This is a genomic window from Rhodanobacter sp. UC4443_H10, assembly GCF_052978325.1.
Window position 1 is genome coordinate 792,381 of sequence record NZ_CM129668.1, and the last position, 56,589, is coordinate 848,969.

52 protein-coding genes and 1 tRNA gene (2 of these 53 running past the window's edge) are annotated in these 56,589 nt (G+C 68.0%); 25 read left to right on the forward strand and 28 right to left on the reverse strand.

Going from position 1 to position 56,589, the window contains the following annotated elements:
- Positions 1–96, forward strand: partial view of an ATP-binding domain-containing protein gene (locus ACVCMB_RS03665; RefSeq protein WP_447106165.1) — the end only. 612 nt of this gene lie to the left of the window's left edge; the window shows 96 of its 708 coding nt (coding positions 613–708); the start codon falls outside the window, past its left edge; it ends in the stop codon at positions 94–96.
- Between the two features lie 72 nt (positions 97–168).
- On the opposite strand, the gene ACVCMB_RS03670 is transcribed toward ACVCMB_RS03665, so the two are convergent.
- The 5 genes from ACVCMB_RS03670 to ACVCMB_RS03690 form a co-directional block, all read right to left on the reverse strand.
- A tRNA-Ser gene (locus ACVCMB_RS03670) sits at positions 169–258 on the reverse strand.
- A gap of 49 nt (positions 259–307) precedes the next feature.
- Complete coding sequence (locus ACVCMB_RS03675; protein WP_447106166.1) at positions 308–691, reverse strand: LrgA; 384 nt, start codon at positions 689–691, stop codon at positions 308–310.
- Positions 688–1,968, reverse strand: coding sequence for a serine--tRNA ligase (gene serS / locus ACVCMB_RS03680; protein WP_395118714.1), 1,281 nt, complete (start codon positions 1,966–1,968; stop codon positions 688–690). The genes ACVCMB_RS03675 and serS overlap by 4 nt, the downstream gene beginning before the upstream one ends.
- 166 nt (positions 1,969–2,134) lie before the next feature.
- A complete protein-coding gene (locus ACVCMB_RS03685; protein ID WP_447098801.1) occupies positions 2,135–2,719 on the reverse strand; it encodes a hypothetical protein in 585 nt (194 codons plus the stop codon).
- Between the two features lie 156 nt (positions 2,720–2,875).
- The gene (locus tag ACVCMB_RS03690; protein ID WP_447106167.1) at positions 2,876–4,213 is read right to left on the reverse strand and encodes a replication-associated recombination protein A; all 1,338 of its coding nucleotides are present in this window, start codon (positions 4,211–4,213) and stop codon (positions 2,876–2,878) included.
- A 211-nt stretch (positions 4,214–4,424) separates the two neighbouring features.
- On the opposite strand from ACVCMB_RS03690, the gene ACVCMB_RS03695 reads away from it, so the two are divergent.
- The gene (locus ACVCMB_RS03695; protein WP_447106168.1) at positions 4,425–7,457 is read left to right on the forward strand and encodes a ligand-binding sensor domain-containing diguanylate cyclase; all 3,033 of its coding nucleotides are present in this window, start codon (positions 4,425–4,427) and stop codon (positions 7,455–7,457) included.
- Positions 7,458–7,466: 9 nt separating this feature from the next.
- Here the strand turns inward: ACVCMB_RS03695 and ACVCMB_RS03700 are convergent, their stop codons facing one another.
- The 5 genes from ACVCMB_RS03700 to ald form a co-directional block, all read right to left on the reverse strand.
- Positions 7,467–8,156 (reverse strand): YoaK family protein, encoded by a 690-nt coding sequence (locus tag ACVCMB_RS03700; protein ID WP_447106169.1) that lies wholly within the window; start codon positions 8,154–8,156, stop codon positions 7,467–7,469.
- 7 nt (positions 8,157–8,163) lie between these two features.
- A complete protein-coding gene (gene lolA / locus ACVCMB_RS03705) occupies positions 8,164–8,832 on the reverse strand; it encodes an outer membrane lipoprotein chaperone LolA (RefSeq protein ID WP_447106170.1) in 669 nt (222 codons plus the stop codon).
- A 62-nt stretch (positions 8,833–8,894) separates the two neighbouring features.
- Positions 8,895–10,421: a tetratricopeptide repeat protein gene (locus ACVCMB_RS03710; protein ID WP_447110586.1), complete on the reverse strand. Its 1,527-nt coding sequence runs from the start codon at positions 10,419–10,421 to the stop codon at positions 8,895–8,897.
- A 128-nt stretch (positions 10,422–10,549) separates the two neighbouring features.
- Complete coding sequence (locus ACVCMB_RS03715; RefSeq protein ID WP_447106172.1) at positions 10,550–12,874, reverse strand: DNA translocase FtsK; 2,325 nt, start codon at positions 12,872–12,874, stop codon at positions 10,550–10,552.
- 29 nt (positions 12,875–12,903) lie between these two features.
- Entirely contained in the window at positions 12,904–13,968 is a 1,065-nt protein-coding gene (gene ald, locus ACVCMB_RS03720) for an alanine dehydrogenase (RefSeq protein ID WP_447098794.1), read from the reverse strand.
- A gap of 219 nt (positions 13,969–14,187) precedes the next feature.
- Between ald and trxB the strand changes: the two genes are divergently transcribed.
- The 3 genes from trxB (at position 14,188) to aat (ending at position 17,108) form a co-directional block, all read left to right on the forward strand.
- Entirely contained in the window at positions 14,188–15,150 is a 963-nt protein-coding gene (trxB, locus tag ACVCMB_RS03725; protein WP_395118732.1) for a thioredoxin-disulfide reductase, read from the forward strand.
- Between the two features lie 99 nt (positions 15,151–15,249).
- Positions 15,250–16,380, forward strand: coding sequence for a GNAT family N-acetyltransferase (locus tag ACVCMB_RS03730; protein ID WP_447106173.1), 1,131 nt, complete (start codon positions 15,250–15,252; stop codon positions 16,378–16,380).
- Positions 16,377–17,108, forward strand: a complete 732-nt coding sequence (gene aat, locus ACVCMB_RS03735) for a leucyl/phenylalanyl-tRNA--protein transferase (RefSeq protein WP_447106174.1) — start codon at positions 16,377–16,379, stop codon at positions 17,106–17,108. Before ACVCMB_RS03730 ends, aat begins: the two co-directional genes overlap by 4 nt.
- Here the strand turns inward: aat and ispG are convergent.
- Complete coding sequence (gene ispG, locus ACVCMB_RS03740; RefSeq protein ID WP_395118738.1) at positions 17,101–18,360, reverse strand: flavodoxin-dependent (E)-4-hydroxy-3-methylbut-2-enyl-diphosphate synthase; 1,260 nt, start codon at positions 18,358–18,360, stop codon at positions 17,101–17,103. The genes aat and ispG overlap by 8 nt on opposite strands.
- A gap of 183 nt (positions 18,361–18,543) precedes the next feature.
- Between ispG and ccoN the strand changes: the two genes are divergently transcribed.
- From ccoN to ccoS, 7 genes are read left to right on the forward strand one after another with little or no spacing between them, the layout of a single operon-like run.
- The gene (ccoN, locus tag ACVCMB_RS03745) at positions 18,544–20,013 is read left to right on the forward strand and encodes a cytochrome-c oxidase, cbb3-type subunit I (RefSeq protein ID WP_395118740.1); all 1,470 of its coding nucleotides are present in this window, start codon (positions 18,544–18,546) and stop codon (positions 20,011–20,013) included.
- A 13-nt stretch (positions 20,014–20,026) separates the two neighbouring features.
- Positions 20,027–20,692 carry a cytochrome-c oxidase, cbb3-type subunit II gene (gene ccoO, locus ACVCMB_RS03750; RefSeq protein WP_395118742.1) on the forward strand — a complete coding sequence of 222 codons (666 nt, stop codon included), beginning with the start codon at positions 20,027–20,029 and terminating at the stop codon, positions 20,690–20,692.
- Positions 20,689–20,883 (forward strand): cbb3-type cytochrome oxidase subunit 3, encoded by a 195-nt coding sequence (locus tag ACVCMB_RS03755; RefSeq protein WP_395118744.1) that lies wholly within the window; start codon positions 20,689–20,691, stop codon positions 20,881–20,883. Before ccoO ends, ACVCMB_RS03755 begins: the two co-directional genes overlap by 4 nt.
- Positions 20,880–21,788: a cytochrome-c oxidase, cbb3-type subunit III gene (ccoP, locus tag ACVCMB_RS03760; protein ID WP_447106175.1), complete on the forward strand. Its 909-nt coding sequence runs from the start codon at positions 20,880–20,882 to the stop codon at positions 21,786–21,788. Before ACVCMB_RS03755 ends, ccoP begins: the two co-directional genes overlap by 4 nt.
- Entirely contained in the window at positions 21,772–22,011 is a 240-nt protein-coding gene (locus tag ACVCMB_RS03765; protein WP_447106176.1) for a hypothetical protein, read from the forward strand. Before ccoP ends, ACVCMB_RS03765 begins: the two co-directional genes overlap by 17 nt.
- Positions 22,008–24,260, forward strand: coding sequence for a heavy metal translocating P-type ATPase (locus ACVCMB_RS03770; RefSeq protein ID WP_447106177.1), 2,253 nt, complete (start codon positions 22,008–22,010; stop codon positions 24,258–24,260). The genes ACVCMB_RS03765 and ACVCMB_RS03770 overlap by 4 nt, the downstream gene beginning before the upstream one ends.
- Positions 24,257–24,439, forward strand: a complete 183-nt coding sequence (ccoS, locus tag ACVCMB_RS03775; protein WP_447106178.1) for a cbb3-type cytochrome oxidase assembly protein CcoS — start codon at positions 24,257–24,259, stop codon at positions 24,437–24,439. Before ACVCMB_RS03770 ends, ccoS begins: the two co-directional genes overlap by 4 nt.
- 170 nt (positions 24,440–24,609) lie before the next feature.
- Here ccoS and ACVCMB_RS03780 read toward each other — a convergent pair whose 3' ends face one another.
- Positions 24,610–26,553 (reverse strand): acetyl-CoA hydrolase/transferase C-terminal domain-containing protein, encoded by a 1,944-nt coding sequence (locus ACVCMB_RS03780; RefSeq protein ID WP_395118754.1) that lies wholly within the window; start codon positions 26,551–26,553, stop codon positions 24,610–24,612.
- A gap of 64 nt (positions 26,554–26,617) precedes the next feature.
- Here ACVCMB_RS03780 and ACVCMB_RS03785 point away from each other — a divergent pair, with 64 nt between their 5' ends.
- Positions 26,618–28,093, forward strand: a complete 1,476-nt coding sequence (locus ACVCMB_RS03785) for a phospholipase D-like domain-containing protein (RefSeq protein WP_447106179.1) — start codon at positions 26,618–26,620, stop codon at positions 28,091–28,093.
- A gap of 78 nt (positions 28,094–28,171) precedes the next feature.
- The gene (gene xseA, locus ACVCMB_RS03790) at positions 28,172–29,539 is read left to right on the forward strand and encodes an exodeoxyribonuclease VII large subunit (RefSeq protein ID WP_447106180.1); all 1,368 of its coding nucleotides are present in this window, start codon (positions 28,172–28,174) and stop codon (positions 29,537–29,539) included.
- A gap of 35 nt (positions 29,540–29,574) precedes the next feature.
- On the opposite strand, the gene ACVCMB_RS03795 is transcribed toward xseA, so the two are convergent.
- Positions 29,575–30,786, reverse strand: a complete 1,212-nt coding sequence (locus tag ACVCMB_RS03795) for a glycosyltransferase (RefSeq protein WP_447106181.1) — start codon at positions 30,784–30,786, stop codon at positions 29,575–29,577.
- Between the two features lie 116 nt (positions 30,787–30,902).
- On the opposite strand from ACVCMB_RS03795, the gene ACVCMB_RS03800 reads away from it, so the two are divergent.
- Positions 30,903–31,454: a TetR/AcrR family transcriptional regulator gene (locus tag ACVCMB_RS03800; RefSeq protein ID WP_447106182.1), complete on the forward strand. Its 552-nt coding sequence runs from the start codon at positions 30,903–30,905 to the stop codon at positions 31,452–31,454.
- Positions 31,455–31,640: 186 nt separating this feature from the next.
- Entirely contained in the window at positions 31,641–33,071 is a 1,431-nt protein-coding gene (locus tag ACVCMB_RS03805; RefSeq protein ID WP_447106183.1) for an aldehyde dehydrogenase family protein, read from the forward strand.
- Between the two features lie 78 nt (positions 33,072–33,149).
- Here ACVCMB_RS03805 and ACVCMB_RS03810 read toward each other — a convergent pair whose 3' ends face one another.
- On the reverse strand, positions 33,150–33,905 hold the full coding sequence (locus ACVCMB_RS03810) for a YdcF family protein (protein WP_447106184.1): 756 nt from the start codon (positions 33,903–33,905) through the stop codon (positions 33,150–33,152).
- Positions 33,906–34,037: 132 nt separating this feature from the next.
- Here ACVCMB_RS03810 and ACVCMB_RS03815 point away from each other — a divergent pair, with 132 nt between their 5' ends.
- Entirely contained in the window at positions 34,038–35,489 is a 1,452-nt protein-coding gene (locus tag ACVCMB_RS03815; protein ID WP_447106185.1) for a phospholipase, read from the forward strand.
- 320 nt (positions 35,490–35,809) lie between these two features.
- Here ACVCMB_RS03815 and ACVCMB_RS03820 read toward each other — a convergent pair whose 3' ends face one another.
- From ACVCMB_RS03820 to ACVCMB_RS03835, 4 genes are all read right to left on the reverse strand, one after another.
- On the reverse strand, positions 35,810–36,403 hold the full coding sequence (locus ACVCMB_RS03820) for a GNAT family N-acetyltransferase (RefSeq protein ID WP_447106186.1): 594 nt from the start codon (positions 36,401–36,403) through the stop codon (positions 35,810–35,812).
- Between the two features lie 82 nt (positions 36,404–36,485).
- Positions 36,486–37,292 (reverse strand): AraC family transcriptional regulator, encoded by an 807-nt coding sequence (locus ACVCMB_RS03825; protein ID WP_395118771.1) that lies wholly within the window; start codon positions 37,290–37,292, stop codon positions 36,486–36,488.
- A 66-nt stretch (positions 37,293–37,358) separates the two neighbouring features.
- Entirely contained in the window at positions 37,359–37,832 is a 474-nt protein-coding gene (locus ACVCMB_RS03830; protein WP_395118773.1) for a YehS family protein, read from the reverse strand.
- The gene (locus ACVCMB_RS03835) at positions 37,829–38,326 is read right to left on the reverse strand and encodes a hypothetical protein (protein ID WP_447106187.1); all 498 of its coding nucleotides are present in this window, start codon (positions 38,324–38,326) and stop codon (positions 37,829–37,831) included. The genes ACVCMB_RS03830 and ACVCMB_RS03835 overlap by 4 nt, the downstream gene beginning before the upstream one ends.
- On the opposite strand from ACVCMB_RS03835, the gene ACVCMB_RS03840 reads away from it, so the two are divergent.
- The 7 genes from ACVCMB_RS03840 (at position 38,325) to ACVCMB_RS03870 (ending at position 45,915) form a co-directional block, all read left to right on the forward strand.
- Positions 38,325–39,791 (forward strand): vWA domain-containing protein, encoded by a 1,467-nt coding sequence (locus tag ACVCMB_RS03840; RefSeq protein ID WP_447106188.1) that lies wholly within the window; start codon positions 38,325–38,327, stop codon positions 39,789–39,791. The two genes, ACVCMB_RS03835 and ACVCMB_RS03840, sit on opposite strands and share 2 nt — an antisense overlap.
- A 160-nt stretch (positions 39,792–39,951) precedes the next feature.
- The gene (locus ACVCMB_RS03845; protein WP_395118779.1) at positions 39,952–40,506 is read left to right on the forward strand and encodes an RNA polymerase sigma factor; all 555 of its coding nucleotides are present in this window, start codon (positions 39,952–39,954) and stop codon (positions 40,504–40,506) included.
- Positions 40,503–41,411, forward strand: coding sequence for a hypothetical protein (locus ACVCMB_RS03850; protein WP_447106189.1), 909 nt, complete (start codon positions 40,503–40,505; stop codon positions 41,409–41,411). Before ACVCMB_RS03845 ends, ACVCMB_RS03850 begins: the two co-directional genes overlap by 4 nt.
- Positions 41,408–42,004, forward strand: a complete 597-nt coding sequence (locus ACVCMB_RS03855) for an IMPACT family protein (RefSeq protein WP_447106190.1) — start codon at positions 41,408–41,410, stop codon at positions 42,002–42,004. Before ACVCMB_RS03850 ends, ACVCMB_RS03855 begins: the two co-directional genes overlap by 4 nt.
- Before the next feature lie 430 nt (positions 42,005–42,434).
- Complete coding sequence (locus ACVCMB_RS03860) at positions 42,435–43,439, forward strand: IS110 family transposase (RefSeq protein WP_447106191.1); 1,005 nt, start codon at positions 42,435–42,437, stop codon at positions 43,437–43,439.
- 115 nt (positions 43,440–43,554) lie between these two features.
- Positions 43,555–45,327 carry an ABC transporter transmembrane domain-containing protein gene (locus ACVCMB_RS03865; protein ID WP_447106192.1) on the forward strand — a complete coding sequence of 591 codons (1,773 nt, stop codon included), beginning with the start codon at positions 43,555–43,557 and terminating at the stop codon, positions 45,325–45,327.
- Between the two features lie 33 nt (positions 45,328–45,360).
- Positions 45,361–45,915, forward strand: a complete 555-nt coding sequence (locus tag ACVCMB_RS03870) for a DUF3228 family protein (RefSeq protein ID WP_447106193.1) — start codon at positions 45,361–45,363, stop codon at positions 45,913–45,915.
- A gap of 72 nt (positions 45,916–45,987) precedes the next feature.
- Here the strand turns inward: ACVCMB_RS03870 and ACVCMB_RS03875 are convergent, their stop codons facing one another.
- Positions 45,988–47,040, reverse strand: a complete 1,053-nt coding sequence (locus tag ACVCMB_RS03875; RefSeq protein ID WP_447098765.1) for an NAD(P)-dependent alcohol dehydrogenase — start codon at positions 47,038–47,040, stop codon at positions 45,988–45,990.
- Between the two features lie 215 nt (positions 47,041–47,255).
- Here ACVCMB_RS03875 and ACVCMB_RS03880 point away from each other — a divergent pair, with 215 nt between their 5' ends.
- Positions 47,256–48,755 carry a catalase gene (locus ACVCMB_RS03880; RefSeq protein ID WP_447106194.1) on the forward strand — a complete coding sequence of 500 codons (1,500 nt, stop codon included), beginning with the start codon at positions 47,256–47,258 and terminating at the stop codon, positions 48,753–48,755.
- Between the two features lie 361 nt (positions 48,756–49,116).
- Here the strand turns inward: ACVCMB_RS03880 and ACVCMB_RS03885 are convergent, their stop codons facing one another.
- The 9 genes from ACVCMB_RS03885 to rlmD all read right to left on the reverse strand — a co-directional run.
- Positions 49,117–49,734, reverse strand: a complete 618-nt coding sequence (locus ACVCMB_RS03885; RefSeq protein WP_447106195.1) for a Fic/DOC family protein — start codon at positions 49,732–49,734, stop codon at positions 49,117–49,119.
- A gap of 31 nt (positions 49,735–49,765) precedes the next feature.
- Positions 49,766–51,532: a GmrSD restriction endonuclease domain-containing protein gene (locus tag ACVCMB_RS03890; RefSeq protein WP_447106196.1), complete on the reverse strand. Its 1,767-nt coding sequence runs from the start codon at positions 51,530–51,532 to the stop codon at positions 49,766–49,768.
- Between the two features lie 55 nt (positions 51,533–51,587).
- Positions 51,588–52,790 carry an enoyl-ACP reductase FabV gene (gene fabV / locus ACVCMB_RS03895; protein ID WP_447106197.1) on the reverse strand — a complete coding sequence of 401 codons (1,203 nt, stop codon included), beginning with the start codon at positions 52,788–52,790 and terminating at the stop codon, positions 51,588–51,590.
- Between the two features lie 222 nt (positions 52,791–53,012).
- A complete protein-coding gene (locus tag ACVCMB_RS03900; protein ID WP_136259031.1) occupies positions 53,013–53,216 on the reverse strand; it encodes a cold-shock protein in 204 nt (67 codons plus the stop codon).
- A gap of 151 nt (positions 53,217–53,367) precedes the next feature.
- The gene (locus ACVCMB_RS03905; protein WP_447106198.1) at positions 53,368–54,129 is read right to left on the reverse strand and encodes an S-methyl-5'-thioinosine phosphorylase; all 762 of its coding nucleotides are present in this window, start codon (positions 54,127–54,129) and stop codon (positions 53,368–53,370) included.
- Between the two features lie 143 nt (positions 54,130–54,272).
- On the reverse strand, positions 54,273–54,836 hold the full coding sequence (locus ACVCMB_RS03910; RefSeq protein ID WP_395118805.1) for a hypoxanthine-guanine phosphoribosyltransferase: 564 nt from the start codon (positions 54,834–54,836) through the stop codon (positions 54,273–54,275).
- Complete coding sequence (nagZ, locus tag ACVCMB_RS03915; RefSeq protein WP_447106199.1) at positions 54,833–55,846, reverse strand: beta-N-acetylhexosaminidase; 1,014 nt, start codon at positions 55,844–55,846, stop codon at positions 54,833–54,835. Before nagZ ends, ACVCMB_RS03910 begins: the two co-directional genes overlap by 4 nt.
- On the reverse strand, positions 55,840–56,361 hold the full coding sequence (locus ACVCMB_RS03920; RefSeq protein WP_447098759.1) for a CYTH domain-containing protein: 522 nt from the start codon (positions 56,359–56,361) through the stop codon (positions 55,840–55,842). Before ACVCMB_RS03920 ends, nagZ begins: the two co-directional genes overlap by 7 nt.
- A 114-nt stretch (positions 56,362–56,475) precedes the next feature.
- Positions 56,476–56,589, reverse strand: partial view of a 23S rRNA (uracil(1939)-C(5))-methyltransferase RlmD gene (gene rlmD, locus ACVCMB_RS03925; RefSeq protein ID WP_447106200.1) — the end only. It continues 1,224 nt past the right edge of the window; the window shows 114 of its 1,338 coding nt (coding positions 1,225–1,338); the start codon falls outside the window, past its right edge; it ends in the stop codon at positions 56,476–56,478.

Below are 56,589 nucleotides of genomic sequence, written 5' to 3' on the forward strand. Positions count from 1 at the left end.
CGCCGCCTGCTCTACAACGCGATCACGCGTGCGAAATCGGAATGCCTCATCTTGGTTCAGCTAAAAAAACATTTGGACCAACCACCGTTTAAGTAGCGTCGCTTCCATTAAGCGTCGAACTTTGGCAGCCAGCCCAAGAACGGGATCAGATTCACTTCCCCATAAGGATGGCGGAGAGAGTGGGATTCGAACCCACGGAAGGTTTGACCCTTCGCCGGTTTTCAAGACCGGTGCCTTAAACCGCTCGGCCATCTCTCCGTAGAACCTTGCATGGCAGCCTTGCGCTGCCCACGACGCGGCGAGTCTATCAGGAACCCTGCGGCGGGCGACCGTTGCCGCCCTTCTTCGAAAGCGCGACCAGACAGCCGACCAGGATCGCCACCGGGATCAGCGCGCCGAGCAACGGCAGCAGCAACACTGGTTCGCGCACGACCATCGGCACCAGTTGGGTGGCGCTGGCGAAGGCGATGATGGCGAGGCGCCAGCGGCGGCTGTGGCGGGCGAACCAGAAGCTGGCGAGGACGAGCGCCAGCGCGACCATCGAGAGATCGAGGTCGACGGTGGGCAGGTGCCAGACGCCGTCGAAGCCGAGGCGGGTGGCGATCACGCCGGCCAGCACCAGCAGCAGGAAGAAGCTGGTGTAGAACTCCACCCTGCCCCAGTGGCCGCGTACCGGCGTCGGCGTGTTCATGCGATGCGGTCGAGCCCGGCCATGTACGGGCGCAGTGCTTCGGGGATGGTGATCGAGCCGTCGTCGTTCTGGTTGTTTTCCATCACGGCGATCAGGGTGCGGCCGATGGCGAGGCCGGAACCGTTGAGCGTGTGCACCAGTTCGGGCTTGCCGGTTTCCGGGTTGCGCACGCGGGCCTGCAGGCGGCGGGCCTGGAAGTCCACGCAGTTGGAGCAGCTGGAGATTTCGCGGTAGGTCTGCTGGCTGGGCAGCCACACTTCCAGGTCGTAGGTCTTGGCCGCGCCGAAGCCCATGTCGCCGGTGCACAACAGCATCTTGCGGTATGGCAGGCCAAGCTTCTGCAGCACGGTTTCGGCGTGGCCGACCATCTCCTCCAGCTGCGCGCGGGACTGGTCGGCGCGGGCGATGTGCACCATTTCCACTTTCTCGAACTGGTGCTGGCGGATCATGCCGCGGGTGTCGCGACCGTAGCTGCCGGCTTCGGCGCGGAAGCACAGCGTATGCGCGGTCATGCGCAGCGGCAGCGCGTCGGCGTCCTGGATGGTGTCGCGCACCAGGTTGGTCAGCGAGACTTCGGCGGTGGGGATCAGGTACCGCTTCGTCTCGCCGACTTCGGTGGCGAACAGGTCTTCCTCGAACTTCGGCAGCTGGCCGGTGCCCTGCATGGTGTCGGCGTTGACGATCACCGGCACGTTGCATTCCAGATAGCCGTGCTCGCCGGTGTGCAGGTCGAGCATGAACTGGCCGAGCGCGCGGTGCAGATGCGCGAGCTGGCCGCGCAGCACGGTGAAGCGCGCGCCGGAGAGCTTGGCGCCGGCGTCACCGTCGAGCCAGCCGTGGCGCTCGCCCAGTTCGACGTGGTCCTTCACCGCGAACGCGAACTCACGTGGCGTGCCCCAGCGGCTGACTTCGACGTTGTCCTTTTCGTCCTTGCCCAGCGGTACTGAGGCATCCGGAATGTTGGGGATGCCCAGCGCGATCTCGGCAAGTTTCGCCTGCACGTCGCCGAGGGCCTGCTCGTTGGCCTTGAGCTTGTCGCCGATGCCGGCGACTTCGGCCATCAGCGGCGCCACGTCCTCGCCTTTCGCCTTGGCCTGGCCGATCGCCCTGGAGCGGGTGTTGCGCAGGTTCTGCAGCTCCTGCGTCTCCATCGCCAACTGCTTGCGCGAACTCTCCAGCGCCTCGACGGCGGCCACGTCCAGCATGTAGCCGCGTGTTTCGGCGAGGCGTGCGGCGGTTTCGGCGAGATGCGAACGCAGCAGGGCGGGATCGAGCATGAGCGAGGTCCAGGTAACGGCTTGAACCCCGAATTATCGCTGCGCGTGGCCGGTGGCCGCAATGAATGCGGCCACGTCCCTGCTTTTGGCGGCCTTCGACTTCCTCGCTCCTCAAAGCCGCGGCCATCCTTGGCCGCTCCCCGCGTGCGGCGCTACGCGCCTACGCTCAGGGGGAACGGTTCGACGAGCGCTCGCCGCGACCCAGCCACCACGCCATCGCGGCACCGGCGAGCAGCCAGCCGATCAGTTGCTCGGCCAGGGCGGCGAGCGTGAAATCGAGCGGGAAGCGGTACCAGTTCCAGTACGGGAGCATGCTGCTGAGCCAGGCAAACACGGCCGCCGCCGCGGCAATCGCCACGCGGCGACGGAAGCCCACCACGGCCAGCCCCATGACGAAGGCCAGCGCCAGCGACGCCAGCGTGTCGGACGCCCACTGCCGCCCGATCTGCGGGCCCATCTGCATCATGTCGGTGCCGCGCGGCTGGTACACCACCCAGGCGTACGGCGAGCGCACAGCCTTGATCGAATAGGCGCGCACCACGGCCGCGTCGCCCATCTGCTTGGGATCGAGCGAGGGCAGCAGGTACACCCCTGGTTGATCGCCCAGCCCTTCCTGCAGTCCGCTCAGCGCCGCGTTCTCGTTGAGCGGCTGGTGGATGCCGACACTGCCCAGCCCCAGCGCCATGTGCGCGGCCACGCCCCAGAGGAACATCACGATGCCGCCGATCAGACCCGCCACCAGTACGCGCATGGTTCATCCCTCCCCGGTTGGTTGAGCCAATCTAGGTCGGGAAAGCGCGTGCGGCAAGGGCGTACGCGGTAGGAGCCCGCTCGCGGGCGATGCTCTTGCGAATCCCGTATCCCGAATCCCGAACCCGAAAGAAAAGCATCGCCCGCGAGCGGGCTCCTACGGATTGCGGGCTTTTTCGCGGGCGGCACGCAGGGCCAGCAGCTTTTCGCGCAGTTGCAGTTCCAGGCCGCGTTCGACCGGTTCGTAGAACACCGTGCCGACGAGCGCGTCGGGCAGGCACTGCTGGTCCAGCGCGATGCCGCCTTCGGCGTCGTGGTCGTACTGGTAGCCCTTGCCGTAGCCGAGGCCCTTCATCAGTTTGGTGGGCGCGTTGCGCAAGTGCATCGGCACTTCCAGCGTGCCGCCCTTGCGTACCGCGTCGCGGGCCTTGTTGTAGGCCATGTAGGCTGCGTTGCTCTTGGGCGAGATGGCCAGCCAGATCGCCAGCTGGGCCAGGCCCAGTTCGCCTTCAGGGCTGCCCAGGCGCTCGTAGGTGTCCCACGCGTCCAGCGCCATGCGCCAGGCGCGCGGCTCGGCCAGGCCGACATCCTCCACCGCCATGCGGGTCATGCGGCGGGCGAGATACAGCGGATCGACGCCGCCATCGAGCATGCGGCACAGCCAGTACACGGCGGCGTCGGGGTCGGACGAGCGCACGGATTTGTGCAGCGCCGAGATCTGGTCGTAGAACTGCTCGCCCTGCTTGTCGAAGCGACGGGTGCGGTCGGCCAGCACCTGGCTCAGCGTGGCCTCGTCGATGGTGCGCTCGTGCGCGAGTTCGGCGGCGATTTCCAGCAGGGTCAGCGCGCGGCGCACGTCGCCATCGGCGGCCTGGGCGATCGAATCGAGCGATTCGTCGGACACCTGCAATTGCAGTTCGCCGAGGCCGCGCTCGCTGTCGGCCAGCGCGCGTTTCAGCGCGGCGATGATGTCGGCGGTGGAAACCGACTCCAGCACATGCACACGGCAGCGCGACAGCAGCGCGGAGTTCAGCTCGAACGAGGGGTTCTCGGTGGTGGCACCGATGAAGATGATCACGCCGCGCTCGATGTGCGGCAGGAACGCATCCTGCTGGGTCTTGTTGAAGCGGTGCACCTCGTCCACGAACAACACGGTGCGGCGGCCCTGCGCGAAGTTCACCTCGGCCTCGGCCAGCGCCTTGCGCACGTCCGGCAGGCCGGACAGCACGGCGGAGATCGCACGGAAATCCGCCTCGGCGTAACGCGCCACCAGCAGCGCCAGCGTGGTCTTGCCGCAGCCGGGCGGGCCCCACAGCACCATCGAATGGATCTTGCCGGCCTCCAGCGCGCGGCGCAGCGCCTGGTCCGGGCCGACCAGCCGCTGCTGCCCGACGATTTCGTCGAGGCTGCGCGGGCGCATGCGTTCGGCCAGGGGCTTGAGCGCGTCGGGCTCGGCGAACAGGCTGGAGCCGGCCGGGGCAACGGGAGGATTCATGCGCCGATGATAAAGCATGCACTCGCGGCGCCCGCCTGCCGAAACGCAGTGCATGCCGGTATCATGGCGTCGCCCGCGTTGTCTAGCCGATTCGACCGGGCGTGGCGGGGGACAACCAGAACGTGATCGTGCACGGAATCATTGACCACACCACGAAAACCGGACGCGCGCAGCGGCCCGGCGCCTTGCCGTGCCGGCATGGATGGCCGGGGTGAAGCGGCAGCCCTTGCGCTGCCCGTTGCTGGGCCTGCTGGGAGCGCTGCTGCTGTTGCTCCGGGCTGGCGCGGGCATGGCTGCTCCGGCCGATCCGTGGGCGCCGTTCGAGTCGCCGTGGTTCGACAAGGTATCCAGTGCGGAAGGATTCCCGCCGGCCATCGTCACCGCGCTGGCGCAGGATCGCGAAGGCCTGCTGTGGGTGGGCACGATGGTCGGGCTGGCCCGCTATGACGGCTACCGCACCCAGTTGTTCGACGTCCGCGGCGAACCTGTCAAGGGCCTGCCCGACGCCTACGTGCGCTGCCTGCTGGCCCTGCCCGACGGCGGCATGCTGATCGGCACCAACGCCGGCGGCCTGGTGCGCTTCGATCCGGCGACCAACACCTTCCACGTCTATCCCGGCGGCCCGGACGGCATCTCCGACCGCAAGATTTTCGCCCTCGCCGACGACCACGCCGGCGGCGTGTGGGTGGCCACCGAACAGGGCCTGGACCATCTCGACCTGCGCAGCAACGCGATCCGCCACGTCGACACCGGCAGCGACACCGCGCCGCGCAACTTCAGCGTGATGCAGGACCGTGCGGGCAACCTGTGGCTGGGCAACAACGAGGGCCTGTTCGTGCGGCACGCAGGCAGCGATCGCTTCGAGCGTCCCGCGCCGCCCGCCGACGCCGTGGTGGCCACCGTGCTGGAGAACCAGATCTGGGCCATCGACGAGGACAGCGCCGGGCGCCTGTGGATCGGCAGCGGCCAGGCCGGCGCGGTGTACCGCGGCCCGCACGGAAACTGGCATCCGGTGCCGCAGTTCAGCGGCTATCGCAAGGGCGCCCAGCGCGCCACCGTGCGCGACTTCCAGGAGGCCGCGCCGGGCACCATGTGGATCGCCACCGACGGCAGCGGCGTGCTGGCCTACCGCCCCGGCGACGCCTCGCTGCAGCGGATCGAGCACGATCCGGCGGTGCCCTCCTCGCTGCCCGGCGACGCCGTGCGCGCATTGCTGCACGACCGCGCCGGCAACCTTTGGGCGGCCACCGACCTGGGCCTGGCCCGCGCCTATCTGGGCGACCGCGGCGCGTTCTCGGTGCTGCCATCGCCGCTGGAATCGAACATGCTCAGCGACACCAGCGTGCGCGGCGTCTACGTGGACAGTCGCGGGCTGGTCTGGATCGGCCTGAGCGCCGGCCGCATCGACGTGATCGATCTGCGCGCCGGGCAGATGCGCCACCTGCGGCTCGGCGGCACGCAGACGCTGCGCGACGTGCAGTCCTTCGCCGAGGCGGCAGACGGCTCGATCTGGGTCGGCACCCAGGGCCTGGCGAAGGTGGACCCGCACACGTTCGAGATCAGCTCGTCGGTGCTGCCCGCACTGGAGAATACGCCGGTGCTGTGCCTGCGCATGGATGGCAACCGCCTGCTGATCGGCACCTACGACGGACTGTTCCGCTACGACACCGGCACCGGCGTGCTGGACCACATCCGGCACGACCCGGACGACCCGACCAGCCTGGTCAGCAACACGGTGCGGCAGATCCTCAAGGTCGGCGACGAATGGTGGTACAGTACCTCGCGCGGCATCAGCATCGCCCCCGACAGCGGCGCCAGCCGCGGCTTCCGCACGCTCACCCATCGCGAGGGCGATCCGACCAGCCTGCCCGGCGATTCGGTGAGCGCGGCAACGCCCGGCCCGCGAGGGCACCTGTGGGTGAGCACCTCCGGCGGGCTGGCCGAAAGCATCGGCAAGAACCCGTGGCGCTTTTCCAGCATCGGCGTCGCCGAAGGCCTGCTCAGCGACAAGGTCACCAGCGCGCTCAGCGATGGCCTGGGCCACATCTGGGCCAGCACCTCCAGCGGCGTCGCGCGCGTCGATGCCGGCAGCCACGCGGTGCGCAACCTGAGCTCGCGCGACGGCCTGCACATCCGCAGCTACCACTATGCCGACGCCGCCGCCCACGCACCCGACGGCTCGCTGCTGTTCGGTGGCCTGGGTGGCCTGACGGTGATCCGCCCGGCCATCCAGATCGACGACAACGACGACGCCCCGCTGGCGATCACCCACGCGGTGCTCGGCGCGGTGGCACTGCCGTTCGGCAAGCTGCCGCATGACGGCGACACGATCACGCTGGACCAGCGCAACCGCAACCTGCGCGTGGACTTTTCCCTGCTGGATTACCGCTCCCCCGGCGAAACCTCGTACAGCTATCGCATGACCGGCCTGGACGACGGCTGGGTCGACATCCCGGCCGGCGCCAAACCCGGCGCGAACTACACCAACCTCGCGCACGGCGACTACGTGCTGTATCTGCGCGCCAGCACGCAGGGCATGTACCCGCGCACGGTCGAAAGCCGCCTGCTGGTGAAGGTCGCCCCCCGCTGGTACGAGACCTGGTACAGCAAGCTGGCAGCGGTCGCGCTGCTGATCGGCCTGGTGGTGCTGCTGGTGCATCTGCGCACGCTCTACCTGCGCCGACAGGCGCTGCAGCTGCAGCGACAGATCAACGAGCACACGCGCGACCTGCGCGCCGCCAACCGGCGCCTGGACGAGCTGGCCAGCACCGACGGGCTCACCGGTATCTACAACCGGCGCCGCTTCCTGGAGCTGGCCCAGGCGGAATGCGAACGGTCGCGCGAGCAATCCATCTGCATCGCGCTGTTCGACCTGGACCGCTTCAAGCAGGTCAACGACATCCACGGCCACCTCGCCGGCGACGCCGTGATCCGCGGCGCGGTGGCGGTGATCCAGCGCCATTGCCGGCAGGGTGACCTGCTCGGACGCTACGGCGGCGAGGAGTTCGTGCTGTGCCTGCCCGACACCAGCGTGGCGCAGGCCAGCGAGATCGCCGAGCGCATCTGCGCGGCCATGGCCGGCACGGCCGTCAGCTATCAGGATCGGCCGATCCAGGTCACGGTGAGCATCGGCGTCACCGCGCTGCGTCAGGGTGAATCCATCGAGCAGTGGCTGTCGCGCGCGGACAAGGCGCTGTACGAGGCCAAGCGCAACGGCCGCAACCGCTACGCGGTAGCCAGCTGACATCCCCGCTCAATCGGCGCCCGCGGTGCCCCGACTCAAGGTGTATTGCCGGTAGATGCCGTAGCCCATGCCGCACAGGCCGGTCAGCGCGGCCGGCACCAGCAGCGCGCGTTCGCCCATGGAGCGGAACAACAGTGCGCCGGCCGTGCCGCCCAGGGTGAAACAGGTCACCACCAGCAGGCACACGCCCACGCGCAGCGCATCCACCGGCAGGCCGCGCATCCGCTGGCCGATGTAGATTCCCAGGTCGGTAAACATGCCGGAGACGTGGGTGGTGCGGAACACCATGCCGCTGTACGTGCTGGCCATGCCGTTCTGCAAACCGATGCCGATCGAGGCCAGGTAGATGCCGCCCAAATCATTGGCATGCAGCAGCGGCACTGCCGCAAACAGCAGCAGCGACTCCAGCACCAGCGCCACGCCGTAGCGGCGGCCGAGTTTCAGCGTCTGCTGCTGCACGATCAATCCGCTGAGCAGCGCACCGAACACGAACGCCGCCACCGACAGGCCCCAATGCACCGCTTCGGGCCCGTCCGCCAGGCCCAGCGATGCACCGAGCAAGGTGGTCGATCCGGTCAGGTTGGTGATTGCCTGGTGGCGAAAGCCCAGGTAACCGGCCGCGTTGACGATGCCGGCGATGAACGCCAGCACGCCGCCACCGATCCACGCCCAGCGCGGCAACTGCCGCAGTACGGCCATCGCCGGCTCAGTCCCGGATCGGCTGGATGCTGATCTGCGGCACGTCGCCGATCACGTCGGCTCCCTCCGGCGGCACGAAGTTGAACGTGCCCGGCGGCAGCACCGGGTTGCGCTGCCACTGCGAGAAGCGGATCTCGGTGGTCGCGCCGAGCTGGTCGCGGAAGGTCATCCGGGCCAGGCCGTTCGCGTCGAAGCCGAGGTCGACCCAGGCGAACTGCGCGTCCTTGCTGGTGGAGGTCAGCCGCAACCAGGCGAGCCCGTCCTTTTCGCCGCGTTCGCTGGCGTTGAACTCCTTGTCCAGCTGCTTGAGGTCCGTCAGCACGGTCAAGGGACTGTGCGCCTCCTCGGTGCTCTGCCTGCGCACGGTGACCTGCTCCAGCTCCGGGTCGTACATCCAGACCCGGCCGCCGTCGGCGACGATGGTCTGCTTGTACGGCGTGGTGGTGTCCCAGCGGAACTCCCGCGGCGCCTCCAGGGCCAGCGTGCCGGCACTGGTCTTGCTGCCCTGGCCGTTGACGTTGGTCAGCGTCTGGCTGAAATGCCCGGTCAGCGAATGCAGGCCGGTGGCGAATGCATCCAGCCGCGCCCGCGCCGGGCCGGTGGCCGCCTGCGCGAGGCCAGCCACGCCCAGGGCAGACAGGGCGACGATGCAGAGAATGATGCGATTGCGGGTCATGGCCATTTCCGAATGGGTAAAGACAAGTGTGTCATCCACTGGCTTAATCAAAGGCTTCCGCGTCAATCGGGAACCACGTCGAAGGCGACCGACAGGCGGTAGTCGCCGGGAGCGGCCACGAATGGCACCGTGCCATGCCACATCCACGAAGGGAACAGGGTAAGCACGCCCGACACCGGCTTGACGCAGTGCCCGGGGGGCGATCCGGACGGCAGTTCGTGGCCGAACTTCAACCATCCGCCGCGGTCGTCATCGGACAGCGACGCCGGCACCTCGATGTGACAGGCCGAGGATATCCAGCCCTTGCCGTGGAAATGGCTCGCATGGTGCCCCTGTGACTTCAGCCGCACCGACCACATGCCGCTGAAACGATAGCGGCCGGTGCCACGCCGCGAAAAGGCGTCGGCACCCGTGGCCATCACCGTCTCCATGTAGCGGCGGATGGCGCCATCGACCGCCGTCGGAAACGCCCGCACCGCCCGATCCGCCGAGGGGCTGCCGGGCCGCAACTCGACCTGCGTGCCGGTGCGCGCCGACTGCGTGGGCGGGTGCGCCTGCAACGGGTCGTGCCGTGCGTGCAGGCTGGCCGCGAGGTCGTGCAGATAATGGTCGAGACTGGCCCAGCCCGGTGGCACGTCGATGCGACAGGAGTGCACCAGCCGCGGGTAGTCGTACAACGCCGGATAGCGCGGATCGCCCAGCGCATGCCACGCCGCGGCCTGCAGCGCGAAGGCGGACACGTCGTTGCGGTCCAGCGCCAGCAGTCGCCCGGCCAGGCTGGCCGCCGCTTCCGGCAGCCCGGCCGCGAGCAGGATGTCGCCGTGCAAGCGGTGCGCCTCCCGGCTGCGCGGCTCCAGTTGCAGCGCGTGGGTGATGAGCGCCAGCGCCCGGGGCGGGTCCAGTTGCAGCGCGCATTCCGCCGCCAGTACGTGCAGCGCGGCGTGCTGCGGGTGCGCTTCGAGCAGCGGCGCAAGCTCGGCGTACGCTCGTTCGGCCGCGCCGGTCTGACGCCACAGCCGGGCCTTGATCATGCGCAGCTCGACGCGCGAGCGGGCGTCGCTGCCCGCATCGAGCGCGATGGCCACCGCATCCATGTCGCCGCTGCGCATCCACACCAGTTCGGCCAGCGTGGTATGCGCCGCAAGGTGCTGCGGCGCTGTCGCCACGACCTGACGAAGCTCCGCTTCGGCCTCGACGAACCGATCCTGTTCGAACAGGGCGCGAGCCAGCACGTAATGCACGTGCGGATGGTCGAGCGACTGCGCGAGTGCGCCGCGCGCCACCGCCTCGGCTGCCTCGGGCTGGCCGCTTTCGCCGTGCGCCACGGCAAGCCCCAGCAGCATGCGCCCATCCCCGGGCGCGGCGGCCATCGCGACTTCGAACGCCGGCACGGCCTGCCGCGGACGCCCCAGCGACAGCAACAGCTGCGCGCGCAACCGCAGCGGCTCGACGACCCGGCAATCCGGCGTCGAGCCGAGGAATCGCTCGACGATCGCCAGCGCGTCCTGCGCGCGGTTTTGCTGAACCAGGCGATGGACGTCGCCGGCCAGCGACGCCCACGCGGCATCGTTCCCATCGTGTTGCGGCAAGTTCGACACCATGACCGACGTACGCGTCCAAGAGCAATCATGAAGGCCGTCGCGCGTCCGATCCACGGACCCGGCGCGCGCGGCAGGAGCGCATCATGCCGGTTTTGCGCCGGCAGCGGGATACCGGATCAATCCTTGGGCGGCGGCGGCGCCAGCACCTCGCGGTTGCCGTTGTGCTGCGGCGCGCTGACCACGCCGTCGGCCTCCATCTGCTCGACCAGTCGCGCGGCGCGGTTGTAGCCGATGCGCAGATGCCTTTGCACGCCCGAGATCGAGGCGCGGCGCGTCTGCGTGACCACCGCCACGGCCTTGTCGTAGAGCTGGGTGTCGGCGTCGCCGCCTTCCTCGCCGTCCTGCGGCAGGCCGGAGTCGTTGATGAACTTGCCGTCGCCGGTGGCCTGCACTTCCTCCAGCACGCCTTCGATGTAGTCGGGCCCGCCCTGCGACTTCAGCCAGGCGACCACGCCGTGCACCTCGTGGTCGTCGACGAAGGCGCCGTGCACGCGCTCGGGCGTGGCGGTGCCCGGCGGCAGGTAGAGCATGTCGCCGTGGCCCAGCAGCGCTTCCGCGCCGGACTGGTCGAGAATCGTGCGCGAGTCAATCTTGCTCGATACCTGGAACGCGATGCGGGTGGGAATGTTGGCCTTGATGAGGCCGGTGATCACGTCCACCGACGGGCGCTGGGTGGCCAGGATCAGGTGCACGCCGGCGGCACGCGCCTTCTGCGCCAGGCGCGCGATCAGCTCCTCGACCTTCTTGCCGACGATCATCATCATGTCGGCGAATTCGTCGATGAACACCACGATGTTCGGCAGCGGCTCCAGCGGGTCGGCCGCCAGGCCCGGCATGTCCGGGTTGGGCCGGAACAGCGGATCGAGCAAAGGCTGGCCGGCGTTCTCGGCGTCGCGCACCTTCTTGTTGAAACCGGACAGGTTGCGCACGCCCACGGCGGCCATCAGCTTGTAGCGGCGCTCCATCTCGGCCACGCACCAGCGCAGCGCGTTGGCGGCCTCCTTCATGTCGGTGACCACCGGCGCCAGCAGGTGCGGGATGCCCTCGTACACCGAGAGTTCCAGCATCTTCGGGTCGATCATGATCATGCGCACGTCTTTCGGGCTGGCCTTGTACAGCAGGCTCAGCACCATCGCGTTGACCGCCACCGACTTGCCCGAACCGGTGGTGCCGGCCACCAGCAGGTGCGGCATCTTGGCCAGGTCCACCACCACCGGCTTGCCGCCGATGTCCTTGCCCAGCGCCAGCGCCAGCGGCGAGCGCGCCTGGTCGTACTTGTCCGAACGCAGGATCTCGGACAGGTAGACGATCTGCTTGCGCGTATTGGGGATCTCCAGCCCGATCACGTTCTTGCCGGGGATCACGTCGACCACGCGCACGCTCACCACCGACAGGCCGCGGGCGATGTCCTTGTCCAGGCTCGACACCTGCGAACCGCGCACGCCGGGCGCCGGCTCCATCTCGAAACGGGTGATCACCGGCCCCGGATAGGCGCCGACCACCTTCACGTCGATCTTGAAATCCTTCAGCTTGAATTCGACCTGGCGCGAGAGGACTTCCAGCGTTTCCTCGGTATAGCCAGGCCCCTGCTCCGGCGCCTCGTCGAGCAGCGACAGCGGCGGCAGTTCACCCGGCGCGGCGGCGCCGGCGAACAGCGGGATCTGCGTCTCCAGCCGCGCGCGCTCGCTCTTGGTCACCGGCGCGGGCGCCGCCTCGATGCGCACCGGTTCGCGCCGGGCCTGCTTCACCGCGTCGGCCTTCTTGATCACCTCGCGCTCGCTGCGCGCCTGGCGCGCGGCCAGCAGTTGCGGTGCCTCGCGCAGCTTGCCGCGCAGCCAGCCGGCCAGCTGCAGCACGGCCTGGCCGGTCCAGTCCATCACGCCGAACCAGGACAGCCCGGTGGCCAGCGTCACCGCAATCAGGAACAGCGCCAGCAGCAGCAACGGCGCGCCGGTGGACCCGAACGCCGACAGCACCGCATGGCCCACCCACACGCCGATGATGCCGCCCACGCCCTGCGGCTGCACCGGCTCCTGCGCGAAGTTCAGATACAGCAGCGCCGGCCCGGTGATGAAGAAGAACACGAAGCCGACCAGCCGCAATGCCGGTTCCCACGGATGCTGCGGTTGCTGTCCGCGCTGGCGCAACACCTGCACGCCGAGCAGCAACAGCAGCAACGGGAAGCAGTACGCCACCAGGCCGAAGATCCAGCGCAGCAGATCGGCCACGTAGGCACCGACGGTGCCGCCGAAGTTGCGCGCATGCTCCAGCTGGCCGGCATTGGTCCAGCTGGGGTCATGCGGGTCGTAGCTGAACAGGCATACCAGGAGGTACACCGCCAGCGGCAGCAGCAGCAGGGCGCCGGCTTCGCGCAGCCGGCGTTTCAACTCATCGCTGAGGCCTGCCTTGGGTTGTTGCCTTGCGTTCGCGCCGCGCGCCACCCGGGGTGCCCCTTTCTTCGTGACCAGGGTCAGAGCATACCTTGCAGCGCCGGATGTACCAGCTTGCCGCCGTCGATGTTGATGCCGACCTTGAGCGGCTCGAACTCGCGCCACGCGTTGCCGCCGGCCAGGCGCTGCACGTACGGCAGGATCGCCGCGGAGATCGCCACCGACGAGGTCTGCGGCACCGCGCCGGGCATGTTGGTGACGCAGAAGTGGGTAACGCCGTGCACGTCGTAGGTGGGGTGCTCCCAGGTGGTCGGCCGGGAGGTCTCGAAGCAGCCGCCCTGGTCGATCGCGATGTCCACCAGCACGCTGCCCGGCTCCATCGACTTGACCATCGCCTCGGTCACCACGTGCGGCGCCTTGGCGCTGGGGATCAGCACGGCGCCGACGACCAGGTCGGCGTCGCGCACCTCCTCGGCCACCGAGGATTCATAGGCGTACAGCGCGGTGACGTTCGGGCCCAGCGCCATCATCTCGGCCAGGCGATCCTGGCGCTTGTCGAACACCACCACGTTGGCGCCGGCCTGCGCCGCCAGCGCCGCGGCATTGCCGCCGGCCGCGCCGGCACCGAGCACCACCACCTTGCCGCGCGGGGTCGAGGCCATGCCGCCGAGCAGCTTGCCCTTGCCGCCCTGCGGACGATGCAGCAGCGTGGTGCCGCACTGGGTGGCGATGCGCCCGGCGATCACCGACATCGGGTGCAGCAGCGGCAGGCCGCCGTGATCTTCCACCGACTCGAACGCCACGCCGGTCAGGCCGATGTCGAGCAGGCTGCGGGTCAGCGCCGGCTCCGCCGCCAGGTGCAGATAGCAAAACAGCAGGTGGTGCTTCTTCAGCAGGGCCAGGTCGCCGGCGATCGGCTCCTTCACCTTGACGATCAGTTCGCCCGCCTCGTACAGCGCGGCGGCATCGGCCACGATCTTGATGCCGGCGTTGACGTACGCCTCGTCCGAAAAACCGCTCTTCAGGCCGGCCCCGGCCTGGATGAACACCTCATGGCCGCGACGCACCAGGTCGGCAGCAGCGGCGGGAACAAGGGCGACACGACCTTCGAGGGTCTTGGTTTCGGAGGGGATACCGATACGCATGGCAAAAGAATCCTGTGGGAACACGTGGAAAGTCCATCGCGCAACTGCCGCGGTGGTGTCGTTGATCTGCCGGCGACTTGAATCAGCCACGCGGATTCCCCATTCTCCGGGGGTCGCATTCGTTGTTGCCACCTGCAGGCCCGGTTTCGGTGAAACCCCGGCTGCAGCTGGAGCGAATAGCCGCTCAAGCCACCAGCAAACCCAAGGATTATACCTGCCATGCCCACCCCCAAGCACAGCCGCCTGCTGATCCTCGGCTCCGGTCCTGCCGGCTACACCGCCGCGGTGTACGCCGCCCGCGCCAATCTCAAGCCGACCATGATCACCGGCCTGCAGCAGGGCGGCCAGCTGATGACCACCACCGACGTGGACAACTGGCCGGGCGACGTCGAGGGGCTGCAGGGTCCGGCGCTGATGCAGCGCATGGCCGAGCACGCCGAGCGCTTCCACACCGAGATGATCTTCGACCACATCCACACCGCCGACCTCAAGCAGCGCCCGTTCCGGCTGGTCGGCGACTCCGGCGAGTACACCGCCGATGCGCTGATCATCAGCACCGGCGCCACCGCGAAGTATCTGGGCATCGCCAGCGAGGAGAAGTTCAAGGGCAAGGGCGTGTCGGCCTGCGCGACCTGCGACGGCTTCTTCTTCCGCGACCAGGACGTGGTGGTGATCGGCGGCGGCAACACCGCGGTGGAGGAAGCGCTGTACCTGGCCAACATCGGCCGCAAGGTCTACCTGGTGCACCGCCGCGACAAGCTGCGCGCGGAGAAGATCATGCAGGACAAGCTGTTCGAGAAGGAGGCCGCGGGCAAGATCGAGCTGGTCTGGAACCACACCATCGACGAGGTGCTCGGCGACGACACCGGCGTCACCGGCGTGCGCGTGAAGGACGTCAACTCCGGCGCCACCCGCGACATCGCGGCCACCGGCTTCTTCGTGGCGATCGGCCACACCCCGAACACCGGCATCTTTGCCGGCCAGCTGGACATGCACGACGGCTACATCCGCATCCACAGCGGCCAGAACGGCATGGCCACGATGACCTCGATCCCCGGCGTGTTTGCCGCCGGCGACGTCGCCGACCACGTCTATCGCCAGGCGATCACCTCCGCCGGCTTCGGCTGCATGGCCGCGCTGGACGCCGAACGCTGGCTCGACCAGCAGACGCCGGCGGGCTGACCTGCCCGCAGGAGCCCGCTCGCGGGCGATGCTTCTGGCCGGGATTGAAAAAAACAGAAGCATCGCCCGCAAGCGGGCTCCTATGGCACGTGCCGAGTCATGCACATCCGCTTCCACGACGCGATCGCCGAACTGCCTGCCGCGGCGTGGGACGATTTGCGCGGCGGGGCGAATCCGTTCGTGTCGCACGCGTTCCTGCATGCGCTGGAAGACACCGGCTGCATCCGTCCCGACTGGGGCTGGCAGGCATACCACCTGGGCCTGTACGACCACGATCGCCTGGTGGCCGCCGCGCCGCTGTACCTGAAAGGCAACTCGCACGGCGAGTTCGTGTTCGACTGGAGCTGGGCCAGCGCGTGGGAGCGCGCCGGCGGCGAGTACTACCCGAAGCTGCTCTGCGGCGTGCCCTACTCGCCGGTGCCCGGCCCGCGCCTGCTGGCTGACACGCCCGCGCTGCGGCAGGCGCTGGTCGAGGCGATGCGCGCCGAGGCGAAGCGGCTGGGGCTGTCCTCGGTGCACGCGAACTTCCTGCTGGCCACGGAGGCGCCGGCCTTCGGCGACGACTGGCTGGCCCGCTCGGACGTGCAGTTCCACTGGCACAACCGCGGCTACCGCCACTTCCCGGATTTCCTCGCCGCGCTGACGCACAAGAAGCGCAAGAACATCCTGCGCGAACGCACCCAGGTCGCCGCCAGCGGGTTGGCGGTCGAATGGCGCAGCGGCGACACGCTCGACGAGCACGAGTGGAATCGCGTGCACGCGCTGTACGAAGCCACCTTCGACGACAAGGGCAACCACGCGGTGCTGACCGTCGCCTTCTTCCGGCAGCTCGGCGAACTCGGTCCGCTGGCACAGCTCGCGCTGGCCCGCGCGGGCGGCGAGATCGTGGCGATGGCGTTGTTCGTGCAGGGCGGCGGCGTGCTCTACGGTCGTTACTGGGGCAGCATGGTCGACGTGCCCGGGCTGCATTTCGAACTCTGCTATTACCGCGGCATCGAGTACGCCATTGCGCAGCGGCTGCACCGCTTCGAGCCCGGGGCGCAGGGCGAGCACAAGCTGGCACGCGGCTTCCTGCCCGCGCGCACGCAGTCGCGCCACTGGCTCGCCCACCCGGGCTTCCGCGCGGCGGTGGCCAGCGCGCTGGCGCGCGAGGCACCGGCGGTGGATGCCTACGCGGAAGAATTGCGGCAACACAGCCCGTACGCGCAGCACGACGAGGCTGCGCCATGATCCGCCTGCCCCTGCTCGATGCCGACGCGCCGGAGCGCTTTCCCGATCCCTCCCGCGCACTGGCCGAACCGAACGGCCTGCTTGCCTTCGGCGGCGACCTGTCGCCAGGCCGGCTGCTGGCCGCCTACCGGCAAGGCATCTTCCCCTGGTTCGGCGAAGGCGAACCGATCCTGTGGTGGTCGCCGGACCCGCGCTGCGTGTTTCGCACCGACGCGTTGCGGCCGAACCGCAGCCTGCGTCGCCAGCTCGCCGGCAAGCGCTGGCGGGTGACGATCGACCGGGCGTTCGAGGCGGTGATCCGCGGTTGCGCGGCGCCGCGCGACAACAGCTCGGGCAGTTGGATCGTACCGGCCATGATCGACGCCTACCTCCACCTGCACCAGCTCGGTTACGCGCACAGCGTGGAGACCTGGGACGGCGAGCGCCTGGTCGGCGGCGTCTACGGCCTGTCTGTCGGCAAGCTGTTTTGCGGCGAGTCGATGTTCAGCGCCGAGAGCGGTGGTTCGCGGGTGGCACTGATCGCGCTGGCGCGGCTGCTGCACGAACAGGGCTGCCCGCTGCTCGATGCGCAGGTAGCCAACGCCCACACGCTGAGCCTGGGTGCGTTCGAGATGGCGCGCGCGGACTACCTGGCGCAGGCCGGCACGCTGGCCGCGCAACCTGGGCGGGTCGGCAGCTGGACCGATCTCGGCCCGCGGCTGTGGCAGCCCGGCACGACTTTCAGCTAGCGCGCGTGGCGTACTTGCGCGCCACGTAGTCGTCGAGGATGTCGACGAACTCGTTGGCGATGTTGTCGCCGCGCAGCGTCATCGCCTTCTCGCCGTCGATGAACACCGGCGCGGCCGGCGCCTCGCCGTTGCCCGGCAACGAGATGCCGATGTTGGCGTGCTTGGATTCGCCCGGCCCGTTGACGATGCAGCCCATCACCGCCAGGGTGAGGTTCTCCACGCCGTCGTATTTCACCCGCCACAGCGGCATCTGCTCGCGCACGTGTTCCTGCACGGTCTTGGCCAGTTCCTGGAAGAACTCGCTGGTGGTGCGCCCGCAACCCGGGCAGGCGGTGACCAGCGGCGTGAACGAGCGCAGACCCATCGTCTGCAGCAGCTCCTGCGCCACGATCACCTCGCCGGTGCGCGAGGCACCGGGTTCGGGCGTGAGCGAGATGCGGATGGTGTCGCCGATGCCCTCCTGCAGCAGCACCGCCAGCGCAGCGGCCGAGGCGGTGATGCCCTTCGAACCCATGCCGGCCTCGGTCAGGCCCAGGTGCAGCGCGTAGTCGCCGCGCGCGGCGATGTCGCGGTACACGGCGATCAGCTCCTGCACGCCGGAAACCTTGCATGAAAGGATGATGCGCTCGCGCGGCAGGCCGAGCTCCTCGGCACGCGCAGCCGAATCCAGGGCGGAACGGATCAAGGCTTCGCGCGCCACGTGCGCGGCATCCCACGGCTCGGCGCGCCGCGCGTTCTCGTCCATCAGCGCGGCCACCATGGACTGGTCCAGCGAACCCCAGTTGGCGCCGATGCGCACCGGCTTGCCGTAGCGCAGCGCCTTCTCGATGATCGAGGCGAACTGGCTTTCGTGCTTCTTGCCGAAACCGACGTTGCCGGGGTTGATGCGGTACTTCGCCAGCACCTCGGCGCAGGCCGGTTCGCGCTCCAGCAACTGGTGGCCGTTGTAGTGGAAGTCGCCGATGATGGGCACGTCCACGCCCATCATCGCCAGCCGCTCGGCGATGCGCGGTACCGCGGCCGCGGCGGCCGGCGTGTTCACCGTGATGCGCACCAGCTCGGAGCCGGCACGGGCCAGCTCGGCGATCTGTTTCGCGGTGCTGGCCGGGTCCTCGGTGTCGGTATTGGTCATCGACTGCACCACGATCGGGGCGCCGCCGCCTACCTTGACCTTGCCGACCTGCACGCCCACGCTGGCGCGGCGCGGCGCGGGCGCCGCCGGACGGGGTTGTTGCGAAACGATCTCACTCATGGATTCAACCGGAATGTCTGGTCGCGGCAGGCCGCGACTGAAGATGCCAAGGATACTCGCCCGACCGGTAGCGCCGGCCTCCGCCGCGATGACGTGGACGGAATGCCGCAGTTGCTTGATCGAGGTCAGCACTTCGCCGCATGCTTGCCGCCAAAATGCCCCGCTGTCCAGCCGGAAAAGCCGATGCCGAACACCGAATACTACAACGACAAGGTCGTCCGCCAGTTCCTGCTCGCGGCCGCCGTATGGGGCATCATCGGCATGTCCGTCGGCGTCTATGCCGCCGCCGAACTGATGTGGCCGGTGCTCAATTTCAACGTGCCGTGGCTGACCTTCAGCCGCATCCGGCCCGACCACACCTTCGGCGTGATCTTCGCGTTCGGCGGCTCGGCGCTGATGGGCACCTGCTATTACGTGGTGCAGCGCACCGGCCACGCGCGGCTGGCTTTCAGGAAGCTCGCCGCATTCACCTTCTGGGGCTGGCAACTGGTCTGCGTGCTGGCGATGACCACGATGCCGCTGGGGCTGACCCAGAGCAAGGAATACGCCGAGCCTGAATGGTTCATCGACATCCTGATCGCGGTGGTCTGGGTGAGCTTCGGCGTGGTGTTCTTCGGCTCGCTGGCGCGCCGGCGGATCAAGCACATCTACGTGGCGAACTGGTACTACGGCGCCTTCATCATCGCGGTGGGCCTGCTGCACATCGTCAACAACCTGGCCATCCCGGTCTCGCTGACCAAGTCGTACTCGATCTACTCCGGCGTGGTCGATGCGATGGTGCAGTGGTGGTACGGCCACAACGCGGTGGCGTTCTTCCTCACCGCCGGCTTCCTCGGCATGATGTATTACTTCGTGCCGCGGCAGGCCAAGCAGCCGCTGTGGAGCTACCGCTTCTCGATCGTCAATTTCTGGGCGCTGATCTCGGTCTACATGTGGGCCGGCGCGCACCACCTGATGTATACCGCCCTGCCCGACTGGGTGCAGTCGGTGGGCATGGCGTTCTCGCTGGTGCTGCTGATGCCGAGCCTGGGCTCGGCGGCGAACGGCCTGCTCACCTTCAACGGCGTGTGGCATCGCCTGCGCACCGATCCGGCGGCCAAGTTCATGGTGCTGTCGCTGGTGTTCTACGGCGCCTCCACCTTCGAAGGCTCGATGATGGCGATCAAGACGGTGAACTCGCTGTCGCACTACACCGACTGGACCATCGCCCACGTGCACTCCGGCTCGCTGGGCTGGGTGGCGATGATCACCATCGGTTCGCTCTACGCGATGGCGCCGCGTGCGCTGGGCCGGCCGGAGATGCACTCGCGCCAGGGCATGGAGCTGCACTTCTGGCTGCACATCATCGGCACCCTGCTGTACGTGGGCTCGATGTGGACCGCCGGCGTCACCGAGGGCCTGATGTGGCGCGCCACCAACCCGGACGGCGCGCTGACCTACGGCTTCCTCGACAGCCTGCTCGCGATCAAGCCGATGTACCTGATCCGCTGGGCCGGCGGCGTGTTCATCCTGTCCGGCATGTGGGTGATGGCGTGGAATCTGTGGCACACCGCCGCCGATGCCCGCGCGCGCCTGATCAAGCCGATCCCGGTGCCGATTCCCGAGCCGGCGCCCCACCAGGTGCCCGCTCCCCTGCCGGCAAGTGCCGGCTGAGGAAGAGATCAACATGGCCTACAAACATTTCGAAGCGATCGAGAAGCACGCCGGCCTGCTCGGCATCGGCATCGCGATCATGGTCTCGCTGGGCGGACTGGCGGAGATCACCCCGCTGTTCATGGAGGCGCACTCGGTGAAGGCGCCGCCGGGCGTGCATCCGTACGAGCCGCTGCGCCTGATCGGCAAGGACGTCTACGTGCGCGAAGGCTGCTACCTGTGCCACTCGCAGATGATCCGCGCGCTGCGTTTCGAGACCGAGCGCTACGGCCACTTCTCCACCGCGGCCGAGTCGGTCTACGACCGTCCGTTCCAGTGGGGCTCCAAGCGCACCGGCCCGGACCTGGCGCGGGTGGGCGGCAAGTATTCCGATGCATGGCAGCGCCTGCACCTGATGGACCCGCGCCAGGTGGTGCCGCAGTCGAACATGCCCGGCTATCCGTGGCTGGCGCACAACACGATCAGTGCCGAGGACGTGCAGGCACGCATGCGCACGCTGCGCAAGCTGGGCGACCCGTATACCGACGCGCAGATCGCCGCCGCGCCCGAGGCCGTCAAGGGCAAGACCGAGATGGACGCGCTGATCGCCTACCTGCAGGGCCTGGGCATCGCCAATGAGCCGGCCCCGTCGGCAGCCAAGCCGGCGACCACCGACGGCGTCGCGGGAGCCACGCCATGACGCCGATGAGCCCGGTCTGGGGCCACGTTGCAGGGGTATTCATCATCCTGATGCTGGTGACCTTCATCGGTATCTGGATCTGGGCCTGGCGCAAGCGCCACCAGGCCACGTTCGACCGCATGGCACGCCTGCCGCTCGAACAAGACGAACAATCCGACAGCGATGTCGATGCCAAGGAGGATCGCCCATGAGCACCGGCTGGTCGTTGTGGGTCATGTTCCTGGTGGTGCTCAACCTGGGCATCACCTTCGGGCTGTTCCTGTGGGCGCCGCGGGCCAAGATCCCGACCCGCCCCGATGGCACCACCGGACACGTGTGGGCGCACGGCACCATCCTGGAAGGCCTCAAGAACCTGCCCACGTGGTGGATCGTGTTCTCCGGCTCGATGTTCGCCGCGGCGTTCATCTACCTGTTCCTGTTCCCCGGCTTCGGCAACCACAAGGGTGCGCTGGGTTGGACCTCGCACGGCCAGCTGGCGCGTGAAGTGGCTGCCAACGAGGCCAGGCTGGACCCGCTGCTGGACCGCTTCCGCCTGTACACGGTGGAGCAGCTGGCCGGCGACCCGCAGGCGCAGCAGATGGGCAAGGTGCTGTTCGAGGACAACTGCGCCGCCTGCCACCAGCGCAGCGGCAAGGGCAACATCCTGGTCGGCGCACCCAACCTCACCGACGGCGACTGGCTGTACGGCGGCACCGGCAAGGACATCACCACCTCGATCCACGACGGTCGCAGCGGCGTGATGCCGCCATGGGCGAGCCTGGGCGCGGACAACGTGAAAAACCTCGCCCAGTACGTGCTGAGCCTGTCCGGCGCCCCGCACGACGCGGCCAAGGCGGCAGCCGCCAAGCCGTTGTTCTCCACCTGCGCCGCCTGCCACGGCGCCGAGGGCAAGGGCAACCCGGCGCTGGGTGCGCCGAACCTCACCGACCACGTCTGGCTGTACGGCGGCACCCCGGCCGATATCGAGCAGACCATCGGCAACGGTCGCCAGGGCCACATGCCGTCGTGGAGCACGCGGCTGAGCGAAGACCAGATCCACGTCATCGCCGCCTACGTCTACCACCTGTCGCACCCGGTCGATGAAGACCAGCCATGACATCGGCGTCCGCACGGCATCGGCCTGGTATCGCCAGCCGGTGCTGTGGCTCGGAGCATTCATCTTCGCCGCCTCGCTGGCCGGCTGCGCATGGCTCATCGTGGTCAGCGTCCGCTACGCCGACACGCCGCTGACCACCAGCTCGCACGCGGTATTCGGGGTGCCGGTCGCCTCGCACAGCGCGCCACCGCCATCCACCGCCCCTCCCCCGCGCAAACCATGAACAGCGCGGCGACATGGGCCGATCCCCGGCTCGCCGCCCAGGTGCTGCGCGAGCGACGCGACGGCTTGAGCGAGATCGCCCTGCGCGTCGAGGCGCTGGACGATCCCCGCCGGCTGCTCTGGCTGGAGCAGCGCATCAACGCGCTTGCCGGCGTGCGCCGGGTCAGCGTCGACCGCGCCGCGCGGCGCATGCGGGTGGTCTGGGACACCCGGCGCACCACCCTGCCTACCCTGCTGGAGAACTTCGCCGCCGCCGGCTGTCAGGCGCGCCCGCTGCGCCTGGACGAAGTGGAAGACGTCCGCGCCGCCGAGATGCACGATGCGCTGAAGCGCATGCTGGTGGCCGGCATGTGCGCGATGCAGGTGATGAGCTACGCCTTGGTGATCTACCTCGGCGTGGTCGACTTCGTCGATTTCAGCACGCGCAACCTGTTCCGCTGGCTTGGCCTGCTGACCACCATCCCGCTGGTGGCCTATTCGGCGCAGTCGTTCTTCCGCGGCGCCGCAGAGGAACTGCGCGGCCGCCGCCTCGGCATCAACCTGCCGGTGGCGCTGGCGATCGCGCTGGTGTTTGCGGCCAGCGTGATCAACACGCTGCGCGGCAGCGGCGAGGTGTATTTCGATTCGGTCAGCATGTTCGTGTTCCTGCTCCTGGTCGGGCGCTACATCGAACTGCGCTCGCGCCATCGCGGCGACGCCGGCGGCGATGCCTTGCTGGATGCCACGCCGCTGCTGGCGCAGCGCCGCCGTGCCGATGGCGAACTGGAAACCGTGCCCGCGATGACCCTCGCCAGCGGCGACTGCGTGCACATCGACGACGGGGGCACCGTGCCGGCCGATGGCGTGCTGGAAAGCGCCGTGGTCGAGGTGGACGAAGCGCTGCTCTCCGGCGAATCGCGCCCGCAACGGCGCCAGCGCGGCGAGCGTCTGGTGGCCGGCAGCGTGCTGCTGACCGGGCCGGCGCAGCTGCGCGTGGAACATGGCGGCGCGCAGACCAGCGTGGCGCGGCTCGGCGCGCTGGCCGCGCGCGCGCGCCAGGCCCGCACGCGAATCGCCGGCAGCGATCGCGAAGTCACCCGCTTCGTGCGCCGGGTGCTGGTGCTTACCGTGGTGACCGCGCTGGGCTGGCTGCTGGTCGACCCCTCACGCGCGTTCGACGCGGCCATCGCCGTGCTGGTGGTGGCTTGCCCCTGCGCCTTCGCGCTGACCGTGCCGGTGACGCTGACCCGGGCGCTGGGCCGGCTTGCCCGCCGCCACGTGCTGGTCACCGACGGCAGCGCCCTGCTCGCACTTGCCGGCGTCGACCGTGCCCTGTTCGACAAGACCGGCACACTCTCCACGCCGCACCTGGATGACGAGGCGGTCGAACCGCTGCGCGGCGACAGCCGCGAGCAGGTGTTGGCCTGGGCCCTGGCGCTGGCCCGCGCCAGCTCGCATCCGCTGGCCCGCGCGCTGAGCGCCGCGGCGCGCCCGCGCGGCGTCACACCGGCGGCACAGGACGTGCGCGTGCACCTGGCCGCAGGTATCGAAGGCCACGTCGGCGACCGCGCGCTTCGATTGGGCCGCGCCCGCTACGCGCTGGGCGACGCGCATTACGATCCGCGGCTGGCCAGCGCGGCCATGGTGCTGGCCGACCAGCACGGCGCGCTGGCCCGCTTCGGCTTCCAGGAACGCCCGCGCGAGGATGCCGCCGCCACGCTGGCACGGCTGCGCGAGGACGGCATCGACGTGTGCATGGCCAGCGGCGACAGCGCCGATCGCGTCGCCGCGCTGGCCACCCGGCTCGGCATCGACGACTGGCATGCGCGGCAGCTGCCGGCCGACAAGCTGGCCCTGCTGCAATCCCTGCAGGCCGACGGCCACCGCGTGCTCGCCGTGGGCGACGGCAGCAACGACGCCCCGCTGCTGGCGGCCGCCGACGTCTCCGCTGCGCTGTCCAGCGGCACCGACCTGGCCCAGGCCCAGGCCGACCTGCTGCTGCTCGACGGCCGCCTGCAAGGCCTGCTGCACGCGCACGCGATCGCCGTGCAGATGCGGCAGGTGATCGCGCAAAGCCGCCGCTGGGCGCTGGGCTACAACCTGTTCGCCGTGCCGTTCGCGGCGTTCGGCCTGGTGTCGCCGTGGCTGGCCGCCATCGGCATGTCGCTGAGCTCGCTGATGGTGGTGCTCAACGCCATGCGCGTCGGCCGCGAACACGCGCACGACGCCAACCCCGGCCGCGCCGACCGCACCGCCGAGGCGGCGGCATGAACGTCCTGCTGGTGCTGATCCCTGTCACCCTGGTGGTGATCGGCGTGGCCGTGGCGCTTTTTTTCTGGGCCGTGAACCACCAGCAATTCGACGACCTCGACAGCCCCGGCGTGCTGCCGCTGATGGACGATCAGCCCGCGCCGGCCGAAGAGCCCGAGGACCCGTCCACGCTGCCGTAGGAGCCCGCTCGCGGGCGATGCTCCTGGCTTTTGCATATCCCGAATCCCGGCACGAGAGCATCGCCCGCGAGCGGGCTCCTACCAGTGGCGGGGCGTCCGGGCGCAGGGCCGGCAGTGCCCGCCATCCCTGCGCGACAGCGACGACAAGAGCCGGGGGGGGCGGTGCCGCCCTACGATCGCCGGCGCAGCGCGGCTTGCAGCAGGCGTCGCTGCAGGCGATCGGGCAAGCCCTTCGGCGCATCGAGACCCATCCGGGCCAAGGCGGCGTCTTCACCTTCGACGGCATCGCCGGGATGGATTGCCGCGCGCAGCACTTGCCAGCGGCCGCGCCAGCGACTGCTGCGCGATTGCAGCCATTCCAGCGCCGGCAACAGGCGCTGTTCGACCTCGTCGAAATCGCTGCCGAAGGGGAACACCGGCAGTTGGCCCTTGCGCCGGAATGGCATCAGCGATTCGTGCAGTGCATCGGGCTGGTGCCGGCGCCAGGCATCGGGTATGGCGAAATCCGCCGCCAGCTTGCCGCGCGATTTCGCCTCCGCGCACAGCGCGTCCAGAAAGCGCGCATCGCAGATCGACAGCATCGCCTCGATGCATTCGCTGTCGCTCTTGCCGCGCAAGTCGGCGACCCCGTATTCGGTGACCACGATGTCGCGCAGGTGGCGCGGGATCGTGGTCTGGCCGTAGCTCCAGCGGATCGTGCTCTCGATGCCGCCGCGATGGCGGCGGGTGGCGCGCAGCAGCAGCACCGAGCGCGCGCCCGGCAGCTCGTGCGCCATCGCCACGAAGTTGTACTGGCCGCCGACGCCGCTGACCACCGCGCCGTCCTCCAGCGTATCGGACACCGCCGCACCGAGCAGGGTCGCCATCATGCAGGTGTTGAAGAAACGCGCGTCGCGTCGCTGCAGCGTGGCCAATGCCTGTTGGTCGCCGTACAGCTGGTTGACGTTGGACACCGCGCACATGTCGATCGCGTCCGGGTCGCTCGCCTCGGTGGCGGCCAGCCATTCGTACAGGTCGCGCGAACCGAGGAAGAATGCGCCGCGCAGGTAATGGCCGCCGGGCGTGCCCGGATTCAGCCGGCCGGACAGCGAGGCGCGCTCCAGCGCAAGGTTGTCCCAGCTGCGCCGCTTCAGGATGCCGCCGCGCTGCAGGTGCATGAAGCCGTCCATCACCATCTCGCTGGCACCGTACAAGCCGGTCCCCAATGGTGCAAGGCCACCGAGCGCGCCTGCCTGCGCATGGGTGCTGCCGGCCGGGTCCAGCGCCACCAGCATGCAGCGCCAGGCGGTGTTCTGCTGCTGGCGCAGCAGCAAGGCCTTGACCAGGGCGTCGGACAACGCGCCGATGCCGATCTGCAGGCAGCCACCGTCGCGCACCAGGCTGCTGGCGTGCAGGCCGATCGCATATTCGGCCAGGTCGATCGGCAACCGCGGCAGCGCGAACAGGCGCGGCGAGGATTCCGGCTGCAGCTCCACGTCGAAGTAATCCGCCGGCACCTCGGCATCACCGCCCAGCCACGGCAGGTCGGGATGCACCACCGCCACGCACAGCGGCCGGCGTGCGCCTGCCAGCTGCAACTGGCGCAGGAAATCCAGGGTCAGGTCGGGGTTGCACGAGAGGCTGTAGCGCACACCCTCGGCGGTTTCGCGGCGTGCGACCAGCTGCACCAGCAGGTTGATGTCCTGCAACGCCAGGTCGCGCGCCACATGGGTGTAGTTCTGGCTGATGTAGTTGCGCTGCGCACTGCCCGAATGCAGCAGCGCGCCACTCTGCAGGTAGAACTCGTGCACCACGACGTTTGGCGGCAAGGCATCGCGCGCCTCGTCCAGGGCGTACTGCGGGTCGACCGCGTCGGCGCCGAAATGGCGATCGAGGAACGGCTGCAGGAAGCGCCGCTGCAGCCCCGCCTTCGGCTGCGGCCGGGTCAGCGACAGCGCGGTGTACAGGCGCATCGAACGCGTCGGGTCGCCGGCGGTGAGTCGGTACAACGCGTTGAGCAGGCCGTGCGGCTTGCCCAGGCCCAGCGGCGCGGCGATGCGCAGATCCGGCCCCAGCGCATCGGCGAGGTCGTGGGCGCAAGCGTCGGTGTCGCTGTAGCGCGGCTTGGCGGGCATCCTCCGATCATGCCAGAAGCCGCCGCCACGGCGCATCGACATCCCCATCGCCTACACTCGATGCATGCCCGACCCCTTGTCGCCGTCGTCGTCCTCGTCCAGTCGCCTGCTGGCGCAGCAAGCGCTGAGCCGCGCTGCCGGGGCACCGTTGCTCAGCGGCAACGCGGTGGACCTGCTGATCGATGCGGCAGCCAACTATGCCGCGTGGCTGGAAGCGATCCGCGGCGCGCGCCAGCGGGTGCTGCTGGAAAACTACATGGTGCGCGACGACGTGGTGGGCCGCGAATTCCGCGATGCGCTGGTCGAGCGCGCGCAGGCCGGCGTGTTCGTGGCCGTAGTGGTCGACTGGGTCGGCTGCCTGGGCCAGTCGCGCAGCGGCTTCTGGGCACCGCTGCGCGCGGCCGGTGGCGAAGTGCGCGTGTACAACCCGCTGCAGCTGGGGCAGACCTTCGGCTGGCTGAGCCGCGACCACCGCAAGTCGCTGGTGGTCGATGGCGTGACCGGCTTCCTTTCCGGCGTGTGCATCAGCGCCAGATGGCTGGGCAACCCCGCGCGCGACGTGCCGCCGTGGCGCGATACCGGCGTCGCCTTGCGCGGCCCGGTGGTGACCGAGCTGGAAGCGGCATTCGCTCAAAGCTGGAGCGCCACCGGCACGCCGCTGCGCGAATTCCCGAGCGCGGTCGAGCCGACCACACCCGCCGGTGACGTCGCACTGCGCCTGATCGCCACCCAGCCCTCCACCGCCGGCATGTATCGGCTCGACCAGCTGATCGCCTCGCTGGCCACCCGCACGCTGTGGCTCACCGACGCCTATTTCGTGGGCATCGCACCCTATGTGCAGGCACTGGTGGCGGCCGCCCGCGATGGCGTCGACGTGCGCCTGCTGGTACCCGGCAGCAGTGACATCCCGGCCGTGGCCAACATGTCCCGCGCGGGCTACCGGCCACTGCTGAAAGCCGGCATCCGCGTGTTCGAATGGAACGGCTCGATGCTGCACGCCAAGACCGCGGTGGCCGACGGGCAATGGGCGCGGGTGGGCTCGTCCAACCTCAACCTAGCCAGCTGGCTGGGCAACCAGGAGCTGGACGTGGCGATCGAGGACGCCACGTTCGCCGGCAAGCTCGCCGCCCAGTACGAGCACGACCTGGAAAACGCCACCGAAATCGTGCTGGCGCCGCACCATCGCCGCGGCCATGCCGAGAAAGTACGCACCAGCCAGGCGCGACCGCGCGTGCGCCATGGCGGCGGCAGCTCCGGGCGTGCCGCGGCGGGTGCGTTGCGCCTGGCCAACAGCGTCGGTGCCGCGCTTGGCCATCGCCGCGTGCTCGGTGCGACCTCGGCCAGGCCGTTGTTCCTGGCCACCGCGGCGCTCCTGGTGCTGGGCGTGATCGCGGCACTGTGGCCGGCCTGGATCGGCTGGCCGGTCGCCGTGCTGTGCGCCTGGTTCGCGCTGAACCTGGGCATCCGCGGCTGGCGCCTGCGCCGCCGCCAGCGCACGGCGTGCGAAGCCGACGCCCGCGAGGCCGGCCACGACACATGAGACATTTGTTCTGATTCACCTCCCAAGCGGATGTTTTTTCACGACTTCACCGTAGCGGCATGCTAGGCTCTTCGCCCCATGTCCGTCCCCGACACCCCCGCCCCCCGCCACGTGCTGACCCCCAGCTCGCTCAACCGGCTGGTTCGCGACCTGCTGGGCGACGCGCTGCCGCAGGTGTGGATCGAAGGCGAGCTGTCCAACGTGGCGAAGCCGGCCTCGGGCCACCTGTACTTCACCTTGAAGGACAGCGGCGCGCAGGTGCGCTGCGCGATGTTCAAGATGAAAGCCTCCGTGCTGCGCTTTCGCCCGGTCGACGGCATGCAGGTGCTGCTGCGCGCCAAGGTCGGCCTGTACGAACCGCGCGGCGAGTTCCAACTGGTCGCCGAATACATGGAGCCGGCCGGCGAAGGCGCGCTGCAGCGCGAGTTCGAGCAGCTCAAGGCCCGGCTCGACGCCGAAGGCCTGTTCGACCCGGCGCGCAAGCGTGCCCTGCCCCGCTACGCGCGCCGGATCGGCGTGATCACCTCGGCCACCGGCGCGGCGATCCGCGACGTGCTGAGCGTGCTGTCACGGCGCTGGCCATTGGCTGATGTCGAGATCTTGCCGGTGCCGGTACAGGGCCGCGAGGCGCCGCCGGCGATCGTGGCGATGCTGCGCAAGGCATCGGCCAGCGCACGCTACGACGTGCTGCTGCTGACCCGCGGCGGCGGTTCGCTGGAAGACCTGTGGGCGTTCAACGACGAAGCGGTGGCACGGGCGATCCACGCCAGCGCGGTGCCGGTGGTTTCCGCGGTGGGCCACGAGATCGATTTCAGCATCGCCGACTTCGTCGCCGACCTGCGCGCGCCCACGCCCTCGGCCGCCGCCGAACTGCTGGTGCCCGACGCGGTGGCGGTCGATCGCCACCTGCGGCAGCTGCAGCAGCGCCTGGCTACCCTGCAGCAACGACGCATGCAGGGGAACGCGCAACGCGTCGACCATCTGCTGGCGCGATTGCAGGCGCAGCGGCCGCAGGCGCGGCTGCAACGCGATCGCGAGCGGCTGGTCCATCTCCACCGTCGCCTCCTCGGGGCAATGCGCGAACAGCAGCAACGCCGCCAGTCGCAGCTCGACCGCGCCCGGTCCCGCTTGCTCGGGCAACACCCGCAGCAGCGGTTACCCCTGCTGCGCCATCGCCTCGGCGAACTCACCCAGCGCCTGCGCCACGCCATCGAGCGTCGTCTGGAACGCGACCGCCTCACCCTGCAGCAAGCCGCGCGCGCTCTGCATACGGTCAGCCCATTGGCCACGCTGGAACGCGGCTACGCCATTCTGTTCGACGAGGCCGGCAAGGTGCTGCGCTCGACGCAAGGTGTCGAGACGGGCACCGCGCTGCGCGCGCGCTTGGCCGATGGAGAGCTGGGGCTGCGGGTAGAGGAACGTGAGGCCGCGAAGCCTCGCGGGTAATCGCGCAGCAACCGACACCCGTGCCGCCCAGGCTCCTAGCCTGAAAACATTCTCTCGATGGCGGCGACCGCCGTAGCCAGGCCGTCTTCGCGGGCGATACGCCGACCAAGCTCGGCTGCACGCGCGGCGATGGTTTCCCCCGCGACAAAATCGAGGGCCGCGGCAAGAGCCCTGGCGTCCGGAGTTGCCGCCGGGAGTGCCGCCGGCGCCACGCCCAGCCGACGAAGGCGATCCGCCCAGAACGCCTGATCCCCGGCGAACGGCATGACGATGGAGGGTTTGCCTGCCCGCAGGGCCGAGTGGGTGGTTCCCGATCCGCCGTGGTGGATCACCGCAGCCATCCGTGGAAACAGCCAATCGTGCGGGGTGGCGTCGATGCACAGGACATTGTCCGGCAGACGCACGTCGCCCATCCCGTTCCACCCCGGCCAGAACACGGCACGTCGCCCGTCCAGCGCCGCGACCACCGCACCGAGCATGGCAGCCATGTCGATGCCGGTCATGCTGCCAAAGCCCACATAGACCGGCGCGGTGCCGGCGGCAAGGAACGTCGCCAGAGCCGGAGGTGGCGTGTAGCTTTCACCCATGGGCGGCAGCCACTGGCCACACAGCGTGGCATTCGCCGGCCAGTCCTTGGGCGATGGCAGCAGCGTCGGCGAGATGCCGTAGAGCATGGGCAGATCCTTCCACACGGTTTTCCGCGGCGGCAGGGCCAGCACCTCCGCCCGTGCACGGTTGAGCGCCTGCTTGAAAGCCAGCCAGAACAGCTTGTTGGTGAACGCGAGGCTGGCCCGGTTCAACCAGGCGGGGACCCAGGCCGGCGGCAAGAAGGGCGAAGCAAACTCGCGCGACGGCGTAAGGGGGATCATCCCCGCGATGACGGCGGGAACCTCGAGGCGCTCGGCCACCGAAAGCCCGACGAAGCCGGCCAGGCCCGACGTCACGATGGCATCGCAACCTTCCGCCGCGGCCAGCGTCTCCCGCATCCACGCAGCCGTGTGCTTGTTGGTCAATGCCACCATGGCCTTGGCCGTGCCGCGCGGCCCTTGTTGTCCCCAGTCGGCAAACAGCTCGCGGATGTCGCCGGAAAGCGGCGTGGCTGGAATCCCGAGCGCATTCGCCGTGCCCAGGGTTCGCGCGTCACCCAGCAGAACCACCTCATGGCCCGCTTTGCGCAGGGCATGACCCAGGGCGGCCAGCGGGCGCGTATCGCCCTCGGTGCCGCAGGTCAGAAGCACGAGCTTCATGTCACGCTCCCATGTAAAGTAAACGTCGTATACTTTACATGCCACCGAGTGTCTGAGCCATGCCCTCTTCCCGTCCGCGTCCCCGGCCATCGAGCCGGGCCGATTTGCCCGAACACATGGGCCTCGTTGCGCGCCAATTGTTCGCATCGCACGGCTATGCCCAGGTGACCATGGAGCAGGTCGCCGCCCAGGCCGGCGTATCCAAGCGCACCCTGTACAAATACTTTCCGGCCAAAGAAGCCCTGCTGGAACACACGCTGGAAGCTTCCCTCTCGAAAGACCTCGCAACACGCGACTTCAGCCTGCACGAACGTGCCGGCTTCCGCGCCGGCGCCACGGCACTGCTGCACGAATCGGCGCACTGGTGCGAACAGCACGCCGATATCCTGTTGCCCTACATCCGCTACAAGTTCGCCAATTTCGACCCGGGCGCCAGGCCGAAGGAAGATCGCGGCCTGCTTCCACTCTGGGTGATGCTGATCGAAGCCGCCCAGGATCGCGGCGAACTGGCGCCGCAGCATCGCTCCGAACAACTGGGCATCTATTTCCACTACCTCTACCTGGGTGCCCTGATGCGCTGGCTCAGCGAGCCGGGCCTCGACCTGCGGCAAGAGTTCGACATGGTGATCGGGCTGTTCATGGACGGGGCGGCGGCCGGCGCGAATTGATGTTCGGCAAGCTGGCGCATGGCCATGCAGCCTTGTGTCGCCGCGGGGAGAGCCTCGACATCATGCCCGTGTGGCCGTCGCGGCCAGCGCGAAACCAGGTTCACCCACTGGCAGACGACAGCAGCTCACGACCCCTGAACAACACCACGCCCTATCCTTGCCGGATCGCAACCGCAGGCAAGCGCCATGTTGAACAAGACCTACCCGTACTACCTTGCCAACCGGCCGCAGACGTCGAAGGCCATGCTCGACGTGCGCGACAAGTACAACGGCAAGCTCGCCACCCGCGTCGCGGTACCGGACGCGAAGGCCACCGAGCAGGCGATCGCCGCCGCGGTGAAGGCGGCCAGGCCCATGCGCGAGTTCAAGCCGTGGGCGCGCCAGGCCGTGCTGCAGCATTGCGCGCAGCGCTTCGCCGAGCGCCGCGACGAACTGGCCGAGGCGCTGTGCATCGAGGCCGGCAAGCCGATCAAGGATGCGGCCGGCGAGGTGACCCGGCTGATCGAGACCTTCCGCATCGCTGCCGAAGAAGCCGTGCGCATCAACGGCGAGACGATCAACCTGGAACTGGCCAGCCGTCTGGACGGCTATCACGGCTACACCAAACGCGTGCCGCTGGGGCCGGTGTCGTTCATCACGCCGTTCAACTTTCCGCTGAACCTGGTCGCGCACAAGGTGGCGCCGGCGATCGCCGCCGGCTGCCCGTTCGTGCTGAAACCGTCGGAGAAGACCCCGATCGGCGCGCTGATCATCGGCGAGGTGCTGGCCGAGACCGATCTGCCGAAGGGCGCGTTCTCGATCCTGCCGCTGGACGGCGACCATGCCGCACCGCTGGTCGAGGACGAGCGCTTCAAGCTGCTCTCGTTCACCGGCGGCCAGATCGGCTGGGCACTGAAGGCACGCGCCGGGCGCAAGAAGGTAGTGCTGGAACTGGGCGGCAATGCCGCCTGCATCGTCGACGCCGACCAGGGCGCGCAGCTCGATCGCGTGGTGGAGCGGCTGGTGTTTGGCGCGTTCTACCAGTCCGGGCAGAGCTGCATCGGCGTGCAGCGCATCTACTCCCACGCGGATGTCTACGACGCGCTGAAGCGCAAGCTGGTCGCCGCCACGAAGAAGCTCAAGGCCGGCGACCCGCGCGACAAGGAGGTATTCCTCGGCCCGATGATCGACGAGGCGGCCGCCGAACGCCTGCACGGCTGGATTCTGGAAGCGAAACAGGCCGGCGGCAGGATTCTCTGCGGCGGCAAACGCGAGGGCAACATGCTCGACGCCACGCTGATGGAGAACGTGCCCGCCGATGCCAAGGCGAACCGCATGGAAGCGTTCGGCCCGTTCGCGCTGCTCGCTCCGTTCGACAAGTTCGACCAGGCGATCGGCATGGTCAACGACTCGGACTACGGCCTGCAGGCCGGGGTCTTCACCAACGATCTGGACCACGCCATGCGTGCCTGGAACGAGCTTGAGCAAGGCGGCGTCATCATCAACGACATCCCCAGCTTCCGCGTCGACAACATGCCCTACGGCGGCGTCAAGCTGTCCGGCCTGGGTCGCGAAGGCCTGCGCTACGCGATCGAGGACATGACCGAGATCCGCCTGATGGTGATGCGCGAAGGCTGATCCATGCCGGACCCTGCGCCACACGAAGGTCGCCGCCCGCTGCACGGCCGCGACGGAGGCCGGCGGGCATTGCCCGCCCTACCGCAAGGGTTTCATGACCGGTGCGTTCCAGCCCATCGCGTTGTAGACGCGGTACCGCAGCACGCCCAGGTACTCATGCAGGGCCACGTCGGTCAGCACCAGGTTCTGCGCCGAGGGCCACAGGCCCAGGTTGGCGTGCAGGTAATCCGCGCGCACCGGGGTGGCTGCTATACCGAAATGGTCGAAGTACAGCACGCTGCGACGCAGGTGCCAGGCGGAGCTGACCAGCCACACCTTCGGCGCGTCGAGCCTGGCCAGCAGCGGGCGCGAGAACTGCGCGTTCTGCCAGGTGTTGTTGCTGCGGGATTCCAGGATCAGATCCTCGTCCGGCACACCGAGCCCGCGCAGCACGCGGGCGTAGGAGACGGCCAGCGGCGTTTCCATGCGTTCCGGGTCGCCGCCGCTGACCAGCAATTTGCAATCGGTCCCGGCCGCGTGGCAGGCGTGGTACAGCACGGCCGCTTCGGTGATCCGTCCGTACGCGCTGATGCTCGGTTCGACCTTGTCCTGCGGCACATGGATCGAACCGCCGGTCAGCAACACGATCGCGTTGTGCGGTGCCCATGCCAGCGTCGGACGCAGCGCATACGGCGCCTGCAGGCGTTGCAGCAACAGCCGGGGCAACACGCCACATCCGGCCAGCAGCAACAGCAGCACCGCCAGTAGCGCGGCGCCGCCGCCCAGCCGACGCCAGCGACGCCAGAGCGCCAGCCAGGCGAGCAGGATCAACGCAGCGATGAGCGAAAGCAGCATGGTCGGGCCGACAGCACGAAGGCTCGCAGGTTAACCGATGCGAGGCCGCACGCAAGGCGCGCTTTCGTGACGGCGACAACTGCGCGAGGATGATCGACGCGCGCGATCGGCGCGTGCCGCGCAGGCGTCGCCATGACCACCCTCGTCTTCGTCCACGGCTGGAGCGTCACCAGCACCGCCACCTACGGACAGATGCCGCAACGCCTCCAGCAACGTGCGGCCGCCAGCGGCCTGGCGATGACCCTGGCCGACATCTGGCTGTCCGAATACGTGAGCTTCGACGACGCGGTAACCATGGCCGACCTGGTGCGCGCATTCGACCACGCCCTGCGCGACCTGCACCTGCAGGACGCAAGCTTCGCCTGCGTGACGCACTCCTTTGGCGGCCCGGTGGTGCGCGAGTGGTTGCGCGCGCAGCGCATGCAACCCGGACGCCACAGCACCATCCGCCTGACCCACTTGGTGATGCTGGCGCCGGCGAACTTCGGTTCCGCATTGGCACAGTTGGGCAAGGGCGTGCTCGGCAAGCTGAAGGCGTGGTGGCACGGCGTGGAACCGGGCCAGCGCCTGCTCGACTGGCTGACGCTGGGCAGCCCGGCCTCGCTCGCCCTCAACCTGGACACCATCCACGGCGTGGACCCCGCGACCACCGGCCTGTATCAGTTCGTGCTGACCGGCGATCGCCCCGACCGCGCGCTGTACGACTACCTGGTGCCCTATACCGGCGAGGACGGCTCCGACGGCGTGGTGCGCCTTGCCGCGGCCAATCTCAATGCGCGCCACGCGGTGCTGAGCCGGGATGGCAAAAGTGATGTCGGCGGCATCGACGAACTGGCGTTGAGGGTGACCCGCGGCCCGCGCTTCGCCTTCAAGATCGTGGCCGACGCCGCCCACTCGGGCAGCGAACACGGCATCCTGCGCGAGGCGGCGCCGACCACCGTGGCCGACATCCTGCGTTGCCTGCAGGTGCGCAGCAGCGGCGACTACGCCACCCTGGCCGACGCCTTTGACGCCGAGAACGCCGCACGCGACGCGCACCGGGTGGAACTGGAACCGGCCGACCCGTTCCCCGCCCGCGTGCACATCCACGACCCGCGCAGCCAGCTGATCGTGCGCATCAGCGACGACAGCGGCGAGGCGCTGGCCGGCGCCGGCTTCCTGCTCACCGCCGGGCCGCAGGCCAGCCCCGACCGGATGCCGCCGGGCTTCATGCTCGATCGCCAGGTCAACCCGCGCCATCGCGCCACCACCACGCTGTATCTCGACCACACGCTGCTCGCGGGCGCCGATCGCGTGAGTCATCCGGACAACTCGCGCAAGACACTGCGCCCCGCCATGCCCAGCCACCGGCCCTACGGTGCCAGCGTCACGCCGCAGGATCTCGGCGGCCTGGTGCATCACGCGCTGGCGCGCAGCATTGCCGTCGATGACCTGTTCGCCATCCTCGGCCCGCACCAGACCACCGTGCTGGACGTGGTGCTCTCGCGCAAAATCCACGCTGGCGTGTTCCGCCTCATCCGCGACCTGGAGCCGCAGGACTTCCGCCAGCCGTCGCCCGGCCCGGTGATCGGCCAGCGCCGCTGACCCGATCGCGCGCGGGACGTTACGATGCGCGCCGGAGCTCCAGCGCGCCGATCACCGTAGGAGCCCGCTCGCGGGCGATGCTCCTTAACCGGCCAAGACCTGGATTTCGTCACGTCACAAGAGCATCGCCCCCTGCGCCGCACGAAGACACCGAGCGAACGCACCGGATTACGACTTCGAGACCAAGTCGATCCAACTCTCCGACGACCGCAAGACCGCCACCGTGGAGATCACCAGCGCCATGCGCATCGGCGACATGACCCTCGCCCGCTCCCGTTCGGTGGAACACCTCATCCGCCGCCTGGGCCGCATCCGCAGCGTCAGCAGCGAAGAAACCGTGTGGGCGTACCAGCCGGAATAGGCCGAACGTCGGCGAGTACCACCGATGCCTCGATCTGTCGTTCCGATATGTTCCAGTAGGCCCGCAGCAGCTTCGGCGCCTGCGCCGTCGGCACCGGTTCGAAACCGTGCCGCTGATAGAAGCGGATCGCCCAGTCGGCCGCGGACCATGTGCCCACCAGCATGCGCCGCGCACTCTTGCGGCGCAGGTGCGTGATCAGCTCCCCGCCGATGCCGCGGCCCTGCTGGCCAGGCAGGACGTAGGCGTGGCGGATCAGGTCGACGTCTCGCACCGCCTGGACACCCATCACGCCGACCAGCGCGCCATCCATTTCATAACCCCGGAATTCGACCCCGGCGGCGATCTCGCCGTCGAACTCCCGCAACGTCATGTATGGCTCGTGCCAGCAATCGTCGGGAATCACGCCCCGGTACGCCTCGGCAGCGGCCTGGATGATCGCAAGTATCGTCGCGCGCTCGTCGTCGCGACAGCGCCGGATGATCGCCGGCGCGACGCCTTCGGTGGTTGTCGGGGAAACTTCGCCTTGGTTGGGGTCGATGATGGCGTTCTGCATGTGCCGCACTCCTGTCGGTTGGACGGGTGCAAGCCTGACGACACCGACGCGGGCGGTCTTGGACAAAAGTGCGGGCGCGGAATCAACCGGCGGCGGCGTAGCGGCTCGGCGTAACGCCGAACTGCCGGGTGAAACAGCGGGTCAGGTGGCTCTGGTCGAAAAAGCCGGCAATCGCCGCCGCCTCGGCCAGCGCATGGCCGTTGCGAATGAGCCGGCGCGCCAGAGCGACCCGCCGCTGCAAGATGTAAGCATGCGGCGGCAGCCCCAGCTCGCGCGCAAAGCCGCGAAGCAACTGGTAGCGACTGAGCCCGGCCTCGTCGGCCAGGCTTGCCAGCATCAGCGGCGCGGCCGGGTCGTCATCGATCCTGTCGCGGACCTGGCGGATGGAAGCCACCGGCCCCGGCGACGCCATTCGGCCGCCCGCCGCATTGGCCTGCATGCCCGCAGCCAGGCGCAGGAGCGCCGTCTCGCAGGCCATCGCATTGCTCGATCCGCCCGCAGGCACATGGGTGAAGATGTCGTCGAAAAGCCGGCGCAATCGCTCGTCCTTGAATACCGGTGCGGCGAATGCCAGCGATATGTGGGCGCCATCGTGGATATCGTCCAGGACGTTGCCCAGCAGCTCGGGATCGACATACAACATCCGCCACGACCGCGGCTGTCCATGGATTGCGCGGCCGTCATGGACTTCGCCCGGGTTCACGAAAATCAGGCTGCCCGGCCCGGCTTCGACCTGACCCCGGCCGCTCGACGATGCATGTCCGCCGGTGTCGAGGACACCAATGCCGTACTGGTCGTGCGTGTGGCGCGGATAGCTGCGCGCCGTGGATGCCGTCATCGCGTCGATGCCGGCCAGAGGGAAACGGTGGTAGAGGATACGCTCGCTCATCCGCACTCCAGAGGGCTGCGGTGCCTCGGGCCTGGGAGCCAGCCCGGCGCCGGCTGGCAACGGTGCTCAGCCGTTGCCGCGCACCCGCACTGTCAACCCTTTCAGGAAATTGCGCAGCAGCTGATCGCCGCACAGCTTGAAGTTCTTGTGGTCGCTCTGGCGAAACAGTGCGCTGAGTTCCGGCTTGGAGACGGGGAAACCGGCGGACTCGAGGATCTGGTGCATGTCCACGTCCTTGAGTTCGAACGCCACGCGCAGCTTCTTCAGTACCACGTTGTTGGTGACGCGCTTCTCCGGCGGGCGCGGCGGGCGGCTTTCGTCCTTGCCGCGGCGGTGGAACACCAGTCCGTCGAGAAACAGCGCCAGCAGCTTGGTGCTGCATTCGACGTAGCCGGGCTCGTCGTCCTTCTTCAGCATCGCCTGCACTTCTTCCTTCGTCACCGGCGCCGCGGCGTCGGCCAGGTGGATCAGCTCCACCACCTTGCCGTCGCTCAAGTCGAGCATGTAGCGGATGGAGCGCAGTACGTCGTTGTTGATCATGTCGTTCCGAAGGGGCGTGCGTAAGGCCGCCATGCTACCGCGACGGTCCGGCGAGTTTCAGTCGGCACAGGCTCAACCCCCTTTCCGTTCGCGCTGCGTTTCATCTTCCACACCCGGAGGAGAACCGACGCGATGAAAACGAATACCCCGTGGCGCAGCGTGTTGATGGCCTTGCTGGTGATGCTTGCCGGCTGCGGCCACCGGCCAACCGCCGAGCCGGTCAAGACCGGCCATGCCGCCAGCGCCGCGGCAACGCAGAATGACCAGTCGGCCCGGACCACGCCGGCACCTTCCACCCGCCCGTTGCAGGAAACCGCACCCAGGGCGGCGAACGACACCACACTGCCCTCGCCGCCACGACTGCCACCGCCGCCGTATGTGCAACGCCGGGCAACCCCGCCTTCGCCTCCCGCACCGCCACCGATGGTCGCGGCGCCATTGGCAGCAGGCAAACGCATGGCCCCCGCCATGCCGACGATGGCGTCGATCATCATGCCCCCGAACCAACCATTGCCCGGCGACATCAACACCGAAAACTACACCCACCGCGACGCCAATCCGGTGCGGCTGGTGAGCGAACACCCGGTGTCCACCTTCAGCATCGACGTCGACACCGGCGCGTACACCAACGTGCGGCGCATGTTGAATGCCGGCCGCCTGCCGCCAGCCGACGCGGTGCGCGCGGAGGAGTTCATCAACTATTTCGATTACCACTACGCGCCGCCGGCGAATCGCGCGCAGCCGTTCAGCGTCATCACCGAACTGGCGCCGGCGCCGTGGAATGCACAGCGGCAACTGTTGCTGGTCGGCATCCAGGGTTATCGCGTGCCGAAGGCGCAGATCCCCGCCGCCAACCTGGTGTTCCTGATCGATACCTCCGGCTCGATGAACGAGCCGGACAAGCTGCCGCTGCTCAAGGCTTCGCTGAAACAGCTGGTGCGCGAACTGCGCAAGCAGGACCGGGTGGCGATCGTCACCTATGCCGGTTCCGCCGGCGTCGCCCTGCCTTCCACTGCCGGCGACCAGCACGCCACCATCGATGCCGCCATCGACAGCCTCGGCGCCGGCGGTTCCACCAATGGCGGGGCCGGCATCGAGTTGGCCTATGCGCAGGCCGGACAAGGCTTCATCAAGGACGGTGTAAACCGGGTAATCCTGTGCACCGACGGTGATTTCAACGTGGGCACGGTCGACGAGGAAGCCCTGAAAACCACCATCGAGGACCATCGCAAGAGCGGCGTGGCGCTGACCACGCTGGGCTTCGGCGAAGGCAACTACAACGATGCGATGGCGGTGATGCTGGCCGACGTGGGCAATGGCAGCCACCACTACATCGACAACCTCGCCGAAGGCCGTCGCGTGCTGGTGGACGAGATGTCCGCGACGCTGCTGACCATCGCCAGGGACGTGAAGATCCAGCTGGAGTTCAACCCCGCCCAGGTGCAGGAGTACCGCCTGATCGGCTACGAGAAGCGCCTGCTCAAGCGCGAGGATTTCAACAACGACCAGGTCGACGCCGGCGAGATCGGCGCCGGTGCCAACGTCACCGCGATCTACGAGATCACCCCGGCCGGCTCTGCCGGCGCGCGGATCGATCCGCTGCGCTACGGCGGCCGCGCCGAGCCGCAAGGCCACGGCAATGAACTCGGCTTCCTGCGCCTGCGCTACAAGTTGCCGGGTCAGTCGGCGAGCCGCCTGATCGAACAGCCGATCGCCGCGCAGGCCGAGGCTGAAGCCAGCGAGCGGCTGCGCTGGGCCGCCGCGGTGGCCGCGTTCGCCGATGCCCTGCGCGGCGGCAAGTACCTGGACGGCTACGGCTACCGCCAGATCGCGCAGCTCGCCAACGGTGCCCGCGGCCAGGATGCCGACGGCTACCGCGCCGGCTTCGTGCAGTTGGTGAAGCTGGCCGAGGGCCTGGCCACGCCCGCCCCGGCCAACCCTGAAACTTTCCTGCGCTGAGCCATTCGGCCCCGCCGCGTCGACCGCCGTGACGACCGCAGCTTGCTCCCCCGCTGCCGCCTTCCCCCACGACGAGCGCGCGGCGGGGCCGATACCCGTCGCGCCGGCGCCCCTGCACGGGTCGCCCGGACACCGCCGATTTGTCTTACCCTCGCACTCCATGGATGCCCCGGTCGACCCCGATGCGATGCTGATGCTGGCCTACGCGCGCGGCGATCTTGCCGCGTTCGAGGCGCTGTACGCGAAGCATCGCGGCGTGCTGTATCGGTTCCTGCTGCGCAGCCTGCGCGATCCCCAGCGCACCGACGAGCTGTTCCAGGAAACCTGGAGCCGGGTGATCGCCGCCCGCGCGCGCTACCAGCCGCAAGCGAAGTTCAGCACCTGGCTGCTGCAGATCGCGCACAACCTGCTGGTCGATGCGCTGCGCCGCCAGCGCCCCACCGCCGACGGCGAGGAAGCCGAACTGGCGCTGTCCCGCGTCGCCATCCCCGAACACGAGCAACCCGAGCACGCCTGGTCCGATTTCGAGCGCCGCCGCCACCTGCAGCGCGCGATCGAGCAGTTGCCCGACGAGCAACGCACCGCCATCCTGTTGCGGCTGGAGCAGGAGCTGAGCCTGGAGGAGATCGCCGAAGTGACCGGCAGCGGCCGCGAGACCGTGAAGTCGCGCCTGCGCTATGCCATGACCCGCCTACGTGAAGCGCTGTCCGAATGAGCACGCCCCTGCCACCGAACGATCCCGCCACCCCGGACGAGAAGCTGCCCGGCGAAGCCGAAGTGGCCGCGCTGTACCGGCATCTGCCGCGGCGCGAGCCCGGTCCGGAGCTGGACGCGGCCGTGCTGCATGCCGCGGCGCATGCGCTCGGCGTCGACCGGGCGCCGTTGCACGTCGAACGCCGCAAGAACCCGCGCGAGTCCGGCGACTGGGTACACCCCAAGCCGTTGTCGGCGATCAAGGCTCGCGCGATCCCGTCGGTCGACCCGGCCGCGCGCGCACGCCGTCGCCCCATGCCGCACTGGCTGGTGGCGCTGGGCAGCGCGGCCAGCCTGGTGCTGGTTGCCGGCCTGGCCTGGCACATGCGCTCGACGTCGCCGGCTTCGCCGCTGCCGACCGAAATGGCCGCGCCGGCGCAGGCCGTCACGCTGCCCACTGCCGGGCAAGCTGCCGATCGCGCCGCTGCCGCTGCGGCGCCGTCACCGCGCACGCAGGCAGCACAAGCGGCCAGGCGCCGGTCGATGGCTGCAGGGAAACAAGCCGTCGCCCCTGCCGTCGTCGCGGAAAGGATGGCCCCACCGCCGCCGGTGACGCCGATGGCCAAGGCGTCATTGCAACCGCAGATGGCCGCAGCCCCACCGGCACCGCCGCCACCGCCGCTGCCGGCAATGCTCCAGGCGCCCGCGCCGGCAGCACCGCCCGCGCCGCCAGCGGGCACCGTCGCGAAGGAAGCCGCACCAGCGACGGCTGGCGTCATCACTCCGGCCGAGGAGCTGGCGCGGATCGAGCAGCTGTTCGCGCAAGGCGAGCAGCACGAGGCACGCCAGCGCCTGCTCGATTTCCACCACGCCCACCCGCAATGGCCGCTGCCGCCGGAGCTGCAGGCGAAACTGCCCAAACCGTGAGCGAGCCGCTGTCCACCGTCGCCGCGCGTTGCCGCCACCAGCAGGACATCCGCAAGAGCCGCTTCCTCGCCATCGCCGAGCCGGTGACCTCGCCCGCCCAGGCGCTGGCCTTCCTGCGCGAGGTCGCCGACCCGGCCGCCACGCACAATTGCTGGGCCTGGCGCATGGGCCAGGACTACCGCTTCAACGACGACGGCGAACCCGGCGGCACCGCGGGCCGACCGATCCTGCAGGCGATCGAGGGCCAGCAGATGGATGGCGTGATGGTGGTGGTCACGCGCTGGTACGGCGGCATCAAGCTCGGCGCCGGCGGCCTCGCCCGCGCCTATGGTGGCACCGCCGCCGAATGCCTGCGCCTGGCCGAACGGGTGCCGATCGTGGCGATGGCGCGGTGCGGCCTGCGCGTGGAGTTCGCCGCACTCGCGCTGCTCAAGGCCCGCCTCAAGGATCTGCAGGCCGAGGTCGAAGCGGAGCAGTTCGACGCCGACGGCGTCACCCTGCAACTGCAACTGCCGCAAAACCGCGCGGACGAACTGACACTGCTGGTACGCGACCTCACTCGCGGCCGCAGCAGCGCGAAGCGCCTGGATTGACCGCGCCTCGGGTAGGGGGGACTCCTTACCTCCGGCTCTTCGTATGCACCGCAGCCAGAAGCGATGGCGGGCAGTGCCCACCCTACTCGACTGACCGCGCCCCACCCACAGGAGCCCGCTGGCGGGCGATGCTCTTGCTCTTGCGATTCCCTATTCCCTGTTCCCGGCTCGAAAGCATCGCCCGCAAGCGGGCTCCTTGTACGTTGGTCATCGAGGGCGGCAGGCGTAAGGTCGTCCACGTTTTCGGGGAAGCCGCGGGCTCCTTGAGGCAGCCTGGCTGACCTCGCACGTAGAGCGGCTCCCCGCCCCATTCGCTGAGCACGATAAGTGTCCCGGGCCGTTGAGCCAGCGTGACAAGGGTGTGCCGCGAGAGTGCGGGGTCGGGGAACCTGAAAACATCCTACCCCACGATACCGCACGAGGCACGCGCATGACTTCTTCTTCGGATACGGCTTGGCTGGCATTGGACATCGGCGCGAAGTCCCATGCCTGGGCCAGCGAGATCGCCGGCGAGCGTGAGCAAGGCACGGTGGATAACACGGCGCCAGCCTTGCTGACGTTCCTGAAAGGGCGCTTGCGCCACGGCATGACGCTGCGCGTACTGGTCGAGGCCACGGGCGTGTATTACCTGGACGTGGCGCTGCAGGCGCAGCAGCTGGGCGCCGAGGTGATGGTGATCAACCCGCGCGTGGCGCACCACTTCGCGCAAGCGCTGAACCAGCGTAACAAGACCGACCGGCTGGACGCCAAGATGCTGCTGGAATGCCTTCAGCGCATGCCGTTCCTGGCCTGGGTGGCGCCGAGCGAGGCGCACCTGCAGCTGCGGAGCTACGGACGTTTCCTTGTCCAGCTGACCGAGGCGAACACCGCCAACAAGAACCGCCTGCACGCCTTGCAAAGCGTCAAAGGCAGCCCGCGCCTGTTGCGCGACGAGCTCAAGCGCATGATCGCCAGCACCGACAAGCGCATCGCGCGCATCCGCACCCACGCCATCGCCCTGATCCGCGAGGAGCCTCACTTGAACGCCTGCTTCAAGGCACTGTGCAGCTTCACGGGCATCGCCGACGTCTCCGCTGTCGCCCTGCTCAGTGAACTGATCACCCTGCCACCCACGCTCAGCAGCCGCGCCTGCGTCAGCCACGCCGGCCTCGACCCGCGCGTGTTCGAATCCGGCACCAGCGTGCACAAGGCGCCGCGCATCTCCCGCCACGGCAACAAGTACCTGCGCCGCGCGCTCTTCCTGCCCGCCATGAGCGCGACCGTGCACGACCCACGCGCCAAGGCCTTCAAGGAACGCCTTGTCGCCCGCGGCAAGAAGCCCTTGCAGGCCACCACCGCCGTCATGCGCAAGATGCTCACCGCCGCTTGGGCCGTCATGAAAAACCCCGCCCTCTACGACTCCGCTCTCCTCTATGCAGACCTCGAAAAGGCTTGACTTCGATCTAAGTGTCTACGTGGATGTTGTTTGCGGATTGAATCGGCGGCCGTGCGCCCCACTTCAAAGGCTGCGTGCCGCCGTGCGCATTCCTACGGACATCCTGCGAGTATCCATGAGCGACGCCGCCACCGACACGCCCCGCCCGTCCCGCCGCCTCGGCGCGCTGCGCGGACTGTGGCCGTTCCTGAAACCGCACCGCGCGCTCGCCGTCGGCTGGCTGGTGTTCCTGGGGTTGTCCTCGGGCGCGTCGCTGACCTTGCCGCTGGCGTTCCGCCACATCATCGACAAGGGCTTCGGCCACGCCAGCCAGACGGCGATCAACGAGACCTTCATCGCCCTGTTCGGCGTGGCGCTGGTCCTCGCCGTGGCCACGGCGGCGCGCTATTTCTGCATCACCCTGCTGGGCGAACGCGCGCTGGCTTCCTTGCGGCAGACCCTGTACGCGCAGGTGATCCGGCTGGACGTGGCGTTCTTCGAACGCAGCCGTGTCGGCGAACTGCTGTCGCGCCTCAGCGCCGATACCGAAGTGGTGCAGACGCTGATCGGCTCGGGCGTGTCGGTGGCGTTGCGCAGCGTGGTGATGCTGGTCGGCGCCAGCGCCATGATGGTATGGACCGCGCCCTCGCTGGCCGGACTCACCGCGCTGGTGATCCCCGCGGTGATGCTGCCGATTCTCGTCTTCGGCCGCCGCGTGCAGAAACTCTCGCGCGCCAGCCAGGATCGCCTCGCCGACGCCGCGGCGATCGCCAACGAAACCCTCAACGCCTCCACCGCGGTGAAAGCGTACGCGCGCGAGAACATCGAAAGCACCCGCTACAGCCACGCGATCCTGCGTGCGCTGGCCACCGCGCGCCGGCGCATCGGCATGCGCGCGCTGCTGACCATGGCGGTGATCGTGCTGGTGTTCGGCGCAATCACCCTGGTGCTGTGGGCCGGCGCGCGCCACGTGCTGACCGGCACGCTGGACCCCGGCGTGCTCGGCCAGTTCGTGCTCTACGCGGTGTTCGCCGCCGGCTCGGTCGCCGGGCTCTCCGAGGTGTGGGGCGACGTGCTGCGCGCGGCCGGCGCGATGGAGCGCCTGGGCGAACTGCTCGACGAGCGTCCCGAAATCGTCGCACCGGCGCAGCCGCTCGCCCTGCCCAAGCCGCTCCGCGGCGCGCTGCGCTTCGACGGCGTCAGCTTCCACTACCCGAGCCGCCCCGACGCCCCCGCGCTGCACGACTTCACGCTGGACGTGCGCCCGGGCGAAACCGTCGCCCTGGTCGGCCCGTCCGGCGCCGGCAAGAGCACCGTGTTCTCGCTGCTGCTGCGCTTCTACGATCCGCAGTCCGGCCGCATCTGCATCGACGGCGTCGACCTGCGCGCGGTGACGCTGGACGACCTGCGCGGCGCGATCGCGCTGGTGCCGCAGGAGACCGTGATCTTCAGCGGCAGCGCCGCCGACAACATCCGCTTCGGCCGCGACGGCGCCAGCGACGAGGAAGTGCACGAGGCGGCCCGCGCCGCCGAGGCGCACGACTTCATCAGCGCCCTGCACGACGGCTACCAGGCCGAGATGGGCGAACGCGGCGTGCGCCTCTCCGGCGGCCAGCGCCAGCGCATCGCGATCGCGCGCGCCATCCTGCGTGACGCCCCGCTGTTGCTGCTCGACGAAGCCACCTCGGCGCTGGATGCGCAATCCGAGGCGGCGATCCAGCAGGCACTGGAGCGCCTCGAAAAAGGCCGCACCACCCTGGTGATCGCCCACCGCCTCGCCACCGTGCAACGTGCCGACCGCATCGTGGTGCTCGACGGCGGCCGCATCGTGGCGCAAGGCACGCACGACAGTTTGCTGGCCGAAGGTGGCCTGTATGCCGAATTGGCACGGTTGCAGTTCGTGGCCTGATCCGTATCCTCCAATCCCGAATCCCGGCCTTCCATGCCTATCGTCCTCACTCCCTTCGCCCGCACCCGACTGTTCCCTCGCGATCGCCGCCGCAGCGCGATCCAGGATTGCACCGCCGAGGAGTTCGAGCAGCGCCTCAATGCCGAGGCGCCGTTGAAGGTGCTGGATGGCTACGCGCCGTTCTGCAAGCTGCACGTGCACCGCAACTGGACGTCCACGCGCTGCACTGCCACGCCGATCACCGAGGCGAACCGCCACCTGCTGCGTTCGGCCTACGAGGCGCGCAGCACTGATGAGCTGCCGGTGCTGGTGCGCTGGTTCGAAGGCATCGACCCGCCGGTCGCCAACTATCTGCTGCCGATCCTCTACAGCCGCGAACAGCTGGCGAAGGAAGGTTCGCCGATCGACGCCGACTGGGGCGTGGTCGGCTGCCTCTACACGGCCGAGCCCGAAGAGATCCCGATGGTGCCGATCACCATGCTGCGCAATGCGCTGGGCGTGGAAGAAGGCGGCTCGGGCGTGCCACTGGATCGCACGGCCTATCGGCGTGCCGTGGCGTTCTGGGAACGGCACGCGAACTGGCGCTGAGCAGGGCAAGCCGCGAAGAGCGACTTCGCCCCGGCCCTCCCCTGCCATCGCAGGGGAGGGAGCACATCCAGATCAACTGGCCAGCGAGCTGTTGTCGATCACGAAGCGGTACTTCACGTCGCCCTTGACCATGCGATCGTAGGCCTCGTCGATCTGCTGCGCGCGGATCATCTCGATGTCGGAGACGATGCCCTTGTCGGCGCAGAAGTCCAGCATCTCCTGCGTCTCGGCGATGCCACCGATCAGCGAGCCGGCAATCGCACGACGCTTGAAGATCAGGTTGCCGATGTTCGGCGTCGGATGCGGGTGCTCCGGCACCCCGACCAGCACCATGGTGCCGTCGCGCTTGAGCAGGCTGGTGTAGGCATCCAGCGAGTGGCTGGCGGCGACGGTGTTGAGGATGAAATCGAAGCTGCCCGCGTGCGCCTTCATCTCGCCGGCGTTGCGCGATACCACCACCTCGTTCGCGCCAAGGTCCAGCGCCGCCTGGCGCTTGCCGTCCGACGTGGTGAAGGCCACCACGTGTGCGCCCATCGCGTGGGCAAGCTTCACGCCCATGTGGCCCAGCCCGCCGATGCCGACCACGCCGACCTTGCTGCCGGGGCCGACCTTCCAGTGCCGCAGCGGCGAGTAGGTGGTGATGCCGGCGCACAGCAGCGGCGCGACGGCAGCCAGTTGCGATTCGGGGTGGCGGACCTTCAGCACGAACTTCTTGTCGACCACGATGCGCTGCGAGTAGCCGCCCAGCGTGTGCCCGGGCGCGTCCGCGGTCGGGCCGTTGTAGGTGCCGACGAAGCCGTTCTCGCAATACTGCTCCAGCCCTTCGTCGCAGGCTGCGCAATGCTGGCAACTGCCTACAAGGCAACCCACGCCCACCGTATCGCCGACCTTGAAGCCGGTCACCTCGCCGCCTACTGCGCTCACATGGCCGACGATCTCGTGACCCGGCACACAGGGATACAAGGTGCCGCCCCATTCGGAGCGCACGGTATGCAGGTCGGAGTGGCACACGCCGCAATAGGCGATCTCGATCTGCACGTCCTGCGGACCGGGCGCGCGGCGCTCGATGTCGAGGGCTTGCAGGGGCTTGTCGGCGGCATGTGCGCCGTAGGCTTTGGTGGTCATGGCGGTTCCTTGGCTCGGGGATGGGGAAAAAATGCAGGGTTCGACCTCGCACGATATTCCTGATCGCGCCGATTCTCCATCCCGTGGCCGGTTTCGCACGCGCTGCAGCGCGGCCTATCGTCCCGATTGGAAATACCGAATGGCGTGCCCGCGCGGTTGGAGGCAGACTGGGTCCGGTCACCTCGACCAACCTGCATCGAAGGAGGCAAGTCCCCATGTCCCACGACAAGAACAAGTCCGCCAGCGGTTCCACTACCGGCGCCGGCGCCCCTGCCGTCAGCGATCGCAACTCGCTGAGCATCGGCCCGAACGGCCCGCTGCTGCTGCACGACGTGCACTTCCTCGAACAGATGGCGCACTTCAACCGCGAGAAGGTGCCCGAGCGCCAGCCGCACGCCAAGGGTGCCGGCGCGTTCGGCGTGCTGCAGGTTACCGAGGATGTGTCCCGTTACACGCGCGCGGCGCTGTTCCGGAAGGGCGCGAAGACCGACATGCTGGCGCGCTTCTCCACCGTCGCCGGCGAATCGGGCAGCCCGGATACCTGGCGCGACGTGCGCGGCTTCTCGCTGAAGTTCTACACCGACGAAGGCAACTACGACCTGGTCGGCAACAACACGCCGGTGTTCTTCCTGCGCGATCCGATGAAGTTCCCGCACTTCATCCGCAGCCAGAAGCGCCTGCCGGATTCGGGCCTGCGCGACAACCACATGCAATGGGACTTCTGGACGTCCAATCCGGAAACCGCCCACCAGGTGACTTACGTGATGGGTGAGCGCGGCCTGCCGCGCACCTGGCGGCACATGAACGGCTACGGCTCGCACACCTATATGTGGATCAATGCCGCCGGCGAGAAGTTCTGGGTGAAATACCATTTCCACACCCGCCAGGGCATGGCGTTCTTCAACAACGCCGCAGCGGCCGCGATGGCCGGCGAGAACGCCGACTTCCACCGCGCCGACCTGTTCAACGCGATCAAGCGCGGCGAATTTCCCGTGTGGGACCTGTCGGTGCAGGTGATGCCGTATGCGGAGGCGAAGAACTACCGCTTCAATCCGTTCGACCTGACCAAGGTGTGGCCGCACAAGGACTACCCGCTGATCAAGGTCGGCACGATGACCTTGAATCGCAATCCGGAAAACTTCTTCGCGCAGATCGAGCAGGCCGCGTTCTCGCCGGGCAACACCGTGCCGGGCATCGGCCTGTCGCCGGACAAGATGCTGCTCGGCCGCGCGTTCGCCTACGCCGATGCCCAGCGCAACCGCATCGGCACCAACTTCCACCAGCTGCCGGTGAACCAGCCCAAGGTGCCGGTGAACACGTACATGTTCGACGGCCAGATGGCCTACCACCACAGCGGCAACGCCCCGGTGCATGCACCCAACAGCGGCGGGCGCCCGTGGTCGGACGACACCGGCCCGGTCGAAAACGGCTGGGAAGCCGACGGCGAGATGGTACGCAGCGCATACACGCTGCACGCGGAGGACGACGACTTCGGCCAGGCCGGCACCCTGGTGCGCGAGGTGTGGAACGACGCCCAGCGCGCGCAGTTCGTCGATCAGGTCGCCGGCAGCCTGCTCGGCGGCGTGCGCAGCCCGGTGCTGGAACGCGCCTTTGCTTACTGGAAAAGCGTGGACGCGAAAATCGGCCAGCAGATCGAGGACAAGGTCCGCGCCGGCAGCGCATCGGAACCGGCCGAGGGCATGGGCGAAGCCTGATCGCCCTCACACCCTGTCGACTCCCGTCACACCCGTAGGAGCCCGCTCGCGGGCGATGCTCTTGTCGGGTGTCGGGGTTCGACAGCCGCAAACCAAAACAGCATCGCCCGCGAGCGGGCTCCTACGGGCGACGGCTTCCCGGTGGCACTGTCTGCTGAACCAGCATTCATCACGTTCACGCAGCCATTTCACCGGCACTGCTTCCATCGGACTCCCCATGAGTCGGCGCCCGGCCAGTCCTGGCCGGCTGGCGACCAGTTCCACCGCTATCGAAACCGGCAAGAGCATCCGCCAGGTCGAAGAGTCCTTGCTCGGCAAGAACCCCAAGCTTCGCGGAATCGCACTGGCAAGCTGACTCCTCTCAGTTCACCAGGGCCGCTTCAACCAATCGCTGCATCGGCCGGTAGTCGTTCGCCATGCCGGCTCGAATGGCGCCGAAATACGCTGCCTTGTCTGCCTCCCACGCGCTGTAGTCGAGTGGCCCGCGCCCCGCCTGTACCACCATGACGTCGGCCAATAGGCGCGACAGCCGCCCATTCCCCTCGCGAAATGGGTGAATCAGGATGAGTTCTACGTGGGCCATGGCGATCGCTTCGATCAATGAAGCATCATCAATGTCATGGCAAGGCGTGAAACGTGCAAGACAATCGTGTTCAAACACCGTCAACAGACGGGGAACCTGCGTTGCCGCGGCAAAATGGAAATCGCCCTTGCCCATGTTGACCGAGCGCTCCATGCCAGCCCAGTCATATACATTGCCGAGCCGCCGACGATGCCAGGTTTTCAAGTCCGCCACGTACAGGCGCCGATCAGGCAATGCCTCCAACAGCACCGCCCGGTAGATCTGCCCCAATAACTGCAGTTCGACTTCGTCCATCTCGTCTGGATCGGTCACGCCCAGCTTGTTCCGCAAGACCCGGTCGTCCGAGCCAGGCTCGTAGCTGCCTTGGGCCTCACCGGCTTCGTAACGGTTACTCATGCAGACGCGTCCCCTGCCGCGACCCAGGCCGTCACCTCAATGTCTCGAAGCCCCGACGAACAATATCGGCCATCAGCTTGCGCCGCTCCAGCAGAAAATCAGCATAATTCATCTGCGGCCAATCAATCGGCAAGGCATGTAGCTCATGCATCCGCTGCCATTCCTCGCCGCTGAAACGTGCCTTGATCTGTGGCACGTAATCGGTCGGCGGACTGTCACTGATATCAATGTTGTCCGGCCATTCCAGAAGTGCGTAGTTCGCCATCTGATTGATGACCTTGCGGTCTTCCTCGCCCTGATTTTGCAACCAGGCGACAGGAAATAGATGATGCCGCTCAAGGGACTTCTTTTTTGTCTTCAGCGCCGGGTCGAGCAGATCGCTAACCTTTTTGTGCGAAAACAGTACCGGCGCGTTCAAACGATTCTGCGCAGCCACGTAGGCGAACAGCTCCGGGTTGCGTGCCGACGAGCTGTTCAACGCAGCGGGCAAAGTGATCGCCCAGAAATCGCCTGTAAGCTGACTGGTCATCAGATCGTCGAGAATCGCAATGAATCGCTCAGCCTCACTCACGCCACGCAAGCGGTTGAGGTCGCTGTCCATGATTGTTTCGGGCGAATTGCTGTAACGGCCAGTCAAACTGGCGAAATAAAACCAACGCCCGATCACCTTCTGCAACTGGTGCTCGGGAACTTTGCACTGGGTACGGCCGATCAGATAGAACGCATAGGCATACACCAATGCCATCTGCGATGAGATCATCTCGCGGCTGCGGAATCCTGCGCCAATCAATGCGCTCAGGAACTGATGCCAACAAGTCAGATCCAGCACCTTGGCCTGTGCCTGCTGCAGAATCTGAAACTGCGCATCCCGACGAGTGGCGGAAAACTGTCCTGTCTCCAAATCCTTGCCACGCAGCACCTGATATACGCTTTTCAGGCGGCCACGCGAAAAGCCAAGCGCTACCGACACACGCAGTAACTGGTCGGGATCAGGCTCAATGAAGTGATTGAATGGCGAAGCCGCACTGCCTGCCGCCGGTGGCTGACGCGAAGCACGGCAAAAATGCTCCAATGCCGCCCTGCCCGAATCCCAAAACACCGACAGCAGAGTCAGCAGGAAGTCTGCCTGGTTGAGCTTCACGCCCTCGCTATTGATACGAACAAAAATGTCGGCGACCTGCTCCTCGTCCACTGTCGAGGCGATCTCCAACGCAGTGAACGGGTACTTCTGCAGATCGAACAAGCGGTCGAGATTGTGGCTGATCTGCTCTTCTTCCTCATCGCTCAGTTCCGTTTTGGCACTCAAACCGTTGAGGAAATCCTTCACCATCCTGAAGCTGGAGTTGCCCGAGGCCCAAAGCTCGGAAATATTGGCAATCCATTCCGGGTCACGCTTGATCGCCGCATCCGCCACGTCAAAGCGACCGTCGCGCGGACGGAAGGCAATCTCGATCCGGCGCTCGCGATAGTCGTCGTCAAGTACGTGTTTGCCGCGAAACACCGCATATAACGAAGTCAGCCGCTGCTGCCCATCGACGATCAGCCGCGAAGGCGCCGTATGCACCTTGTCACCCACACCGATTTGCTTGGCGCCGTTGGCCTGCCCGTTCTCCCAGAACAGGAAATAGCCCACCGGGAAACCGCGATACATCGAATCGAACAGGTCGCGCACCTTGGCGTTGGACCATACGAACGGCCGTTGGATGTCCGGAAGACCAATATCGCCGATATCCAGATAATGCAACAAGTTGGACAGGTCATAGTCCACCCGTTTGAAGCAGGTTTTCATATCACTCATATGGTCCGTTCCTTGACACTGAGTTCAACGTTGTGAAAGTGGATATCTCCTGTCCTCACATCTCCACACAATCAAACCGCCGATCCGCCTCCACCTCGGCGTCGTAGTCCACGTCGTCGCGGTCGAAGCCGAACAGCTGCAGGAACTCGTGCTTGTAGCCGGCGTAGTCGGTGATCTGCTTGAGGTTCTCGGTGGTGACGGTGGGCCAGATCGTCTTGCAGGGTTCCTGCACGTCGTCGCGCAGTTCCCAGTCATCCAGGCGCAACCGGCCTTCATCGTCGGTAGGCGCGGCCGCACCATCAGCACGGTAGAGACGATCACGGAACAACCGGTTGGCCTGCTCGATCGGGTTTTCGTGGATGCCCTTCTCCTTCATGATCTTGAAGGCAATGGAGACGTACAGCGGGATCACCGGGATGGCGGCGCTGGCCTGGGTGACGACGGACTTCATCACGCCGACGTAGGCGTCGAGGCCGGGGTGGCGGTTGCGCAGTTGCCTGGCGGTGTTGTCCAGGTGCTGCTTGGCCTGGCCCAGGGTGCCGTGCCAGTACATCGGCCAGGTGATCTCGGTGCCGATGTAGCTGTAGGCGACGGTCTTGGCGTGTTCGGCCAGCACGCCGGCGGCGCTCAGCGCGTCGATCCACAGCGCCCAGTCCTCGCCGCCCATCACGGTGACGGTGTCCTTGATTTCCTGCTCGGTGGCCGGCTCGACGGTGGCCTCGATCACGGTGTCCTTGTTGGTGTCGACCGAGGTGTTGTGGAACGGCGCGCCGATGGTCTTGAGCGCCGAGCGCACCACTTCGCCGGTGTCCGGCAGCTTGCGCACGGGCGAGGCCAGCGAATAGACCACCAGGTCGATCGGGCCGCCCATCTCGTTCTTGATGATCTCGATGGCCTTGGCGCGCGTCTCGTGGGCGAACGCGTCGCCGTTGATCGACTTGCTGTACAGGCCGGCGGCCTTGGCCGCCTTGTCGAACGCGGCGGCGTTGTACCAGCCGGCGGTGCCGGTCTTGTCGTGGCTGCTGGGCTTCTCGAAGAACACGCCGAGCGTGGCGGCGCCGTAGCCGAACGCGGCGGTGATGCGCGAGGCCAGACCGTAGCCGGTGGAGGCGCCGATCACCAGCACGCGCTTGGGGCCTTTGCTCTTGTCGTGGCCGGCGGCCTGGGTGATCGCGATCTGGTCGAGCACGTTGCGCTCGCAGCCGACCGGGTGGGCGGTGACGCAGATGAAACCGCGGACTTTGGGCTTGATGATCACGGCGAGCTCCTGGGGTGTTCGGCAATTCCCCATATTAACCAAGCGACGCGGCCATGCGCTGCCGTAGGGGTCTCGACTCGTGGTGTGGCCCTTCGACTTCGCCGCTGCGCGGCTACGCTCAGGGTGAACGGATGGGGCTTCCGGTTGGGGGCTCGCGCAAAAAAGGAAACCCCGCAGCGAGTGCGGGGTTTCCTTTGCATCATGCGACGCGGGGTCGGCCGATCAGGCGGCTTCGACCGCCGAGGCCTGGGCGCCCTTGGGACCTTGGGTGACTTCGAACTTCACCCGCTGACCTTCCTGCAGGCTGCGAAAGCCCTTGCTGGCGATCGCCGAAAAATGGACGAACACGTCCGCTCCCCCGTCCTCAGGTGCGATGAAACCGAAACCCTTGGCGTCGTTGAACCATTTGACCGTACCGAAAGTCATTGCGTGAACCTCTGGATCCATGGAATGGTGCGCCAGAACTGGTGCGGCTGTTCCCCCCGGCTCGCCGCGCTGGCCGGGGAAAAGTAGCAAGAGGTGAAGCCGCATTGCAATACGAAGAAGTCCGGTCCGTGCACAAATTCACCGGATGCCCTCAGACCCGCAGCAACTCGGCCAGGATGCGCGGCACGTCGGCGGTGGCGGCGGCGAGGTGGGCGAAGATCTCCTCGATGCTGATTTCCGCCTCGTCGCCGCAGCCGGCGGCAAAGTTCGCCACCAGTGCCAGGCAGGCATAGTCCAGCTCCAGTTCGCGCGCCAGCACGGCCTCGGGCATGCCGGTCATGCCGACCAGGTCGCAACCGTCGCGCTTCATGCGGGCGATCTCGGCACGGGTTTCCAGCCGCGGCCCCTGGGTGGCCCCGTAGCAGCCGCCGTCGATGGCCGCCACGCCGGCCGCACGCGCCGCATCAAGCAATTGCCGTCGCAACGATCCGGCATACGGCTCGCTGAAGTCGATGTGTTTCACCTCGGCGCCTTCGACATCGCAGTAACTGGTCAGGCGGCCATGGGTGTAGTCGATCAGCTGGTCGGGCACCACGATCACGCGCGGGCCCATGTCACTGCGGATGCCGCCGACTGCATTGACGCCGACCACCCGCCGCGCGCCCAGGCTGTGCAACGCCCACACGTTGGCGCGGTAGTTGACCCGGTGCGGCGGCAGCGTGTGGCTCTCGCCGTGGCGGGCGAGGAAGGCGATGCGCTTGCCGGCGAAGTCGCCGACCACGATGTCGCCGGAGGCCGGGCCGTAGGGCGTGTCCACCGTGTGCCGCTCGGCATTTTCCAGGCCCGGGAAGTTGTACAGGCCGCTGCCGCCGATGACGGCGAGGTCGAGGGGGGTAGTTTCGTGATGGGGCATCGTAATGATCCGTTTTCAGGTTGCAGCCAGAAATTCACCACCGTTCACCTTGAGCGCAGCGCAGCGAAGTCGAAGGGTGATCGGCTGGGGTAGCGCAAGCGCAAATTCGAAGCGCCACACTTGTGCGCCCTGGTCCCGAATCCCTATTCCCCATTCCCGGCCTTCAACGCGTAGATGCCCGGCAGGTTGCGCCCCTGCTCGTAGTAGTCCATGCCGTAGCCGAACACGAAGCGGTCGGGTAGTTCCACGCCGTTGAAATCCGAGGCGATGCCTTCGACCAGGCGGTCGTGGCGCTTGGTGCACAGGCTGGCGATCAGCACTTTTTTCGCACCGCGCTTGTAGCAGTCTTCGCGCACTTCCTTCAGCGTGTGGCCTTCGTCGAGGATGTCGTCGACCAGCAGCACCACGCGACCGGCCAGCGACACGGCGGGTGCACGCAGCCAGTGCAGCGTGCTGCCGGTGGTTTCGCCGCGGTAGCGGGTGGCGTGCACGTAGTCGAACTCCAGGTCGGTGCGGATCGCCAGGGCCAGCTGGCCGGCGAAGATCAACGCGCCGTTCATCACGGTGAGGAACACCGCGCGCTCGCCGCCGAGCACGGCATCGATGCGTGCGCCCATGTCGGCGATCACCGGCTCCAGCGCCTCGCGGGCATACAGCAGGTCGGCCTGCGCCAGGGCATCGGCCAGGGAGGGATGTGCAGTGTTCATGCGTTTCCTTCGGCGTGCAACGCCGTGATGCGGGCGACGAAACGGTCGCGCTGTGGATTGTCCGCGAGGCCGGCCCAGGTGGCGCCAATGGCGCCGCGCAGCGTGGCGATCGACGCGGGCATGGCGCCGGTATCGGCGGGCAGCGCGGCCAGTGCCTCCTCGACCACCTCGGGGAAGCAGGCAAGCACCAGGTCGCAGCCGGCGTCGAGGTGCGCCCTCACCCGCCCGCCCACGCTGCCGGCCGCGCCGGCGGCGGCCATGCTGATGTCGTCGCTGATCACCGCGCCGGTGAAGCCCAGTTCGCCGCGCAGGACCTGCTCGATCCAGACCTTCGAATAGCCGGCTGGACGGCTGTCCACGGCCGGGTAAATGACGTGCGCCATCATCACCGCTTCGACGCGTGCCTCGATGCATTCGGCGAACGGGCGCAGATCGTCGCGGCGGATCTCGTCCAGGCCGCGCGAGTCGATCGCCGCCACCTTGTGGGTGTCGCCGGTGACCGAGCCATGCCCCGGGAAGTGCTTGAGCACTGCGGCCATGCCGCCCAGGTGCATGCCGCGCACGTAGGCCTGGCCCAGTTCGCCGGCCACCGCGGGATCGGCGTGGAAAGCACGCAGGCCGATAGCCGCGTTGCCACGGGCGAGATCGACCACCGGCGCGAAACTGAAATCGACGCCGCTGGCGCGCAGTTCGCTGGCCATCACCCAGGCGTGCTCCTCGGCCAGGCGGATCGCCTCGTCGGGGTCGCGGTCGTAAACGGCACCGATCGCCGCCAGCGGCGGCAGCCGGGTGAAGCCGTCGCGGAAGCGTTGCACCGGGCCACCCTCCTGGTCCACCGCGATCAGCAGGTGCTCGCCGCCGGCATCGCGGATCGCCTCGCACAAGGCCATCAACTGCTCGCGCGAACGGTAGTTGCGCGCAAACAGCAGCACGCCGGCGACGCCGGGCGCGCGCAGCCAGCGTTTCTCGGATTCGGCCAGTTCCGGCGCGGCCACGCCGATCATCAGCATGCGGCATCCTCGGCGGCGCGCTCGGCCGGCGACCATTGCCGGTACGGGTGCGCGATCAGGTTGACGTTGTAGTAGCGCGTCAGCGCGCTCACCTCGCGGCCCAGCCACGCCGGCCGCGGAAATGAGGCATCGACTGCAGGCAATTCGACCTCGGCGACGACCAGGCCGGCGTTGTCGCCGCCGAATTCGTCGACCTCGAACAGTACGCCGTCGACGCGGACATGATGGCGGACCTTCTCCAGCACGCCGTCGCAGAGGCTGGCCAGCATGACGCGCGCATCGGCCAGCGGTATCGGGTAATCGAATTCGGCCCGCGCGATGCCGGAAGTGGCGGCCTTGATGTTGAGCCACGCCTGCTCACCGGCCAGCCGCGCGCGCACCGAGGCGCGCGCGTGGCCCTCGCGCAAGGCCTGCGCACCGACCAGGTAGCCCTGCGCGATCGGCTCGCTGCGCTCGATCGCGGCGCGCCACTCGTCGGTGGCCAACAGGAATTTGCGTTCGATCTCGATGGGCATAAAAGTCAGGAGTGAACGGAGAGAAGTGAGAAGTGAGAGAGAGCAAGAACAAGAGCGTCAAGCATGCACTGGATTTCTCTCACTTCTCACTCCTCTTCATTCACTCCTCGCTCCTCAGCGCTCGAACAGCGCAATCGATTCGACATGGGAGGTATGCGGGAACATGTCCATCACGCCGGCCGAGGCCAGCCGGAAACCGTGCCGGTTGACCAGGATGCCGGCGTCGCG

Bases quoted from the DNA above. Each gene is read 5' to 3' on its own strand.
- ACVCMB_RS03675 (WP_447106166.1), bottom strand. From the start codon at position 691: ATGAACACGCCGACGCCGGTACGCGGCCACTGGGGCAGGGTGGAGTTC.
- serS (WP_395118714.1), bottom strand. From the start codon at position 1,968: ATGCTCGATCCCGCCCTGCTGCGTTCGCATCTCGCCGAAACCGCCGCA.
- ACVCMB_RS03685 (WP_447098801.1), bottom strand. From the start codon at position 2,719: ATGCGCGTACTGGTGGCGGGTCTGATCGGCGGCATCGTGATGTTCCTC.
- ACVCMB_RS03690 (WP_447106167.1), bottom strand. From the start codon at position 4,213: ATGAATCCTCCCGTTGCCCCGGCCGGCTCCAGCCTGTTCGCCGAGCCC.
- ACVCMB_RS03700 (WP_447106169.1), bottom strand. From the start codon at position 8,156: ATGGCCGTACTGCGGCAGTTGCCGCGCTGGGCGTGGATCGGTGGCGGC.
- lolA (WP_447106170.1), bottom strand. From the start codon at position 8,832: ATGACCCGCAATCGCATCATTCTCTGCATCGTCGCCCTGTCTGCCCTG.
- ald (WP_447098794.1), bottom strand. From the start codon at position 13,968: ATGCGTATCGGTATCCCCTCCGAAACCAAGACCCTCGAAGGTCGTGTC.
- trxB (WP_395118732.1), top strand. From the start codon at position 14,188: ATGCCCACCCCCAAGCACAGCCGCCTGCTGATCCTCGGCTCCGGTCCT.
- ACVCMB_RS03730 (WP_447106173.1), top strand. From the start codon at position 15,250: ATGCACATCCGCTTCCACGACGCGATCGCCGAACTGCCTGCCGCGGCG.
- aat (WP_447106174.1), top strand. From the start codon at position 16,377: ATGATCCGCCTGCCCCTGCTCGATGCCGACGCGCCGGAGCGCTTTCCC.
- ispG (WP_395118738.1), bottom strand. From the start codon at position 18,360: ATGAGTGAGATCGTTTCGCAACAACCCCGTCCGGCGGCGCCCGCGCCG.
- ccoN (WP_395118740.1), top strand. From the start codon at position 18,544: ATGCCGAACACCGAATACTACAACGACAAGGTCGTCCGCCAGTTCCTG.
- ccoO (WP_395118742.1), top strand. From the start codon at position 20,027: ATGGCCTACAAACATTTCGAAGCGATCGAGAAGCACGCCGGCCTGCTC.
- ACVCMB_RS03755 (WP_395118744.1), top strand. From the start codon at position 20,689: ATGACGCCGATGAGCCCGGTCTGGGGCCACGTTGCAGGGGTATTCATC.
- ccoP (WP_447106175.1), top strand. From the start codon at position 20,880: ATGAGCACCGGCTGGTCGTTGTGGGTCATGTTCCTGGTGGTGCTCAAC.
- ACVCMB_RS03765 (WP_447106176.1), top strand. From the start codon at position 21,772: ATGAAGACCAGCCATGACATCGGCGTCCGCACGGCATCGGCCTGGTAT.
- ACVCMB_RS03770 (WP_447106177.1), top strand. From the start codon at position 22,008: ATGAACAGCGCGGCGACATGGGCCGATCCCCGGCTCGCCGCCCAGGTG.
- ccoS (WP_447106178.1), top strand. From the start codon at position 24,257: ATGAACGTCCTGCTGGTGCTGATCCCTGTCACCCTGGTGGTGATCGGC.
- ACVCMB_RS03780 (WP_395118754.1), bottom strand. From the start codon at position 26,553: ATGCCCGCCAAGCCGCGCTACAGCGACACCGACGCTTGCGCCCACGAC.
- ACVCMB_RS03785 (WP_447106179.1), top strand. From the start codon at position 26,618: ATGCCCGACCCCTTGTCGCCGTCGTCGTCCTCGTCCAGTCGCCTGCTG.
- xseA (WP_447106180.1), top strand. From the start codon at position 28,172: ATGTCCGTCCCCGACACCCCCGCCCCCCGCCACGTGCTGACCCCCAGC.
- ACVCMB_RS03795 (WP_447106181.1), bottom strand. From the start codon at position 30,786: ATGAAGCTCGTGCTTCTGACCTGCGGCACCGAGGGCGATACGCGCCCG.
- ACVCMB_RS03800 (WP_447106182.1), top strand. From the start codon at position 30,903: ATGGGCCTCGTTGCGCGCCAATTGTTCGCATCGCACGGCTATGCCCAG.
- ACVCMB_RS03805 (WP_447106183.1), top strand. From the start codon at position 31,641: ATGTTGAACAAGACCTACCCGTACTACCTTGCCAACCGGCCGCAGACG.
- ACVCMB_RS03810 (WP_447106184.1), bottom strand. From the start codon at position 33,905: ATGCTGCTTTCGCTCATCGCTGCGTTGATCCTGCTCGCCTGGCTGGCG.
- ACVCMB_RS03815 (WP_447106185.1), top strand. From the start codon at position 34,038: ATGACCACCCTCGTCTTCGTCCACGGCTGGAGCGTCACCAGCACCGCC.
- ACVCMB_RS03820 (WP_447106186.1), bottom strand. From the start codon at position 36,403: ATGCAGAACGCCATCATCGACCCCAACCAAGGCGAAGTTTCCCCGACA.
- ACVCMB_RS03825 (WP_395118771.1), bottom strand. From the start codon at position 37,292: ATGAGCGAGCGTATCCTCTACCACCGTTTCCCTCTGGCCGGCATCGAC.
- ACVCMB_RS03830 (WP_395118773.1), bottom strand. From the start codon at position 37,832: ATGATCAACAACGACGTACTGCGCTCCATCCGCTACATGCTCGACTTG.
- ACVCMB_RS03840 (WP_447106188.1), top strand. From the start codon at position 38,325: ATGCCCCCGAACCAACCATTGCCCGGCGACATCAACACCGAAAACTAC.
- ACVCMB_RS03835 (WP_447106187.1), bottom strand. From the start codon at position 38,326: ATGATGATCGACGCCATCGTCGGCATGGCGGGGGCCATGCGTTTGCCT.
- ACVCMB_RS03845 (WP_395118779.1), top strand. From the start codon at position 39,952: ATGGATGCCCCGGTCGACCCCGATGCGATGCTGATGCTGGCCTACGCG.
- ACVCMB_RS03850 (WP_447106189.1), top strand. From the start codon at position 40,503: ATGAGCACGCCCCTGCCACCGAACGATCCCGCCACCCCGGACGAGAAG.
- ACVCMB_RS03860 (WP_447106191.1), top strand. From the start codon at position 42,435: ATGACTTCTTCTTCGGATACGGCTTGGCTGGCATTGGACATCGGCGCG.
- ACVCMB_RS03865 (WP_447106192.1), top strand. From the start codon at position 43,555: ATGAGCGACGCCGCCACCGACACGCCCCGCCCGTCCCGCCGCCTCGGC.
- ACVCMB_RS03870 (WP_447106193.1), top strand. From the start codon at position 45,361: ATGCCTATCGTCCTCACTCCCTTCGCCCGCACCCGACTGTTCCCTCGC.
- ACVCMB_RS03875 (WP_447098765.1), bottom strand. From the start codon at position 47,040: ATGACCACCAAAGCCTACGGCGCACATGCCGCCGACAAGCCCCTGCAA.
- ACVCMB_RS03880 (WP_447106194.1), top strand. From the start codon at position 47,256: ATGTCCCACGACAAGAACAAGTCCGCCAGCGGTTCCACTACCGGCGCC.
- ACVCMB_RS03885 (WP_447106195.1), bottom strand. From the start codon at position 49,734: ATGAGTAACCGTTACGAAGCCGGTGAGGCCCAAGGCAGCTACGAGCCT.
- ACVCMB_RS03890 (WP_447106196.1), bottom strand. From the start codon at position 51,532: ATGAGTGATATGAAAACCTGCTTCAAACGGGTGGACTATGACCTGTCC.
- ACVCMB_RS03900 (WP_136259031.1), bottom strand. From the start codon at position 53,216: ATGACTTTCGGTACGGTCAAATGGTTCAACGACGCCAAGGGTTTCGGT.
- ACVCMB_RS03905 (WP_447106198.1), bottom strand. From the start codon at position 54,129: ATGCCCCATCACGAAACTACCCCCCTCGACCTCGCCGTCATCGGCGGC.
- ACVCMB_RS03910 (WP_395118805.1), bottom strand. From the start codon at position 54,836: ATGAACACTGCACATCCCTCCCTGGCCGATGCCCTGGCGCAGGCCGAC.
- nagZ (WP_447106199.1), bottom strand. From the start codon at position 55,846: ATGCTGATGATCGGCGTGGCCGCGCCGGAACTGGCCGAATCCGAGAAA.
- ACVCMB_RS03920 (WP_447098759.1), bottom strand. From the start codon at position 56,361: ATGCCCATCGAGATCGAACGCAAATTCCTGTTGGCCACCGACGAGTGG.